The following is a 56,366-nucleotide window of genomic DNA, read 5'->3' on the forward strand; positions in this document are numbered from 1 at the left end:
GGCCCGGTCGTTTGCAGGTTTCCTGGCGCGGGTGAACCTGATTCTGCTGGTGCACAACCTCATCCGCAGCCGTCTTCTGCTCAGGATGGCGGGGGTGGAAGGGTAGACTGCAGGTAGCACACGAAGGTATTTTTCTCCCTGACGTATCCGTATACCATAGGTGGGTAAGCTATCCGGGCCGACAGCCCTGACTCTCAAGCCGGCTGAAGATAGTCTAGTCTGAGACGGTTTGCGTTTGGGCTGCTTCGGGAGCGCTGACAAGCCCGTTTCGTGGCGTTAGGGAACGAGGGCCACCCGCGCGACCATGTTGCGAAAATTCAAGGTGCCAGCGGTGGCCAGCCCACTATCGAGCCGTACCCCTATCCAGAGATTGCCGCTGTTGATGCCGCTGGTTAGTTGGTTGCCGCTCAGCTTTAGGGGCTGGGTAGGGCCGGACTGGAAGTTGGCCGAACCGATTTGTTCAAAGCTCGAGCTGGGGTCGCACACATAAACGCCGTAACTCTGGGTGTTACAGGGCTCGGTGTCGCTAGCAAAGAAGCTAAAGGTGAACCCGGTTTTGTAGGTAAGGTTGCCCTCGAGCTCAACCCTGGACAGGCTGACTGGGGGCCGGTCGAAGCTTTGCTTCACAAACACGATTTTGTTGCTTTGAAAAGCGACCACATCCACATCAAAATCGCGCAAAGCCACGCTCAAGGGTGCGTTGCTACAGCCGAACAAAAGACCACTAAGAACAAGAAGCAGCGGAAACGAACGCATAGTACCTCGAGTTTAAACCAGTTCCTGAGTGAAGCATTTATACCGGGGCCGGGTTACCCGACCCTCTCGTTCTCCATGGCCTTGAACACCATCCGTCCTTCTACCCAGGTGCCTACCGGCCAGCCCTGTAATTCCCAGCCAGCCCAAGGGCTGAACCTGGCCTTGGAAGCAAAGGTTTGGGGCTCCACCGGACGCGGGGTGTTCGGATCCCACAGCACCAGGCTGGCCTCGGCCCCTTCCTCCAGGTGCAGCGGGGGAAGGCCCAGGATGCGCCGGGGGCCGTCGGTGAAGCGGGCCACCAGCACATCCAAAGGAAAGCCCCGCTTCTCTACCAGCTCGGTGTACAGAAGCGGCCAGCAGACCTCGAGGCTGGGGATGCCAAAAGGAGCCCGCAGCAGATCCAGCGCCTTTTCGTCGGCGGTGTGGGGGGCGTGGTCGGTGCCGATACAGTCGATGCTGCCATCCAGCAGGCCTTCGATAAGGGCTTCCACATCGCGCTGGGTACGCAACGGCGGGGCTACTTTGTAGAGGGGGTTCAGTTCGTTCAGGGCCTCGTCGGTCAGGGTTAGGTGATGGGGCCCGACCTCGGTGGTGACGGGCAGCCCCTCCTGCTTGGCCTGGCGGATGAGCTCGAGGCCCCGTTTGGTGCTCAGGTGCTGGATGTGCAGCAGGCGGTCTGGTGGGGCCTTGGCGGCCAGGCGATCCAGCACATACCGCAGCACCTCTAGGTCTCTGGCGATACGCGCGCTCTCGGCGTAGCCGGTGTTGCCGGGCAGGCCCAGGCGGAACGAGACCGCCCCCTCGTTCATGACCCCGTTCCGACGCAGCCCGGCATCTTCGGCATGCACCGAGACCACCAGGCCCCAGGAGGCCGCATACAGCAGGCCTTGGGCCAGCACGCCGGCGTCTTCGTTGGTTCTGCCATCATCGGTGAGCATGACGGCTCCAGCCTCCCGTAGCAGATGGGCCTCGCTCAGCACTCTGCCTTCCTGCCCCTGGGTGAGGGCCGCGGCGGGGTGCAGCCGGGCTCTCCCAATCTGGGCCGCTTTTTTCTTCAAGGCTGCTACGATCTCGGCACTGTCCACCACCGGGGAGGTGTTGGGCATGGAGACCACATCGGTATAACCACCTCGAGCGGCCGCGGTCAGGCCACTTTGCAGATCCTCCTTGACTTCCTGGCCGGGTTCGCGCAAGTGGGCGTGGGGATCTACAAACCCCGGCGACAACACCATGCCGGAGGCCTCCAGCACCCTGGGTGCCTCGCCGCCTGAGAGCGAAAGAACGCGACCCTCACCAATCAGCACATCGGCGCTGCCGTGCAGGCCGCGCCCATCTACCAGCTTTACATTTTTGATTAGAATCTCGCCCTTCATGTGGCTCCTTGCAATTAACTTTTGCCCACCAGCACGTGGTACAGCACGGCCATCCGCACGGCCTGCCCGTTGGCCACCTGGCGCTCGACCAGGCTCTGGGGGGAGTCGGCCAGGGTGCCTTCCAGCTCTACATCGCGGTTCATAGGGCCGGGGTGGAGGAGGGGGGCCCCGGGCTTGGCCCAGTTCAGGCGTTCGTGGGTGATCTGATAGGCGGCGATGTACTCCGGTAGCGAGGGCAGCAAACCCTTTTCCATCCGCTCTTTTTGCAAGCGTAGAACCATCACCGCGTCGGCTTCGTGCAGGGCTTCCCGCAGATGGGTGGTAAGGGCGGCGCCGGGCAGGCTGCCCGGAAGGAGGGTGGCCGGGCCACAGGCCACCACAGTAGCCCCCAGCATGGGCAGCAACTCGGCATTGGAGCGGGCCACGCGGGAGTGCAGGATATCCCCTACGATGGCGATTTTCTTGCCCTCGAGGCTGCCCAGTTTTTCCCTCAGGGTAAAGGCATCCAGCAGGGCCTGGGTGGGGTGGGCCCGCCAGCCGTCCCCCGCGTTGATGACCGGCTTGTGCAGCCAACCGTGGGCCTGATGGGGCACCCCAGCGGCATCGGTGCGAAGGATGTAGGCGTCGATGCCCATCTGATCCAGCGTCCGTAAGGTATCCCGGTAGGTTTCACCCTTGGTGGTGGAGCTGGTGGCACCCGAAAAGCTCACCACGTCGGCTGACATGCGCCTAGCGGCCAGCTCAAAGGAGATGCGGGTGCGCGTTGAAGGCTCAAAGAAGACCGTGGCCACCGTAAAGCCCGTGAGGGCCGGCACTTTCTTGACTGGGCGGGCCAGCACCTCCTGCATCATCTGGGCGGTCTCGAGCAGGCTCTCCACCTGGTGGCGCTTCCAGTCCCGAAAATCAAGCAGGTGTTTGGGGAAGTTTGGGGTAGCCGTCTCGCTCACGATGCCTCCACCTCCCATAGCTCCACCGCGTCCTCGCCGTCGTCTTCCTGGGTCTTGACCTTCACCACTTCACTTTTAGAGGTGGGTAGGTTTTTGCCAACGAAGTCGGCCCGGATGGGCAGCTCGCGGTGTCCGCGGTCTACCAGCACGGCCAGATAAATCCGGCTGGGGCGGCCCTGGTCAATCAGGGCATCCAGCGCAGCCCGTGCGGTGCGTCCGGTGTAGAGCACGTCGTCCACCAGCACCACAGCCTTACCGCCCAGGTCGAAGGGAATGCGGGTCTCGCGCACCTTGGGCTGCAGGCCGATCTCGCTTAGGTCGTCGCGGTAGAGGGTGATGTCCAGAATGCCCATTGGCACCCGTTTTCCCTCAAACTTTTCGACCAGATCGACCAGCCGTTTGGCCAGGCTGATGCCGCGGGTGTGAATCCCCACAAAGCAGAGTTTGTCGGTGCCCTTGTTCTTTTCGATGACCTCGTGGGCGATGCGCGTGAGGGCCCGGCGTACTTCTTCATCGTTGAGCAGCTTGGACTTGAAGGTCATGTGGCCTCCGTTGCACCGTACCTACCTTGGCGGGAAGGTGCGGCAAGAAAAATGCGCCCGCTCCGGGCGCATGGCTCTATTTTTGTGGCTTCGATAAGGCTCATTGGGTCTCCTTTCCGACCTCGCAGGATCGGGATTAAAGGCACGGGATAACTCCCAACAGATATGGTAAGGCGGCGGGGCTCAATCGGTCAATAACTGAGCTACACTGGGAGCATAGCGAGGGTCAAGGAAGCCACGCTCGACGACCTGATGAAAGAGTCCGGCAAGGCCGAGCTGGTTAGTGGGGAGATTGTTCGTATACCACCGACTGGATTTCTGCCCGGATTTGCCGCGATGCAGATTTTATTCAGCCTACATAGCTACGCCAAAACGCACAAAAATGGATATGCAATCGTAGACAATGTTGGTTTCGTGGTGGACTTACCCAAACGCAAGAGTTTCAGCCCAGATGCTGCTTACTATGTCGGCCCTCCGTCGGGGAAGAAATTCTTGGAAGGGGCTCCGGTGTTTGCCGTTGAAGTTCGCAGCGAGGGCGATTATGGCAAGCGAGCCGAAGAGGAAATAGCCCAGAAGCGCTTGGACTATTTTGCTGCCGGCACAAAAGTGGTCTGGGATGTGGATATGCTGGGGGTGGATGTGGTGCGCGTCTACCGAGCCAGCGACCCTCGAACACCCACCATCTACCGGCGGGGCGACTTGGCGGAGGCCGAGCCTGCGGTACCGGGCTGGAAGATCGCTGTCGAGGAGTTATTTCCCTATCATGTTCAGTAGACGCAGTGTTCAGCGGTGCAGGGTAACCAAAATTCTGCCCTCCTTGTCGTAAAGGGTCAGTTGGTTGCCCACAATTCTGAAGTTCACTACGTTTTCCAGGGCTTGCAGGAGAGCAATTTCTTGCTTGCCGGCCTCTTCGTTCAGGCACGCGCGTTTGGTACTGATGGCAGGGCCTATCTCGAGGTTGAAGCCTTCCAGGCTATAGTTGGCCGAGAACTGGTTGCAGCCGGTATTGCCGCTAACGCGTCCTTGAACGAAGCGGGCGGTAGGCTGGGTGCCTGCCACCACTGAAGCAACGGCGCTTCCGGTATTCAGGGCTGTGACCTGCCACTCGTGGCCCTGGAGGTCCTGGGGGCGGGCCTGGGCGAAGATCAGGATGGTCTTTCCGGCCTGGTTCTTCAGGCGCAGGACGCCGGAGGTGAGTGCGAAGGAGCGCACCTGGGTTAGCAACTGGTTGTAGGTTTGCTCGAGCCTGCCCAGCGGGTCGGGGCAGGCCTTCATGGTCTGAACCATGGCGCTAAAGCTCAGTTGGCTCCCCTCCTGGGTGTAGGTGCCCCCGAAGCTATTGCAGCCGTTGTAGCCGCCTGCCCGGCCTTAGGTGAACTCGAGGGTCGCGCCGTAGGTCGGGGATACCTGCACGAAGCGCGGACCCTGGGCGTAGGCGGAGAGTACCCAGCGGGAGCCGTCCAGGTTTGGACTTTGGGCCAGCGCAGTATGGAAGATCAGGACGAACAAGATGATTAATCTCATGGCTTTGGTCTCCTCCCCTCAGTTTGCCAGCTTGAAGTGTGGGCTGATTCCTAGAGTCATCAGGTACACTTAATACTTGTGGGCGGCCCGCCCAGTTAGGGGATGTTTGTGTCAAAAGGTCGTGTACTGGCTGCCATGAGCGGGGGGGTGGACTCCTCCGTGAGCGCAGCTTTGCTTAAACAGCAGGGCTACGAGGTCATCGGGGCCATGATGCGCTTCTGGCCCGACAACAAAAAAGACGACTGCTTCGAGACCTGCTGCTCGCCCGACGCCGCCTACGAGGCCCGGCGGGTGGCCGATATCCTCGGTATTCCTTTTTACCTGCTCGACTACCGCGAGGAGTTTCAGGAAAAAATTATCGATCCCTTTATCGCGGGCTACCGGGCTGGCGAGACCCCCAACCCCTGCGTCAACTGCAACACCCGGGTCAAGTTCGACTCGCTTTTGAAGAAAGCCCGGATGCTGGGCTGCGACTACGTGGCGACCGGGCACTACGTCATCAACCGCGACGGGGGGCTGTACCGGGGCGACCCCAAGAAAGACCAGACCTACTTTTTGTGGGGCACGCCCAAGGAGGCCATTCCCCATATGCTCTTCCCGGTGGGGCACCTGGAAAAGCCCCAGGTGCGGGCCCTGGCCGAGCAGTTTGGTCTGCCTACGGCCAAAAAGCCCGAGAGCCAGAACATCTGCTTCGTGCAGGGCGACCTGAAGGATTTTCTGGCCCAGCACCTCACGGCCCGTCCGGGGCCGCTGATTGACCTCGAGACCGGCCAGCAGATTGGCGAACACAGCGGGGCGCAGTTCTACACGGTGGGTCAGAAAAAGGGCCTGGGCCTGTGGAAGAGCCACCTCGAGCGCTACGTGGTGCAGGTGAACACCGCCACCAACGAGGTGATTGTGGGGCCCAAGGAAGCCTGCTTGTGGGGGGGCCTCGAGGCCCGCCAGGTCAACCTGCTGGTCGAAGCGCAGGACTTACCCGAGCGCCTCGAGGTGCAGGTGCGCTACCGCACCAGACCGGTGCCGGCCCGGGTGGAGGCCATGGGCGCAGGGCGGCTGGTCATCCGGCTGGAGGAGCCCCAGTTTGCCGTGACCCCAGGCCAGTCGGCGGTGCTGTACCAAGGTGAACGGCTTTTGGGCGGGGGCTTTATCGCCAGGCTGCTATACAACGCCCTCGGGTTGGGGCGGTCTTTGATACCTGCCTAGCAGAGCGCTTCCCAGTCCATTTGCTTTTTCCCAAACCCTCCGGGTAGCCTCGAGCTGGAGCTACCCATGTGGTTACACCTCCTGACCTTTATTGGAAGCCTGGCCCTGCTGTTGGTTTCGGCCCGCTTGTTTACCGGGGCCGCCGAGCGCATAGGGCTGGCCCTGGGGCTGTCTAGCTTCATGGTGGGCGTGATTATCGTGGGGGTGGGCACCTCGCTGCCCGAACTCATCACCGGGCTTTTTTCGGTGAGCCAGGGGGTTTCCCAGATCGTCAGCGGCAACGTACTGGGGGCTAATGTTTCCAACCTGCTCCTGATTCTGGGGGTCAGCACGGTTTTCTCGGTGCTGCGTCCGGTCTATCTGGGTGAGGCCTATATCGCCATTGACCTGCACTTTCTGGTGGGCTCGGCGTTTGTGCTGGGGGTGGTGATGTTCGATGGGGTGGTGGGCCGGGTGGAGGGCTGTCTTTGCTGGCGGTGTATGGGGTGTATGTGGCCTATCTTCTTAGGGAAGGCAGCAGCAAAGCGACCCGGCAGGCTCGAGCCCCCCTGGCCCTGCGCGACCTCCTGCTTGTGGGACTGAGCGCGGTGGGCGTCTACTTTGGGGCCGACTGGACGGTGAGCAGTCTGCAAGGGCTGGCAGCCGGCCTGGGTGTTCCAAACGCCCTCGTGGCGGTTACGCTGCTGGCTTTGGGTACGACCCTGCCCGAGCTGGTGGTGAGCCTTGCTGCTGCACGCCAGGGGAAAGCTTCCATGGCGGTGGGCAACATTCTGGGCTCGTGCGTCTTCAATGCGCTGGTGGTGTTGGGGATCGGGGCCGTCTACGGTACCGTCCAGGCACCCCCCGAACTGACCGGCTTCGCCCTGCCCTTTGTGGTGGGGGCTTCGCTTTTGTTCTACCTGCTGGTGCAGGATCGGCGCATCTCGAGCTGGGAGGGGATGCTGTTCTTGGTGATGTATGTGTTGTTTGTGCTCGAGGTCAGTGGTCTGGCCTGATTAGCCCACTACCTCAATCCGGTTGCCCCCTGCCTGCTTGGAAAGGTACATGGCGGTATCAGCTCGAGAAACCAGGTAGTCGGGGGTATCGCCTGGGGTAGCTACCGTCACGCCAAAGCTGGCCGAGATGGGGGTTGCGTCGCTCAGAGGATTTTCTATCAGTAGTTGCTGAAGCCGCTCACACAGCCGCTGGGCCTCCTGTAAGGGGGTGTTGGGCAGCAAGAGCAAAAACTCCTCGCCGCCCCAGCGCCCCATCCAATCGCTGTGACGCAGATGCTTCTGCAAAAGTTGGGCTGTGTGTACCAACACCCTGTCGCCCATTTCGTGGCCGTGCTGGTCGTTGATTTGCTTAAAGCGGTCTAGATCCAGCAGCACCAGCGACAAGGGTTGGCCGGTTTTGTGGTGATGCTCGAGGGCCTGATGCAACGCCTCCATGATCGAGCGGCGGTTTGCGATGCCGGTCAAGGGATCGGTGCGCGCCATTTGGTACAACTTGATGGCCTCCAGACGTACGCGCAACGAATGCTCCTTAGCCAGTACCAGTAGGCGAAATAGAACCAGATAGCACAATTGTGAAACATAAAGCTGTACGATTGCGTTCAGGTCGAGCGAAACTCCCCTCAGAACCTGTGGTATCAAGGCCAGCAACCCCACCAGGACAAAAGCAGAAAAAATGCCCAACGAGACTTGCCAAGCCTGGCGTGGCTCGAATACAAAATAGGCCATCACGAATACCAGGGCAATCCAGAGCGAGGAAATCCATAAGCCTTCCTGTTGCAGAACCCGCATGTTGTAGTAAATGTTCAGCACCAAAAAAAGTGCTACACCCCAGAACACCCCACGCTCGATGGTGCGAAAGCCAATCCATCTGGGCACCAGCAGCCCCATCCAACAAATCAGCAGCCAACCAGCAATTATCAACAGCGCGTATTTTTCATAGAAGGTTTCCTCTTGGGTCAAGTCCAAATTAAGCCAACCTATCAAGCCGGCCCAGGCCACGACAGGCAGAAAAAAGAAATAGGCTCTAGTGCGTAAGGATGCAGTAGAATCTACGTCCTCGAGAATCGGTTGAGGCAACATAAAGTTTCGCTCCCATTCTGCAATATTCTGGGTGTTTCGCAAATGGCTTGGGTGCTGAGTGCGCCCACCACTTCTGCTGTTTGGGGTATTTGTGAGCACTGCTCTTGCTGTTTGAATAAGGCTACCAAAAACTACCGAGCTGGCTCAAAGAGGCTCATCTTGTACTAAACAAAAGCCCCTCTCCCGTTGGGAGAGGGGTTGGGGCGACGGCTATTCAATCGTCGGCAGCCGACCCGGTGCTCTCGAAACGCTTCTTGCTACCAAATAGGCGCCGGAAGAAACTCAAAACCGGATCGTAATATTCGTCCACCACACGCTCCTTGAGCGGGATGATGGCATTATCGGTGATGTGGATGTGCTCGGGGCAGACCTCCGTACAGCACTTGGTGATGTTGCAGAAACCAATGCCACCCTCGTTTTTGAGCATGTCCAGGCGATTGGCGGTGTCGAGGGGGTGCATTTCTAGGCTCGCGGTTCGCACCAGCAGGCGCGGCCCGATAAAGCCGGTCTTCTCGTCATGATCGCGCAACACGTGGCAAACATTTTGGCACAGGAAGCACTCAATGCACTTTCTAAACTCCTGTACCCGATCCACATCTTCCTGCATCATGATCCAGTCGGTGTTGGGGGCTGGTGTGAAGGGTTTGATCTTCTTATTGGCTTCGTAGTTCCACTTCACATCAGTGGCTAGATCGCGGATCAACGGGAAGGTCTTCATAGGTCGCACCGTGATGGGCTTGGAGGTGTCAATGGAGTCTAGGCGGGTCATGCACATCAGGGTTGGTTTACCATTGACCTCGGCCCCGCACGAGCCGCACTTCCCAGCCTTGCAGTTCCAACGGCAGGCCAGGTCGGGGGCTTGCTCCGCCTGGATCTGGTGGATGGCGTCCAGCACCACCATCCCTTCCTCGACCGTCACGGTGTAGTCCTTGAGTTCACCACCGTTCCTATCGCCCCGGTATACCTTGAAATTGAGGTTCTGCATCTCAGGCTCCTACTTTGTCGCTTAGTTCTTTCAAGTCCTTGGCCTCGGCCATCTTGCGCCGGTCTTCGGGCATCTCCGGCAGTGACTCGGCTACCACACTGAGGGTGCCATCACTGCTACGACGTATGATGTGATTGAGTTTGGCGAAGGTGGCATCGGGCTCCGGGTAGTCCAGACGGGCGTGCCCACCCCGGCTCTCCTTGCGGGCCTGGGCAGCCAGCACCACAGCCTCGGCGATTTCGACCATCAGTTGGATGTCAATGGCGGTGTGCCAGCCGGGGTTGTAGACGCGGGTTCCGCCAGCGGTGGTGTTCTTAGCGCGCTGTTTGAGGTTTGCCAGAATGTCCAGTTGGGCCTTGAGCTCGCCCTCCTCCCGCATGATGCCCGCGTTCTTCTGCATCGTCTGGCGTAGCTCTTTCATCAACGCGAAGGGGTTTTCGCCCTGGGGGTTGGAGAAAGGGGCGGTGGCCTCGGCAATGTAGGCCCTAATCTGGGTCTCGTCCACCTTGTAGGAGCCGCTCTGGGCCGCCGCATATTCAGCTGCCGCGAGTCCTGCCCGGCGACCAAATACCACTAGGTCGGACAGTGAGTTTCCGCCAAGGCGGTTCGCGCCGTGCAAGCCGCCCGCTACCTCGCCCGCCGCATAGAGACCGGGGACGTTGGTGGCCTGGGAGTCCGGGTCTACCCGGATGCCGCCCATCACATAGTGGCAGGTCGGTCCCACTTCCATGGGCTCCTTGGTGATGTCGAGGTTGGCCAGTTTCATGAACTGGTGGTACATACTGGGAAGCTTCTTCTTGATGTAGTCGGCGCTACGGCGGCTGGCAATGTCGAGGAAGGCCCCACCGTGCGGACTGCCCCGCCCTTCGTTCACCTCGCGGCGGATGGCACGGGCCACCACATCGCGGGTCAGCAACTCCGGTGGGCGGCGGGCCTCGCGGTCGCCGTTCAGCCATTTTTCAGCCTCTTCTTCGGTCTCGGCGAACTCGCCCTTGTAGCGCTCGGGCACATTATCGAACATGAAGCGCTTGCCTTCGCTGTTCTTGAGTACCCCGCCCTCGCCGCGCACCCCCTCCGTAACAAGCACGCCCATCACGCCGGGCGGCCAGATCATACCGGTAGGGTGGAACTGGATGAACTCCATGTCAATCAGGTCGGCACCTACCATCGAGGCCAGGGCAAAGCCATCACCTGTACACTCCCAGGAGTTGGAGGTGATCTGGTAGATACGTCCCAGCCCACCTGTAGCCAGAACCACAGCCTTGGCCCGGAAGACTAGGAAGTCACCGGTTTGGCGGTTGAAGCCCATCGCCCCCACCACTGCGCCGCCGTCGGTCAGAAGGCGGTAGATGGTGGTTTCCATGTGGACATTAATGCCGAGCTTCACGGCGTGGTCTTGCAGGGTGCGGATGAGCTCGAGGCCGGTTCGGTCACCCACATGGGCTAGGCGAGGATACGAGTGTCCCCCAAAGTTACGTTGGTTGATTCGGCCGTCGGGGGTACGGTCGAAAACGGCACCCCACTGCTCCAGTTCGCGCACACGGTCGGGGGCTTCCTTGGTGTAGTTCTCCACCATCTTCCAGTTGTTGAGCATCCCCCCGCCCTTGAGGGTGTCGCGGAAGTGCACCTTCCAATTATCTTCTGAGCGCACATTGCCCATGGCGGCGGCCATGCCGCCCTCGGCCATTACGGTGTGGGCCTTACCCAGCAGGCTTTTGGTGACCACACCCACCCTGGCCCCTTTTTCGATGGCCGCAATGGCAGCTCGTAGACCCGCGCCACCCGCGCCAATTACCAGTACGTCGTAGTCGTAGGTTGTGTAGGATTCCATGGTCTGGCTCCTTTAGAAAAAGCGAAAATCGGTGATGGTACCCATCGAGCAAAGGCGAATGTAGACATCGGTGAACCACACCGAGAGCATGCTGGTTACCCCCCAGAACCCGTGGCTCTCGTTGATGCGGGTAATGCGCTGCCACAGGTTGTAGCGGGTTTTGTTCTTGGACATACAGTTGAGACACCCGCCTGCGATATGCCGCCAGGCATGGCAGGAAAAGGTGTAGTAAGAGAGCAGAATCACGTTGGCCAGCATGATCAGGCTGCCTACCCCAATGCCAAAACCATCCTCAAAGAAGAAGGCTTTGATGGCTTCGTACCACAGGAAAATCATTACCGGGATGGAGAGATACCAGAAGTAGCGGTGCAGGTTATTGAGCACAAACGGGAAGGCCCGTTCGCCACTATAAGATTTGCGCAGCTCGGGCACTGCACAGGCGGGGGGATCCCAGAAGAATGCCCGATAGTAGGCTTTGCGGTAGTAGTAACAAGTAGCGCGGAAGCCCAGCGGAATCCACAACACCAGGAAAGCCGGTGAGATCGCCAGCCAATCTAGGTCGCGGGCGTGAACACCTGGAATGGGGATCGAGTAGAAAGGCGACACATAAGGCCCAAACTCGTAGTGCTGGCGATTCCAGGCCACCCACATGGCATATAACCCAAATAGGCCCAGGCTCAGCACTGTAAATAGGGGCTCAATCCACCAGTTATCCTGCCGATCTGTTAACCGTTTTTCTGTACCCGTCACAGGTTTCGTGCTCATTTCCCCTAGACTATACCTGCTTTAGGGCAGGTATGGAAACTAAAGAAGCACACAATGGCCCTTGGGGAGGACTGGTGTAATTAATAACATTTATTCCAATCTACCTTCTGGAAATCGCATCTATTTTGTGTCCAGGACAAGTTTTTTATGCATTGATTGACACCTCCTCCCCTGAGGTCCATAATGATGGGCTGTTTAGGCGACCCTTGCGTGGCCGTCTAGCAGGGCTGCGGACAAAGCATCTGTGCTTGAAAGCCGCAAGCTTTTGGAGGAACCGAGGTTGGAACTATTTGGTTTTGGCCCGCACCTGATGATTGACGGCTACCACGCGAACGCTGAGAAGCTAGGCGACTTCGAACTTGTGCGGCAAGTTTTGGAGGAACTGCCCGAAGAAATGGAAATGACCAAGGTGCTGCCACCTATCGTGCAGCGCTACGCTGCTCAACCAGGTCATGCAGAAGGGGTAACCGGTGTGGTGCTTATTGCCGAGAGCCACATCGCCATCCACACCTTTCCCAGCCAGCGGTTTATCAGTGTGGACATCTTCTCCTGCAAAGAATTTGATCTGGGCAGAGCCCTCAAAAGCGTGGTGGAGCGCTTCGAAATCGGGCGCTACGAAACTTATCTGATTAATCGAGGCAAGGAGTATCCCAAAGACATCGAACTTGCTCGGCAGATCGTGTTGGGTGAACGGGAGTATCTGGAAGCCCGAATAGGGTAGCGTCTAAGCTGCGTCACAGTAAGTTTCTCAAGCCGATCCGACCTGTGCCCGATACGTAGGTTTATAGGTGCAGTGCCCGCATGCCTGTGGAGCTGGCTGCAGTCGAGTTACTTGGGGGGTAAGTCCCAAGCAGGTAAGCTGAGGCTAGGAGAAACCCTGGTTTTGGCTTGGAGTGCGTATGGGCACAGTCATTTTGGTGGGCGGGGCTTTAAGCCCAGACAATAAGGTTGTATTTGAGAAAATCCTCGAGCATTGTGGACCGCGGATCGGCCTCTTCAGCACGGCCAGCAGCAACCCAGATAAAAGCTGGGAGACTGACGCTGCGATGTTCAAAACCCACGGCTTTGACCCGCAGCGCATAGACATCACCCTGCAAAACGCGGCAACTCAGGCCCATGACCCCCAGGTTCTAGCCAAAATCACAAGCTGTACGGGTTTCTACTTCGGTGGTGGTGACCAGCGCAACCTGACCCAGGCGCTGTTGGGCACACCCGCGTTGGAAGTGCTACGGTGTAGGTTCACAGAGGGTGCTGGGGTCTCGGGCAGCAGCGCTGGAACCGCCGTCATGGCCGATCCCATGATTTCCGGTGGTAGAAGTCTGGATACCTGGTTGGGTGAGGGTGAACCTGTGACGGTGGAACCTGGGTTCGGCTTCATAGAAAATCTGCAGGTAGACCAGCATTTCCTGGCCTGGGGGCGCTTCGGGCGGCTTATCGGGGCAATGGGGCAAGCGCAGGTGTCGCTAGGTGTGGGTGTAGACGAGAACACTGCGCTGGTAATACCAGAACAGGGGGCCTGGGAGGTGGTGGGGATAAGTCACGTGGTTTTTGTAGAGCGCACCCCCATAGGCCTACAAATCAGCCTGCTGGCCCAGGGGGATCGCTTCGATCCGACGCAACAAACCTTTTTGATTCACCCCCAGCGAAGGCCCATCGGCGAACCCGACCTGGAGGTTAAAAATATTGCCAGCACCGATATATTTGGCTCCCGTGCCCTTACCTCCGTGCTGATTCAGTTGATCGAGAGCGCCGAGTCTTCGGCGGTCGGACTCTCATTTGGGGCTACTGCGGAAGCAGCCTTTAGCGCCAGAGGTATCCGGGCTCGCTTCTTCAAAACCCCATCAACCCAGGGTTACTACGGCAACTTCGCCCCCGGTGACCGCTATAGCGTGCTGCGGGTGGGGCTGCAATTCGAAGCAATTCGTGTACGGGTCGAGGTCGAGTCCAAAGCGGAAGGCTGAAAGTTCACAGCGAAAGTTTTCTTGCTATTTGCGCACCAAGTGTCTCCATAGATGAAATGCGAGATCCGATCCCCAAAGATCAGTGGGGAATTGCGTCAGGTACGCCTTGCCGATTCCGCTGGTTTTGCCAATCTACCCTGGCGCAACTTAGAGCGAGTTGGGTTGACCAGTCCAGCCCAGTCGGGCCGAAACTGCGTCGGCGGCCTGTCGAACCCTGGCCCCCAGCGCTTCCAAACGTTCGTTGGGAACCCGACTGGCAGGGGCCGAGAGGGACATCGAGGCCACCACCTTGCCCCGGTTGTCGTGGATGGGGGTGGCAATGCAACGTACCCCATCTTCGCGTTCTTCATCGTCCATCACGTAGCGGCGTTGGCGGGCTTCTTGTAGGGTCTCGAGGAAGCGATCTAAGGTGGTGATGGTCCTGGCGGTATAGGGTTTGAAGGGCCCGGCTCCCACAATCCGGCGAACTTCTGGCTCGCTGTGTTCTAGGAGCAGGGCTTTACCGACCCCCGTACAGTAGATGGGGGCTCTGGCTCCAATGCGGGTAAACATGCGGATGAGCTGGCGGCCCTCGACCTGGGCAATGTAGACCACTTCGTTGCCATCTAGTACGGCTAGGTTGACGGTTTCGTTGAGTTCATCTACCAGCTTTTCCATCTCGGGCATCGCCGCATCAATCAGCCCCCCCCGCGTAAGGAAAGCCGACCCTACCTGATAAGCCCGCAGGCCTACTTTCCAGAGGCCCTTGGCCTCGTCCCAGTCGGCAAAGCCCCGGCGGCGCAGGGTTTCTAAAAGCCGGTAGGCGGTGCTGGGTGAAAGCTCGGTCTTGCGGGCCAGTTCGGATAAGGAGAGGGTCTCGGCCTCGGAGAGCACTTCCAACAGGTGCAGACCCCGCTCCAAGGTGCGTACCTCGCTTACTTCTGTAGAGCGGCTGCGCCCTGGGCGACGCTTGGTTTCCATGAAGCAAGGCTAAACCAGCTCGAGGTAATTTTCAATAGATGCAAAATAATCCCATTGGTTGACAAACTTATTTTCAAGGGGCTAGGCTTTGGCATAGCAAGGGGGCAAGCAGTGCTGCTCCCAATTCACTCTTACCAGGAGACCCCTATGAGCGAGATGCCCCACGGTGTGCAGATTATTGGCCCCAGACTACCTGCTTCCGATACGGTGCTCACCCCCGAAGCCCTGGCCTTTCTGGCCGGACTCCAACGTGAATTTAATGCAGTTCGCAAGGGTTTGCTACAACGCCGTACCGAAGTTGCCAAACGCATCGAAGCAGGGGAGAAACCGGGCTTTCTACCGCATACCCGCTTCATGCGCGAGGGCGACTGGAAAGTGGCGCCGGCGCCTGCCGACCTCAACGACCGCCGCACCGAAATCACTGGGCCCACCGAGCGCAAAATGATGATTAATGCTCTCAACTCCGGGGCCAAGGTCTTCATGGCCGACTGCGAAGACTCGCTCTCGCCAACCTGGGAAAATGTGGTGCAGGGTCAGCAAAACCTAATGGATGCGGTGCGCCGCAGCATCCGCCTCAGCACGCCCGAAAAGGAATATCAGCTAAACGTGAAAATTGCTACTTTGTTGGTGCGTCCCCGCGGCTGGCACTTGAACGAGCGGCACGTGTTGGTGGATGGCGAACCCATGTCCGGAAGCCTTTTTGACTTCGGGTTGTACTTTTTCCACAACGTTCATGAACTCCTAAAACGCGGCAGTGGCCCTTACTTCTACCTGCCCAAGACCGAAAGTCACCTCGAGGCCCGCCTCTGGAACGATGTCTTCAAGTTTGCCCAGAGCTATATGGGCATTCCCCAGGGCACCATCCGGGCCACGGTGCTCATCGAGACCATCCTGGCCGCTTTCGAGATGGAGGAAATCCTCTACGAGTTGCGCGAACACGCCGCTGGCCTCAACGCAGGGCGCTGGGACTACATCTTTAGCTGCATCAAAAAGTTCGCCACCCACGAGGTGCTTTTCCCCGACCGGGCCCAGGTCACCATGACCGTACCCTTCATGCGGGCCTACACCGAGCTGCTGGTGCGTACCTGCCACAAGCGTGGGGCCCATGCCATTGGGGGGATGTCGGCCTTTATCCCCAGCCGCAAAGACCCCGAGGTGAACGCCAAGGCCATCGAGCAGGTCACCAAAGATAAGGAGCGGGAGTCGGGGGACGGCTTCGACGGCACCTGGGTGGCCCACCCCGACCTGGTGCCGGTAGCCATGGCGGTATTCGATAAGGTGCTGGGTGAGAAGCCCAACCAGAAAGACCGCCTGCGCGAGGATGTGGACGGCAAGATAAAAGCCGAAGATCTGATTAACTTCGAGGTGGCGGGCGGCAAGATTACCGAGGCGGGGATTCGCAACAACATCAGCGTGGAGCTGCAATACATGGCGGCCTGGCTGGGTGGAAGCGGCGCGGTGGCGATCTTCAACCTGATGGAGGATGCCGCCACCGCCGAAATTTCCCGCTCGCAACTGTGGCAGTGGCTGCGCAAAGGGGCCCGGCTGGACGATGGCCGCACCTTTACTAGGGAGCTATACGCCCAGCTCAAGCAAGAAGAGATGGCCAAGCTGGCCGGCCTGAAGAACCTGGAAGAGGCTGCCCAACTCCTGGATGAACTGGTCTTGCAGCCGGAGTTCAAGGAGTTCCTGACCCTGCCGGCCTACGAGCGGCTGGCCTAAAAAACACCCCCGGGCCACCCGCCTCGAGCGGCTCGAGGCGGGTGAACTTTGCGGTAAGCGAATGGGGACATCTCGATGGGCGCCCCGTTCATGGGTCGTTCAACCCTGCTCCAGTATCCTGTTGACGGCCCTGGACAAGTCTCGTTGCACCGCCACTAAAAGGGCCTTGCTGGCAGCCTGCGGTAAAGGGTTGTTAAAGGGGAAAGGATGAAACAATCGCAATCGAGGTCAAACCCGACCAACCTGGCCCCCCGAAACGCCCATCCAATACGCCGAGGTGAGCGCCAAGCCTGGGAGGTGACGCATGAGAAAAAACCTGCTTTTGTTGGTTCTGTTGCTTGGACTGGGTTCATTTATTGGCTGTAGCTCCCCGAACCCCAGCTCAGCCAGACTGGCTGCACCCGAGAATTTCGCCGCTACGGTGGGCTCCGCCACCTCGGTAGGACTTAGCTGGCGCAAGGTGGACGGGGCAACCAAGTACCAGATCGAACGTAAGATCGCAGACGGGGTCTTTGCGCTGCTGGTCGAGATCAACCACGAGGTCGGCGGACCGTTCGGGCAAAGCCACACTGACACCGGCCTGAGCCCCAACACCCGCTACACCTACCGCATCCGCTCGGCTAAAGACAGCACACAAAGCGACTTTGTAACCGCCCCCGAAGTTCAAACCCCTGCTGCCGCGGCCACCCGATACAGGGTGTGGGGTGAGTGGTTAGGGGCAAGCAATCCAAATGTCTACCTCATTACGGACTCAGGGGTAAACTACAACGCTGCTACGGTCAGCATAAATGGCGTTGCGCTCCCCTATCGTTCTTCGCCGGGGTCTTACTATGTCAGCGCAATCCCAGGTGTAACGGAAGGAACCTCGCTTAACCTCAACATTGCTGTGCCCGAGGGCACCATCACCGCCCAGGCCACCGTGCCCCCGGCCCCTACCATTACCGCGCCGGCAGCGGGCTCGAGCGTTCCCGCCAATACCGCGCTCACCGTAAGCTGGACATACAGCGGCCCCAACCCCGACCGCTTCCATCTGCATTTGCTGGGCAACGGCCCAACCAACTACATCAAAGCGGATATCCCCGGCACGGAGCGCAGCTTCACCATCCCCGCCGGCCAGGTGAAGCGTCCAGCCCCCGACCCCAACAGTGACGTGTTTATCAATCTTCGTGCCGTTAACGACGGCAAGGACAGCTTCACCGGGCCTGTGCTTAGCACCTCGGAAATGGGGGTGGCTACCCCGACCAGCATTACCCTAAAAATTGGGCCTTGAGGCCACCAAACAGACGCGGGGGATTCACCATCCCCCGTCTTGCTGTTAGGCCCTTAGGCAGAACTTACGCAGCGTTGGTCTTTTGTTTTGACTTGCTAAGGCGCTCGACCTGTGTAGGCGCTTGCTGATCCCGCGCCGCAGGACGAATGCGGGCCAGCGGGGTCACGCGCTGGACTTCCAAAACCCGCTTGTAGCGCTTGGTTTTGGTTTCCTGGTCTTCCCAAACTTCAGTCTTGAGCGCGCCTTCCAGCAGCACCGGGAAGCCCTTCTTGAGGTGGGCAAACTGCACCGCTAGGTCGCGCCAGGCTTCCAACTCGATATAGTGGCTCTTGGCTTGGCCAGCCGAAGCATCCCAGCTCGAGAAGCCCAGGCTGGCCTTGGCTACCGGGGTTTTGAGGGAGGTCTGGCGAATTTCGGGATCGGCGGTCAGGCCACCGGACAAGATGATCCGGTTCTCGGCCCCATACAGTACCGGCCCTTTTTCCTCCTCGCGGATATCGGGGTTTTCCAGCTTGAAGAGTTCCTCGCCCACGATGCGTAAGCGCGAACTTTTCACCCCTTCTACTTCCCAGGACTCGTAGACCAGGCGGCCCATGGCCTGATAAGCCTGCCCATCTACCAACTGATCGGCCCAATTCTCGGCCATTTTGCCATAGAAGGTGAGGTCGGCGCGGAAGAAGAGGTGATTTTCACCCACGGCCCGCTTGCCAACAAGGGACACCTCGAGCAAGGGCGTGCCTTTGAGGGTGTAGCGAAGTTCGTGTTTGCTGAGGACACCGCTGATGAGGATTAGATTGGTGGACATGTTTTTCTCCTTGTGTGTTACGGTCAGAAAAGATAGGGCTTGGTGTGTAAGTCTTAGGTCTTAGGAAGGGGTCGGTTGTCAGCTAGCGCAAATAGCACCGACTATCTACTATTAGCCATCAGCCTTGCTACGCAGCTTCTTTCAGCTTGCGCTGTTCGTACAGATAGGCTACCGCTTGGCGGGCTTGCAGCCGGGTGAAGGCGCTGGGTTCGCTGGGCTGCTCAAAGCCCAGCGCTTGATAGTCGGCTGGCTTGAGGTATTTGAAGGCGAAGCCCGCATAGCGCCGATCGGCTTCGCTGTGCTGGGCAACCGGCTCGTCTTGGGTGGCTTTCAGGTCGTTTACAAAGGTCTCGAGCTTCTGGAACGATTGCTCCGCCTCGGCCTCGCTCATGCGCCCCAAAGTGCGCAGGATTTGGTAGTAGTGCTCCACCGAATCACCGAGGATGTAGTGATTCTCGATGGCCTGGTTCAAAAGCAGGGCAAACTTCGCACGGGTTTGGAGGTTTTCCTCCACCGGTACTTCTGGGGAGGCAATGATCTCGCCCGCATCGTTGGTGATCACAAACCCCTGTACCCGCTCACTGATGGTTCGGGTGGTCTCGCGGTTGCGAACGCCCTGCAAAACCTGGGCGGTTTCGGGTGCATCGCGCAGCTCGATGCGGCTGGTAGAAAAACCGTCTTTGCCCTTACTTACCGTCACGGTGAGCAGGAAGGGTACACCGCTCAGATCGCCCCCGGCGGCTTGTTGCAGTTGGCGCAGGTAGCTGTCGGCCCGCTCCACTCCCAACCGACCCTTGATATCGAGCTGGTAGACCCCCACGCTAGGCACCCCCACTACCTTGAAACTGAGGGTTCCGATGGGGCGGCAGGCTGGAGCCGCGAGCTTCTCGCCTTGTGGGGTAGGTTGAGCAAAGGGGCAGCCGCGAAGGGCGCAGTCGCGGGCCTTAAGGCTGCCATCGGCTTGGACTTCCTGGCCCACTATGCCGTCTCCCCGGCAGATCAGCCCCGAGCGGGCGTAGCGCTTGTAGAAGGCATCCCAGGTGGCTTGGCTGAGGTTGTCGGGTAGGTAGATGGGCACCTGTTGGGGCCGCTCGCCATAGAGGGCCTGTACGGGCTCGGCTCCCTCCACGATGCGGAAATAGTCAAGCGCAACGGGCTTTTCGAAGCTGCGACCACCGCGTACTACGGTCTCCTTAAGGCCGATCTTGAATTTCCCGATACGCACATAGCGGGTACGGGTTTGCAGTCCTTGGATCATGTCTGTTTCGCTCCTTTGCGGGTGTGGTGTGTTTCGGCTCGAGTATAGATTTTAGGCTGCTCTTCGGCTTCCTGCGGTGCTTCCCAGCCAGATCACAAAGTCGGCCAAGAGTTGCTGGGCTTCCTTCCAGGCGATGGTTTCGGCTGCTTCCTCGCTCTGGTAGTCTTCGAGGTGCTCGGTGTACTCGCCCACATGCACGCTCAGATTGGGAACGCCCGAAACTTTGAGGGCTTCCAGGGCTTCTGCGCGGCTGACGCTATAGAGTTTGCGCCCGTGCCGCTCGAGTAACAAGATGGGGTGTTCGCCTTGGGTCAGCAAAGGCTTGACTGAGGGGTGGGCAGCCCAGATCAAATAGGCCCAGGAGTTGGCGGTACCGCTCTCAAGGCCGTCGTCGTACATCAGTTTGTCGCTTTCGGGTTCCCAGTAGAACACCACTTTGGGAGCATCGCCAGCATAGCCAAAGATGGTTTCTAGATGGGGGTGCAAGGGGAGCTCGAGCTTTTTCATCATCCACTTCCGTTTCGGTCTGCGCCACAGGGGCGCTTTGCTTGGGGTCGTCGGTTTCGGGCGGCTCGTTCGAGGTGCGTTGCGGTCAGTTCTTCAGTTCATCTACGTTTTGTTCCTTCCCCCGTTTGGTTGGTACCAACTCGGATGGGATAAGAATATAACATAACCAGCCTTTTGTCTAGTCGGTTCAACCATCCTTTCTAAAATATTTGTTCTAGTCATGATTTTCCAATTCTCTACAAACAACCAACTCCGCTCAAACAAGGTCTCTTGAATCGTTTGCAAAAAGTAGTATTATGTTTGTATCATAAAAACGGGCCTTGCTCAAAAGCCAGAAACGGAGACTGCAGATGCCACGCCGAACCAAACCACACCCCCTCGCCCCAGAAATCCAAATTGGGGATTGGGTCGTGCTAAACCCGCCCGACTCGCCCGAACCTCTGGACTCACCACCACCTGCCATCGTTTTTTTTCTTCAACAAGCTAACCGCAGCGAGCTGGCTGTGGCCTACAAAGCCTTGGTAGGCCTGCTGGTTGGGGGTGAAGAGGGACTGGACAGTCAAGAAGTCCGGGTTGCCAGGGAAATGTACCTGGCTCTGCAACGCGAACTGGATCGCCAATTGCATAGCGCGATCCTCCCCCATGGCGGAGAGTCGCCGCTGCCATTTTGAGAGCCGGCAGTGACCCAAAAGAGGATCTGGGCCGAGTGCGATGGAAAAGGTTGTTGGTTGATCGTCCCCCAAACCTCTGTTCGCTAGATTTTCGTGGAGACCACTTATGAAACGTGTAATCATCGAACTCGAGAATCTTCCCAAGCGCTCCATCACCCCGGTGAGTGGAGAGCGGCTCGAGCTGGCTATCCGCAAGTATGCCAGCTATTTACAAGGAACCAAGCCTGTGCGGGTTTTTGTACAAGAATATGATGCCCGACTCTCCTCCAAATTCCGCTATACCCCAGCCCCCCAACTTCTAGAGGTTTTGCTCAAAGAACTCAGGGGCAAACCATCGCCCCAGGATTGAAACGGTAGGCGTTAAGGAAGAGTAACGACCCTTACACAGCGCCGGAACCCGCTACCCTCAATACGGCTGGGGGCCGGTGTTTTGCCGTAAACAAACGCATAATTGGGCGATGGTTTTTTTGCGATAAGAAAGAGGGTTTTCGTAGTACAATCCAATACTGAATGAGAGAACTTCCCGGTTTGATCAAAATAGACCTTGCCGAGTTTTTCAAGCAGCTATTGCGCTACAGTTGGGTGCTAATTCTGTTGGCTATGGTGGCAACGGTCGCCGGGTATTTGATTTCCCGTCTGCAAACCCCCGTATATCAGGCCACTGCCCGGTTGTTGGCAGCCCAGCCCACCGCCTTTTCTGGAACGGGCATTAACAGTGTGCCCACGGCCAGCCCTCTCGATAGCCAGGCTTATCGGGAGGCGGCTCTGAGCAGCCAAGTGCTCAAGGATACCCTCAACAGTCCACAAAATCAGCGTACCCTCGAGGAATTCCGTCGTAAACTGCGGGTTCGCACGGTGGATGGGCGACAATCCGGCATTATCGTGCTCAATGTCCGTGATAACAACCCCGCTCGGGCGGCCCAACTCGCCAATGAATGGGCGGATGCCCTGAGGCGCTGGGATGACCAACGGGTGCGGGGCAGCTTTAGTCGCTACCGCCTGTCGCTTGAGACGCAGTTGCGCTCGGTTCAAACAGATCTGGCTAGAGGCAGCAATACCCCCGAACGCATTGAAGGATTACGCAGTCTGCAAGGTAGTTTGCTCCGTGACCTCGATCTGGTGCGGGCCTTGGAACAAGGAGCTACCGGGCAACTGAGCTTGCTGGATGTTGCCGAAACGCCGATTCGCCCCGTTGCACCACGTTCCTTGCTCAATGCGCTACTGGCTGGGGTACTGACCCTGACCTTCGGTATCCTGTTTATGTTGTTGCGCGAAGTCTCAGTACGTACCATACGCAGCAGTGAAGATGCAGCGGAATTGACCGGTTTGCAGGTGCTGGGCGAGTTTCCCAAGCTGGCCAGTGCCAGTCGCGACCTGCCGCGTGAAGCTGCTAGCTATCTGCGTACCTATGTTAATCGAGGCTTGATGGATGAGGCTGAGCCTAAAATTATCGCTGTCACCAGCCCCGAAGCCAAAGAAGGCAAAAGCAGTGTTTCTATTGCGCTGGCGCGGGCCTATGCCCGCACCGGAAAGCGTACCTTGCTGATAGATCTAGACTTGCATCGTCCCATTCTGCACAGTGAATTCGATATCAAAAGCGGCCCTGATGTGATTACGGTGTTGCGTGACCCGCTTTTTGGTATGGCTACCCACCAGCTCGAGCGCGGGCTTTCCTTGCTGCCCTGCCTGCAATCTGTTGAAGACCCTTCGGCCCTGCTTTCGCAGCAGTTCCGGCCATTCTTGCGCCGCCTGCGCGAATCGGGTGAGTGGGATACCATCATTATTGACACGCCCCCTGTGCTTGCCGTCACCGACACACTAGTAGTTGCGCCGCAGGTATCGGGCATGTTGGTTGTGGTGAATACGGGCAGTACCAACCGCCGCAGCCTGGTGGTAGCGGTAGACAACCTGACCCGTATCGGAGCTAAGGTGCTGGGACTGGCAGTCAATCAATTGCGCACAGGGGAGGGCATGTTGGTCTCCTCGAAAGGTTACGGCAGCTATGGAAACCGTCCCCGCCCGGTTCCTTCAGCCTCCTCCACCGAGACCCAAGAACAAGATCCGCTGCGTACCCAGTGGTAATTGTCGACCACTATCACGCCTGCCGCAATTACTCCGCCCTCCGGCGGAGTGTTTTACCCTACACGACGAACAAACTGGCGTGGGGTATTTCGGGTTAGCTCTGTAATACCGGATTCAAAAAGACAATCATCAAACAAAAAACTCCAAGAGGCTGTCTTCTTGAACAATATGGTTGCTGAGCGTTCGACCGAGCTCACGCCGAGGTCTAGCCGAAGCAGAGCACACCCCTCTCTGCGCTCGGCGAAGAAAGCATATCCCGTTCCAAGGGGCAGTACTGCCCTCCGCTACGCGGATAACTTCCAAGGGGCGGTATCGCCCTCCGCTACGCGGATAACTTCCAAGGGGCGGTATCGCCCTCCGCTACGCGGATAACTTCGGTCAGGTTGGTTCGTCACCGTTCGGTGACGGACTACCCGAATCTGGTTTGATAAGCCCTTGGCCCAAGCCCCATCAGCAAACTCGTGTAGAAATTGCTCTACGGGCCGCATGGGGCAGTTTTTTGCTTTGTGGATGCCAGTGCATTATCTAGATTGCGTCAAAATCTCGAGGGCTCGGTGGTGTGGGTCAGAGAGGCCAAATCTAAATATGTGCTTTTCTAGGAACCGGGGGTTGTGGTACACTTTGAAGGCTTGTGTTTTGAACCCCACGCCAAAGCGGGGGTGTAACCAAACCAAAAATCCCGGGCTGGCGGATGTCCAGCAAAGGGAAAGTTTCGGAGGAAGGCAATGGAATACCGCATCAAAGCCCTTAACCGTGGGAATGAAAACCCCACTGCACTGCGTGACGCCGGCAAGTTGCCTGGTGTAGTCTACAATCGCCAAGAGAACTACAAGGTTGTGGTGGATCTCAAGGAGTTCAACAAGGTCTTTATGGCAGCGGGAATTCACCATGTGATTACCCTCGAGATGGAGGACGGCAAGACCGTGGATACCCTGGTACGCCAGATTAACCTGGATAAACGTCGCCGCCGTCCCGATCATGTGGACTTTTACGCCCTTTCCAATGAGCCTGTACTGATGTGGATTCCCATTAAGATTGTAGGTACCGCCCAGGGTGTGCGTGAGGGGGGTGTGCTCCAGCGCGTCAACAACGACATCCAGGTCAAGGTTTCGCCCAAGGCCATCCCGCCCTTCATCGAGGTCAACGTTAGCACTTTGCGCATCGGTGATAGCATCCATGCTGACGAGCTAGCCCTTCCCGAAGGCGTAAAGCTTGCCATGAATGCACGTGATACGATTGTTGCCATCGTTCCCCCAGAGGATGCTGAAAAACTAGCCGCTCAAGCCGCTGCCGCGCCCACTGAAGTGGAAGTGATCAAGAAGGGCAAGACCGAAGAGGAGAAGTAGCCTATTACTCAGGCTTGGGGCCGAAGGCCGCGGTTCGCGAGGGCTTTTGGCCCTTTTTCTTCATATGTTTCTGATTGTTGGACAAGGAAATCCCGGAGCGCAATACGCTCGAACCAAGCACAATGTGGGGTTTTGGGTGCTGGATCGGCTCAGTTCGGATTTCCGCAACAAGGGCAACGCCCTTGTTGCGGAAATAAAGTTTCAGAGGGCTTCGGGCGAATGGATTTCAGGCCTGCTGGTCAAGCCCACCACCTTTTACAACGCCACTGGCGAAGCGGTAGCCCCGCTGGCCCGCTACTACAAGGTGCCCCCTGAGCGCATCCTGGTGGTTCATGACGAGCTCGACCTGCCCCCGGGCCAGTTGCGCTTCAAAGCCGGTGGCAGCAATGCAGGTAACTACGGCCTGGAGTCCCTCACCGCTCACCTGGGCACACGCGATTTCCACCGCCTGCGCATTGGCATTGGTAAGCCGCCTTCGCCCGAGGCGGGGGCGGGCTGGGTGCTCTCAGGGTTTCATCCCGAGGTGGTGCCGATTATGGACAAGGTGATTTCTACCGCTGCCGAAGCAGCGAGGCTCTGGGCGACCGAGGGGCTCGAGGCCGCCCAGAAAAAGTACAACAGCCTGAAGATTGATGTGGCCTAACCGAACCGGCCCGTTACATAGGCCTCGGTGCGGGGGTCGCGCGGCACCGTGAAGATTTCGTTGGTGGGGCCTTCCTCGATGAGCACCCCTAGGTGCATGAAGGCGGTGCGGTCGGCGATGCGCGCGGCCTGCTGCATGTTGTGGGTTACAATCACCAGCGAGAAGCGCTTCTTGAGTTCCAGCAAAAGCTCCTCGATACGTTCGGTGGCGATGGGGTCGAGAGCGCTGGTGGGCTCGTCCAGGAGCAGCAGTGGAGGCTCGGTGGCGATGGCCCGGGCGATGCACAAGCGCTGCTGCTGACCGCCCGAGAGCCTGAGCGCAACCTCGCCGAGTTTGTCTTTGACCTCCTCGTAGAGTGCGGCGCGCTCGAGGGCCTGTTTTACCGCTTGCTCGAGACCTTCTTTTTGCCCTTGCAAGCGCAGCCCAAAGGCCACGTTTTCGAAGATGCTCTTGGGGAAAGGGTTGGGCTTCTGAAAGACCATGCCGATGTGGCGGCGCACCTCCACCGGGTCTACCTGGGGGTCGTAGATGTCAATTCCCTCGTAGATAACTTTGCCTTGAAGGCGCACCCCTGGCACCAGGTCGTTCATGCGGTTGAGGGAGCGCAGCAGGGTAGACTTGCCGCATCCCGAAGGCCCAATGATGGCGGTAATCTTGTTACGCGGGAAGTTGATGCTCACATCGTAGAGGGCCTGGTGCTTGCCGTAAAAGAGGCTGAGGTTCTGTACCTGTACAACGGCCTCCTCGGCCGGCACCGGCTCGCGCCGAACGGTCTGGTGTCCAATTGCAATCTCTTGGATCATAGTTACCACTCCACCCTAAAGCGCCGCCGGACCCAGAAGGCCAGCGCGTACAAACCGGCCAGCGTCAGGAGCAGCACGATGATACCTGCTGCTGCGGTATTGGCAAACTCGCTCAGATTGGCCGAGATCCACAGGTAAATCTGCACCGGCAGCACGGTGTACTCCGACATAGGCCCCCGCGGTACAAAGGCCACATAGGCTGCTGCTCCTACCAGCAGGAGCGGGGCCGCCTCGCCAATGGCCCGGGCCGCAGCCAGGATGACCCCCGTGGCGATGCCGGGAATGGTGGCCGGAATGACCACCTTGGAGATGGTCTGCCACTTGGTGGCTCCTAGGGCATAGGCTGCCAAGCGCACCGAGTCGGGCACGGCCCGCAAAGCCTCGCGAGCCGCGATGGTAATGGTGGGCATGATCAAAAGGGCCATGGTCAGGGCCGCAGCGGCCAGGGTGGGGCCCAGGTTCATCCCACGCACGAAGACCGCCAGCCCCAGCAGTCCAAAGACGATGCTGGGTACCCCGGCGAGGTTCCGCAGGTTGACCTCGATGAAGCGGGTCAGGGCGTTTTTGGGGGCGTACTCCTCGAGGTAAATAGCCGTACCCACCCCGATGGGAACGCTTAGCAGCAGGGTCATGGTCAGGAGCCACAGGGTGCCGAACAGAGCCACCCGCAGGCCTGCCGAGATGGGGTTGCGCGAGGGATCGCGGCTGAGGAAGGATTGGTCGAGCCAGGGGTTGAGGCGAAGTTGCTGGTTTTCCTGCAAGCCCGCTTTGAGTTCGTTCCAGCGCCGCAGACCCTCGAGAAGCGAGTAGTTGCTCACACGTTCATCGTCAATGCTGCTGACCACCCAGCGCAACGGCCCGTCCTGGGTCGCCCACATCAGCTCGACCCGGTTGCGCAGTCCAAAGATGCGCATCTCCTCCGGATCGGCCATCAGCCGGTTCACCTCTTCCTCGGGCAGACCCTGGGCCAGGAGCTCGAGGCGGATCACCTGCTCGGCGTTCCAGGCCTGCCCGAGGGGAAAACTCTTCCCGCTGGTCTCGGTGACCTCAACCACCTGTACCGAGACGGTATCGTAAATGGTGTCCAGAATCAGCACGGCGATCAGGGCCAGGGCCAGCACGGTGGGTACAATCACCGCACGGGCAAACACCCGGTTGATCCGATCGCGCCGCAGGTTCTCTGGGCTTTTAGAGGACTCCAGCGATAAACCCCGTTGCATTATTCGTACCTCTCGCGGTAGCGCTCGACCACCCGTTGGGCCAGGATGTTGAACGTCAGGGTAAACACAAACAGCGTAGCCCCCACCGAGAAGAGGGCCCTCGAGGCCAGCGAACCGGCAGGCTGGTCGCCGGTGGCCGCCTGCACGATGTAGGAGGTCATAGTGGCGATGGTCTCGCGTGGGTCAAGGGTCAGGAGCGGACGCTGTCCCGCGGCGATGGCGGCAATCATGGTCTCGCCCACAGCCCGGCTGGTAGCCAGCAGGATGGCCGCTACAATGCCCGAGATGGCCGCTGGAAAAACTACCCGCGTAACCACCTCAAACTTGGTAGCCCCTAGCGCGTAGGCAGCCTCGCGCAGGCTGCGGGGAACCGCCATCATGGCGTCTGAGGCCACGTTGGAGATGTAAGGCAGGATGGCAAACCCCAGTACCAGGCCAGCCGATATAGGGTTAAAAAGGTTAAGACCGGGAATCAGGCTTTGTAGAATGGGGGTCACAAAAAGCAAAGCAAAGTAGCCAAACACCACCGTGGGCACCCCCTCGAGCAGCTCCATAATGCCCTTGACCCGCACGCTTTGCTCGAAAGGGGCATACTCCGAGAGGTAGACCGCGGTCATCAGGCCCAGGGGAATGGCCACAATGAGGCCGATGCCGGTAAACAAAAAGGTTCCGGCCAGCAGCGCCCCAATCCCATAGCGGGGGTCGGCAAAAAGGGGTGTCCACTCGGGAGCGAAAAGAAACTCGGTGAGGGGAACCTGGCGGAAAAACTGAAAACTCTCGCTAAAAAGCACTACAATCACCGCGGCGGTGGTTAGCACGGAGATGGTGGCCAGGATAAACAAACCTGTCCCGATGAGGCGTTCAGACAGGCTCTTTCCGGGTTGTTTTTTGGCCCAGGAATTGGCGTTTTGAGAGGAAGTGCTCATCGCTACGGGAAAATAATACCCTGCCCTCTACGGAAGAGGGCAGGGGGTAGGGGGTTACTTGGCCTCGGCCTCGAGCTTCTTCATGATCTCGACCAGGGGGGTGCCGGGCTCAATGCCGCTGAAAACCGAGCCCTTGACCCGCTTGTCCACCAGCACCTTACCGATGCGGTAGGCCTCATCGGGCAGCAGCACGTAGCCGGTTTTGCGGATGGCGGTGCGGGCGCGGCTGTTGGTCAGGAGGAAGTTGACGAAGTCCTGCAGCGAGCGCTTCTCGTTGAGGCTCTTGACGCTCACATAGATGAACAGGGGCCGCGAAAGGGGGGCATAGGTACCGTTGTTGATGGTGGCCTCGGTGGGGGATACGCAGCCTTTGCCGTTGTCCACAGAAACAGCCTTGAGCTTGCCCCTTTCCTCGACGTAGTAGGCGTAGCCGAAGAAGCCCATGGCGTTGACGTTGCCCTCGACCCCGCGCACCAGCACGTTGTCGTCCTCCGAGGGGAAGAAGTCCTTGCGGATGGCCTTGGCCTTGCCGTTAATGGCCTCGGTGAAGTAGTCAAAGGTGCCCGAGTCGGTACCCGCGCCATAAAGCACCAGCGGGCGGTTGGGGAAGCTGGGGCGCACCTGGTTCCAGTTGGTGATCTTGGAGTCGGGCTCCCAGATCCGCTTAAGTTCGGCCACGGTCAGGCACTGGGCCCAGGTGTTCTGGGGGTTGAGCACCACCGTGAGGCCGTCGAAGGCCACCGGAATTTCGATGAACTCCACCCCGTTTTTACGGCACTCGTCCATCTCGGCTTTGGTGATGGGGCGGCTGGCGTTCTGCAGGTCGGTCTCACCGGCGCAGAACTTTTTGAAGCCCCCGCCGGTACCAGAGAAGGCTACGGTGACCCTCACGTCGGGCCGGGCGATGTTGAACTCCTCGGCTACCGCCTGGGTAATGGGGTATACCGTCGAGGAGCCGTCACCGCGGATGGGCTGGGCCAGGGCAAGGCCAGCGAGTCCCAAAAGTGCAGCGGCTGTGATAAATAACCTGTTCATCATTAAACCTCCGGTTGCTTTGTAGCGGCAGGTATGCTCACTACCAGCCACTCATAGCTTGTCGTTCAGATGTCAGGAGATTGTCAGAAGGAGGGCAAAAAACCCATGAATTTCGAATTTATGCCCCTGCGTACTAAGCTATTTTTGATGCGCTGGAGTGGAGCCGTTTTAGCAGGAGGCAGGTCGAGCCGGTTTGGTCGGGACAAGGCGCTCTACGTATATAAAGGCAAGCCCCTCATAGGCTGGGTGCTGGACTCGATGGCCGCGGCCTCCGAGCGCCTGGTCATCGCCAACCGCCCCTACCCAGGGCTCGAGGTCTATCCCGACCTCTGGCGGGGGGGTGATACCCTGTCGGGGTTGCATTCGGCGCTCGCGCATGCACAGGAAGACTGGGTGGCGGTGGCGGCCTGCGACCAGCCCTTCCTAAGCCAGGACTTTTGGTTGTTTATGCTCGAGCACACCCGTTCAGATATTCGGGCGGTGGTGGCTTCTTCGGGCAATTTCCTGGAACCGCTGGGGGCGCTGTACCACAAATCGCTCGAGGGCGAGGTTTTGCTTCGCCTCGAGGCCGGCCAGCTCCAGGTGCAAGCCCTTCTAAAGGGTATTCCTCATATTGCTCTGGATAAAACTGAACTGGAAACTCGTTTTGGAACCCACTTATTTCTGAACGCTAACTACCTGAATGACCTACCTGCATAGCACCCCCTGACCCAACCGCAATCGCTCCATTCAAAATGTCGTACTTAGCATTGCGTTTATCCTATTGGCGCTATAGGTACACCAGTATCTCCACAAAAAGGTTAAAACCAGCAAATGATATGCTTAGAACAAGAAAATATCGCTGCCTTTTATGAATAAATCAGAATCATGGCCAACTTGACGTATTTGGGAAGAGTATTGATGCCCACTGCGAACTGACATATAATCGCCTTGCACCCATCAGTGCAAGCAATGCTCTGTTTACTGTTAGGAGGAAGTGAATGAAGCGACGTGACTTCTTGAAGAAGGCGGGGGTTGGCGCTGTAGCGGCCAGCACGGTGTTTGGCCCGGTCTACGCTCAAACTTTGCCGCGTTTGCGCTGGCGCATGGCTACGAGCTGGCCCCGCTCGCTGGATACCCTGTTTGGCGCCGCCGAGATCGTGGCCAGGCGGGTGGCCGAGATGACCGATGGTCGTTTCGAGATTACCCCCTTCCCGGCGGGTGAAATCGCCCCTGGGTTGCAGGTGCTGGACGTGGTACAGGCTGGCAACGTCGAGATGGGCCATACCGCCAACTACTATTATGTAGGTAAAAGCCCTTCACTGGCCTTTGATACCGGGGTGCCTTTTGGTCTAAACCCCCGCCAGCAAAACGCCTGGCTCTACTTTGGGGGCGGGTTGCAGACCATGCAACGGGTGGCCGCCGACTTCAACGCCATTACCTTCCCCGCCGGCAACACCGGGGTGCAGATGGGGGGCTGGTTCCGCAAGGAGATTAAAGGCCCGGAAGACCTCAAAGGACTGCGCTTCCGCATCCCAGGGCTGGGTGGACAGGTCATGACCCGCCTGGGGGTTACGGTGCAAACCCTGCCGGGGGGCGAGATCTTCCTGGCGCTCGACCGTGGGGCCATTGACGGGGCCGAGTGGGTGGGCCCCTACGACGACGAAAAACTGGGGCTGAACAAAGCGGCTCGCTTCTACTACTACCCCGGCTGGTGGGAGCCCGGCTCCACCGTCTCTACCCTCATCAACCTCGAGCGCTGGCGTAGCCTGCCCAAGGAGTACCAGGAAATCGTCAAGGCGGCCTGCGCCGAGGCCAACGAGCGAACCCTGGCCGAGTACGACGCCAAAAACGCCCCGGCGCTGGCACGCTTGCAGCGGGCCGGTACCCAGCTCAGGCCCTACCCTTCCAGCGTGCTGCAGGCGGCCAACAAAGAATCCACCGCTTTGTACGAAGAAATTGCAGCCAAAGATGCCACCTACCGCGGTATCTACGAAAACTGGAAGAAGTTCCGTGACGAATCCCGTCGTTGGTTCGCGCTCAACGAGTTCCGCTACGACGATATTGTGCGTACCCTGCGCTAGTGTCCGGGCTTGCTATACCCGGAGGCTCCCACCCCCAAGGGTGGGGGCTCTCTTTAGAGGTCATTGACGCATTGGAGTGGGATGGTTAGGATAAACCGAGTTAAAATCCTAGGAGCAAAACTGTGCTGTGCGACTGGAGTGGTTGGTCTTTGGGGGTGCTTAGGTGAAGGCACTGTTGGTGATATCCAAATTGATTGACACCATCAACGAGTGGGTGGGCCGCATTGTGCTGTGGCTGGTGGTGCCGATGGTGGCCATTGGAGCTTTCAACGCCATTGGGCGGAGTCTCGATAAAAGCATAGGAACCCGCCTAGCCTCCAACACCTACTTCGAGCTCCAGTGGTATATTTTTTCGCTAATTTTCTTGCTGATGGTGGGTTATGTCCTCAAGCACGACGGCCACATTCGGGTAGACGTGGTTTATGCCCGTCTGGGTGAGCGCGGTCGAGCTTGGGTCAACATGTTGGGATCCATCTTGTTTCTAGTTCCATTCGCGCTCATTTTGTTTTACGTAACGCTACCTTTGGTAGCTTTCTCGGTGCAGGTGCGGGAAGTCTCCTCCGATGCCGGAGGGCTGCCCCGCTGGCCGCTCAAACTTATGTTGCTACCCGCTTTTATTTTGTTGGCTCTGCAAGGGTTTTCTGAGTTCATCAAGAACCTAGCCTTTTTGCGGGGGGTACTGCCTCACCTCCCCCACGAAGCCAAAAGGGAGGTTGCCTAGATGGTTTTGCAAGGGGGTGGTATCGAGCTTTTAGGCGGGGCGATGTTCCTAGGCGCCTTGGTACTCATCTTTACCGGCTACCCGGTGGCCTTTGCCCTGGGGGGGGTTGCCCTCATCTTTGGGGCGGTTGGGATTGCCATCGGCGAGTTTGACCTGCGCTTTGTGGGCAGCCTGCCCCAGCGCATCTTTGGCATCATGTCCAACTACACCCTGCTGGCCATTCCCTATTTCATCTTTCTAGGGCTAATTTTGGAAAAATCTAAACTGGCTGAGCAGCTCCTGGACACTGTAGGGCAGCTTTTTGGCCCGGTGCGGGGCGGGGTGGCGATTGCGGTGGTGTTGGTGGGTACCTTGCTGGCCGCAACCACAGGGGTCGTGGCCGCCACGGTGGTTGCCATGGGTCTGATCTCGCTGCCCGTGATGCTCAAATACGGGTACAGCAAACCGCTGGCCACCGGGGTGATTGCGGCCTCGGGAACCCTGGGTCAGATCATTCCGCCCAGCATTGTGCTGGTCGTGTTGGGCGACCAACTCGGTGTGAGTGTGGGCGATTTGTTTCTGGGCGCCCTTATACCGGGCCTGATACTTTCCGGGGGCTTGGTTTTGCTGGTGGCCTTGGTGGCCCTGGTGAGGCCCAAGTTGGCCCCTGCGCTGCCCCCTGAGGCCCGACCTTACAGAGGGTGGGAACTGGGGCGGAGGGCTATCATTGCGCTGGTGCCGCCGGTCTTGCTGATCCTGTTCGTTTTGGGGAGTATCTTTTTTGGTATTGCGACCCCTACCGAAGCGGGGGCGGTGGGTTCGGTGGCGGCGCTCATTATGGCGGCTTTCTACCGCCGTCTGAGTTGGAAGGTTTTCCGTGATGCGATAGTGGAGACGGCGCGCTTCACCAGCATGGTAATTTTTATCCTGATTGGTGCGACCGCTTTTAGCCTGATTTTTAGGGGCCTCGAGGGCGACAAGTTGGTGAAAGACATCCTGGTAGCGTTACCGGGCGGCGAAATAGGGTTTATCGTCTTTGTGATGGTTCTGGTCTTTGTGCTGGGCTTTTTTATCGACTTCTTCGAGATTGCCTTTATCATCGTGCCCCTAGTGCTCCCGGCAGCGGAGGCCATCTGGCGCGCCCAGGCCGAGGCCATGCAGATGGCCGGCAACTACGACCTCTCCACCGAGGCCTTTGTGCAGGGTAAGCTGCTCTGGTTTGGCATCATCCTGGCCATGAACCTCCAGACCAGCTTCCTGACCCCGCCTTTTGGCTTTGCGCTCTTCTACCTGCGCGGGGTAGCCCCGCCGGAGGTCAAAACTACCGATATGTACCGGGGGGTCATCCCCTTCATTGCTGTGCAGATATTGGTGTTGATTATTGTAATTGCGTTCCCGAGCCTCAGTAGCTGGCTGCCCTCCCTGAGGGGCACACCTGGTGGCTAGGGAATCAGCAACACCTTGCCAGTGGTCTCGCGCCCTTGCAGCGCCCTGTGGGCCTGGGTGGCCTGAGCCAGGGGGAACTCGGCCCCGATGCGGATTTTTAGCCGGCCTTCCAGGGCCCAGCGCATTACGTCGCCGGCCCGCCACTCCAGCTCCTGCCGGGTCTGGGTGTAGTGCCACAGGGAGGGCCGGGTCAGGTAGAGGCCGCCTTTCTGGTTGAGGATTTGTGGGTTGAAGGGGGGCACCGGCCCGCTGCTTTGCCCGTACAGCACCAGCATGCCCCGGATGCGCAGGCTGTTCAGGCTGCCTTCCCAGGTGGACTGCCCCACCCCGTCGTAGACCACATCCACCCCTTTGCCGCCGGTAATTTCGCAGGCCTTTTGGTCGAAGCCTTCGTAGGGCAGGGCGTAATCGGCCCCGGCTTCCTTGGCCAGGGCCCGCTTTTCCTCCGAGGAGGCGGTGGCGATGACGGTGGCCCCAATCCGCTTGGCCATCTGGATTAAGAGAAGCCCTACCCCGCCGGCCCCGGCGTGCACGAGGCAGGCCTCACCGGCCTTGAGGGGATAGGTGCTGTATACCAGGTAGTGGGCGGTCATGCCCTGCAGCATGCCAGCCACGGCAATTTTGGCCTCGAGCCCAGCCGGTATCGGCACCAACTTGTCGGCGGGCGCCACCGCGTACTCGGCGTAGCTGCCCTGCACATTGGAGTAGACCACCCGGTCGCCGGGTTTCAAGCCAGCCACCCCCGGCCCCACCGCCTCAACCACACCGGCCCCCTCCTCGCCCACCGTGAAGGGGGTGGGTACACTGTACAGGCCGGCGCGCTTGTAGGTGTCAATAAAGTTGACCCCGATGGCCTCAAGCCGCACCAAGGCCTGGCCTTCGCCGGGGGTGGGGACTGGGAGTTCTTCCAGCTGCAGGGCCTCGAGGCCGCCGGGTTGGTGTACGCGAATGGCTTTCATAGCTATAGATTAACCCGATTTTGCCGCAGCTTGAACGGCAAAGAGCCCCGGGCTGGGGCTCCGCCCAGCACCTTGACCAGAGCCCGCAGGGTGGGGGCGCGGAAGCCATAGGTCACGAAGGCCGGCTTGCGCAGGCGCAGGATGTGGTAGGGGTTCCACAAAGCGATATGCGCGGCCCGTTTGCCCAGGGTGAAGGCATGCTTGAGGAGCCGGGTTTCCGCTTCGCTCAGGCTGCCGCGACCAACCGAGACCACCAGCAGGTAGTCGGCCTTGACAGCGGCCTGTTCCAGTGCGCTCTTGAAGGCATCGGCTTGTTTGGGGTCGTAGACAAACTGTTCGACCTTGGCAAAGCGGGTCTTGAGCAGCTCGACAAAGTCTTTGGCCGCCAGGGTCTCGCCGTAGGGGCCGGCCTCGAAGGTGCTGCCCGCCGAGACCACCAAAATTCGATCCGATCGCCGGGGGCGCAGCGGTCGGCGGTAGGCGGTAATGCTCCGCAGGGCAACCTGCTCCATGAGGGCCTGGTCGCGCTTCTGCTGGGCTGCGGGGTAGGGCTGGGCCTGGCCGGGGAAGCGATGGGCTGCGTCCAGCAAACGCAGTTGGCTTTGCCGGGCCTGCTCCTCGGAAAGCGAGCCGTTTTCCAGGGCTTGCTGGATGGCGGTGGCCTGGGCGATATGCACCTCGGGCTTGCCCAGGGACAAAATCATATCGGCCCCGGCCTGCAGGCTTTTTACCGCAGCCTCGCCGATGGAGTAGTTTTTGGTGATGGCTTTCATGTCCAGCGCATCGGTGACGATGATGCCTTGAAAGCCCATTTTTTTACGCAAGAACCCGGTGAGGATTTTTTTAGAGAGGGTGGCTGGGTGCTGTTTGTCCAGGGCCGGGAAGCGGATATGGGCGCTCATAATCGAGCCGATCTGGGCTTCCACGGCTTTGCGGAAGGGGTAGAGTTCGGTGCGCTCGAGCGCTTCCAGCGTTTTATCCACCACCGGCAGCTCGAGGTGTGAGTCCAGGAAGGTGTCGCCGTGTCCGGGGAAATGCTTGACCGCGGCCATCACCCCGGCACTCTCGAGGCCCTGGGCCCAGGCCAGCGCCAGCCGGGCTACTTTTTTGGGGTCGGAGCCAAAGCTGCGGTCGCCGATTACCGGGTTTTTGGGGTTGGTGTTCACGTCCACTGAGGGGGCAAAGTTCCAGTTGATGCCCAGCGAGATGAGGGTACGGCCCACCGCCGCCCCCACCGCCTCGGTCGTCTTGACGTCGCCTACGGCGCCCAGGGCCATCGGGGAAGGGGCCAGGGCCAGCTCCAGCACCCGCTGCACCGCCCCGCCCTCCTGGTCAATGGCGATCCAGGCCTGGGGCCCGAGCACCGAGCGAATCTCGGCCACCAGTTTGCGAACCTGGTCGGGGTTCTGGATGTTTTTGCGAAACAAGCACACCCCCCCGAAGCGGTAGCGCTCGAGGTGGGCGCGGGTGGCAGCCTCCAGGGTGGGGCCGGGGATGTCTACCATCATCAGGCTGGTGGCAAGGTATAGGCTTTCCATGAGCACCTCTTTATTGTACGGCCGTGAAGTTCTGGGGTTTTGTAAACAGCGTCTTGACAAAATACTACTTCATAAACTAGCATTTTCAATAGAAAAAAACTTCAAAGGGGTTTTCCTTGCCAAAAAGAGCGCAAATTCTCGAGCAGCTTCACCACGGCCTGATTGCCTCGTGCCAGCCGGTGCGGGGTGGGCCATTGGATCGCCCCCCGTTGGTCGCGGCCTTGGCCCAGGCCACCCTGGCAGGGGGGGCTGTGGGGTTGCGCATCGAGGGTCTGGCAGACCTGGAAGCGACCCGTGCTGCTACCTCGGTTCCAATTGTTGGTCTGGTCAAGCGGGAGGTGACGGGCTCGCCGGTATACATCACCCCTGAGCTATCCGATGTGAGGGCCCTGGCCGAGCGGGGGGCCGACATCATCGCTTTTGACGCCACCCTGCGTCCGCGCCCGGTAGGGGTGGGGGCGATGATCGAGTCCATTCATGCTTTGGGATGTCTGGCCATGGCCGATATCTCGACCCTGGAGGAGGGCCTCGAGGCCCATCGGCTGGGCGCCGATTTTGTGGGCTCAACCCTCTCGGGCTATACCGAGTATTCACCGCAGCTATCCGGCCCCGATTTGGAGCTGGTGCAGGAGCTTTCTAAGCGAGGCGCGAGGGTAATTGCCGAAGGCCGCATTGCGACACCGGAACAGGCCAGGGCGGCCCTGGAGGCGGGGGCTTTTGCGGTGACGGTGGGCTCTGCTCTAACCCGTATCGAGCTTCTGACGCAAGGGTTTGTGGATGTACTGAGGAGGGTAGCGAAATGAGCCGGGCTGTGGCTTTGTCGTTTGGTGCTGGGCGTAAGGCGCTGCTCTCAACCTCAGTCCGGGGGGGATGCACGCATGCCTAATGGGGCGCTGGCATTGCTGCGAAGCCTCGGGGGCCACATGACCCCTGCGCTGCGCAAGATTGCCGACTACGTGCAGGAGAATCCACAAAAGCTGCTCTACCAAACGGTGGTGGAGGTGGCCGATGGCTCGGGTTCTTCGGAAGCCAGCGTGATTCGTTTCTGCCGCGATCTGGGCTTTAGCGGGTTCCAGGAGTTCAAGCTGGCCCTGGCCTCTGACCTGGCTGCCAGCCCGGTGGGTTTGGGGCCGCAGGACAACCCGCAGACCCCGGAAGAGGCCCTCGAGTACGTCCTGCACCACGCCAAACAGGCGCTCGAGGATACCCGCCGTCTGGTAGATTTGAAACTGGTAACCAAGGCGGTAAACCTAATTCTGAAGGCCCAGCGCATTGATATCTACGGCGTGGGGGCCTCGGGGGTAACCGCCCAGGACTTTGCCTACAAGTTTATGCGCCTGGGCTACGCTACCCAGGCCTACCCCGACCCCCACATGGCCGCCATGGCGGCTGCAACCCTGGATAAAAAGTCCCTGGCTATCGGCATCACCCGTTCGGGCACTACCATTGACACGGTCAAAGCCATAGAGATTGCCAAGCGTTCGGGGGCGGCGACCATCGCCGTCACCCAGCGCACCAAAAGCCTGGTGGCCCGTTTTGCCGATGTAGTGCTGGTCACATCGGTGTCTGAAAGCCCCCTGACGGGCGGGTCGGTAACGGCCAAAATGGGACAACTGCTGGTGCTAGATCTGCTCTATACCTTGGTGGCCCTGGGCCGAAAGCAGGCTTCGGACTTCATCGCCCGCACGGCGGCGGCCGTGGCGGATAGGAACTACTAAGATGCGCAACAACAAGTGCCAAGGATTCACTGGCCGCGGGGGTTTTGGGCCCCCTGCGGTAGTTGGATGCTCGAGGCTTCCCATCGGCTTTTCGGGTTGGTACCCGTTGGCAATCGTAGGAGGATAAATTATGGTTAAGCGTTTGTTGGCAGCGTCGGCGTTGGCCCTGGGCTTGAGCGCATTTGCCCAGACCCAGATCGAGTTCTGGACCTACTACCTGAGCCCGAACTTCGACAACTACATCAAAAGCACCATTGCCGATTTCGAGAAGGAAAACCCCACCATCAAGGTGCGCTGGGTAGACAAGCAGGACACCATGGAGCGCGACCTGACCGCGGCGGTGGCTTTGGGCCGGGCCCCTGATGTGGTGAACCTCTGGCAGGACTCCACCTTTGCTGCTGCTCAGAACAAGATCCTTACCCCCATCACCCAACTGGTCAATCGCAATGTGCTCAACCAGCTTTACTACCCCAACGTGCTGGACATGTTCGTGACGGAGGGTCAGGTCTACGGGCTGCCCTGGTACGGCTGGCTCGACCAGGGCGTGATGATGTACAACCCCGACCTGCTGCAAAAGGCCGGAGTAGACGTGCGTACTATTCGCAATACCGACGACCTCCTGGCGGCCTCGGCCCGCATCAAGCAAGCCACGGGGGCCTATGGCTGGCTGCCGCCGGTCAAAGACCCCAACGGGGCCAGCTTTCTGGGCCGCTTCTTCCTGGAGGGGCTGCCGATCTACGACAAAGACGGCAAAGCAGCTTTCAACTCCCCGGCCCACGTAGCCCTGCTGCAAAAGTACGTGGATGCCATGAAAAACGACGTGATCCCCCAGGAGCTCTTGCGCAAGGAAGCCTTCCAGCTTTCCAACGAGCTCTATAGCCAGGGCAAGGCCGCCATTGTGGTGGGGGCGCCGACCACCCTCAACCGGGTCAAGGAGGCCAACCCCGACCTCTACGCCAAGACCCGCATTGTGCCCGCGCCCTTGGGCAAAGCGGGGATTCAGACCGGCGGCGCCATGAGCCTGGTAATTCCCAGCGCATCGAAGAACAAGAGCGCTGCCATTCGCTTCGCCCTCTTCGTGACCAACCGCACCAACCAGGTCAAGTTTGCCAATGTGGTGCCTATCGTTTCTACTGCGGCGGGCTCGGAAAACGACCCTGGCCTGAAGGCTAAGAGCAACGACCCCCTGGAAATTGGCAAGGGCATGAACTCCGCCTCGGGCCGCCTGATTAACCCCGGCTTCAAGCCCCCCAAAAACACCGACGATGTCTACAAGAACTTCAACGACAACATCGAGGCGGCCTTCCTGGGGCGTAAGACTGCCAAACAGGCTCTGGATGATGCTGTAGCTTTCTGGAACGCCAACGCCAAGTGAGCCGATAGCCAGTAGCGGATAGCTGATAGCCTGTGGATTTTCCGGCCACGGGCTATCAGCTATCGGCCAAGGGTTCTTTATGAAACAACAGGCTTTCACCACCACCCTCATCGCCTATGCCTTTTTGGCACCGGCCTTGGTGCTGATGGGGTTATTTACGTTTTATCCGGTTATTTATGGCTCCTATCTGGGTTTTACCGACTACACCGTGGCCGACCTGGCTACGGGCGAGGGGCCCAAGTGGGTGGGGCTCAAAAATATCCAGTTTGTGTTGGGTGACCCTTTGTTCCAGACCGGTATCCTCAATTCGCTCAAATACTTGCTGGTGGTGCCCATTCTCCAGATTGCTTCGTTGGCGGTAGCGGTGCTGGTCAACCAGAAGCTACCCTTTATGGCGCTTTTTCGGGTGGGTTACTACATTCCGGTGGTCACTTCCATCTCGCTGGCGGCGGTGATGTGGGAGTGGATTTTTCAGAAAGAAGGTTTCCTAAACTGGTCTTTGCAACTGCTCAATGTGTTGAACAGCGAAGGCCGCTTTAACTGGTTGCTCAACGAAAACACCGCGCTGTGGGCCATCATGCTGGTTACCTTCTGGCGGGGTTTTGGTTACTACATGGTGCTTTATCTGGCCGGGCTGCAGAGCATCCCGGCCGAGCTCGAGGAGGCCGCCACCCTGGACGGGGCCTCGGCCTGGCAGCGTTTCTGGCTGATTATCGTGCCGCTGATGCGACCCACCCTGCTCTTGTGCAGCCTGCTCTCGACCATTGCGGCCATTCGGGTGCTCGAGGAGATCATCGTATTTACCGGAGGCAGCGGCGGGCCGCTCAACAGCACCTACACCGCCTTGCTTTACGTCTACAACAAGAGTTGGGGCAATATGCTCAACGCCAACTTCGGGGTGGCCGGGGCAGCCGGGTTGCTGATTGCCCTGGTAGGGTTTGCCCTGAGCTACGTCAACTTTCGCCTGACCCGTGAAGAAAGGAGCGAGCGATGAGCCCACAGACCCAGGAAGCGGCCCGTTTGCGGGCTCGAGCCGCGCTGCGCAAGGGGCTCGGCACCGCTTTGAGCTACGCGCTCATGCTGCTGATACTGGCCTTTGCCATCTTTCCTTTTTTGTGGACGCTGGCCATTTCGATTACCGATAAACAGGCCAGCGGCATTAGCATCTACGACTTTCCCAGAAGCCTGTTTCCTCCAGCCGTCACGCTGGGTAACTTTTTCGAGGTCATCACCAAACTCAACCTGGGCAAGTATTTCCTCAACTCGGTCATCATCACCGCACTGACGGTGGTTGGAACCCTGGTGGTCTCGGCCCTGGCGGCCTATCCGCTGGCCCGCTTGCAGTTTCCGGGCCGGGCCCTGATTTTTGGCGCCATTGTTTCGACCCTGGTCTTGCCGACCGAGATTGCCTTTATCGTCAATGTGCTGACGCTGCGCGATCTGGGGCTTTTGGGCACGTATGCAGGGGTGGTGCTGCCCATCATCGCAACGGCCTTTGGCATCTTTCTGATGCGCCAGGCTTACCTGGCCATTCCCGGCACCCTGATGGAGGCAGCCCGCATAGATGGGGCTACCGAGCTGCAAATCCTGTGGCGGGTGATGATTCCCCTGTCGGTGCCCTCGCTGACCGCCTTGGGCATCTTTACCCTGGTGGGCACCTGGAATGCCTTTTTCTGGCCCTCGGTGGCCCTCCTGACCAACGACGACCTATTGCCCATGTCGGTAGCGATTCTCAAGCTCAAGGGTCAGTTCAACTACGACGTGTTCAACGTGGCCGCAGGGGCCATGATTATGATGATTCCGGTACTGGTGGTGTTCTTCATGGCCCAGCGCTTCTTCATGCGGGGCATGGAAGGGGCCGTAAAGGGCTGAATAGGTCAGGCGCACGAACCCAACCGGATACCGCTTAGGAGGTACGGGACTTCTGCCGAAGGGCCAGATGAACGCCAGGCTGCTCAGTGGTTCGGGTAGATTGTGGGATAGGTTGACATCCGAGATATGAAGCGCGTTCTACTGCTGCCAGCCGATACCAGACCCGTAACCCTCGAGCTGCCCCACCAACTGGCGCGGGTAGCGGGGCTGGAGATGCGCTCGCCCGCACTGGAAATTTTGAACCAGATGAACGAACCGGGAAATACCGCGGCCCTTGCGGAGTGGTTGCGGCGGGAGGCGCCTATGGCCGATGTGGCCATCGTAACCCTGGAAACCCTCTGTTTGGGGGGCATGATTCCGGCCCGACGGGTTTCGGATAGCCTGGAAGCGGCATTGCAGCGCCTCGAGGTTCTGCGGGAAATCAAGCACAAGCACCCCGGTCTGCGCATCCTGGCCCATGGGGTGGTGGTTCGGGTGGCCCACGACAACGACCCCTTGGAGGAAAAGCCCTACTACGGCGAATGGGGGGCGGCGTTGCGCAAGGTTTCGGAGTGGATGGATCGCCTCGAGCGGCAGCAGGCCGCTGGGCAAGCGCTGGGCGATGCGCCGATGGAGCTGGATCGGGCCCGCTTGCACCTGCCCAAAGAGGTTTTGCAGGACTGGCTCGAGACCCGCGAGCGCAACCATGCCCTGCATATGGCGGCGATTGACCTGCTCAACGAGGGCATCCTCGAGCATCTGTGCCTCACCCTGGACGACACCACCCCCTATGGCCTGGCGGCCCGGGATCGAAGGCGGCTCGAGGCCCGCCTGGACGAACTAGGCCTGTGGAGCGAGGCCGATATCTACCCTGGGGCCGACGAGGTAGCCTGCACCTTGCTGGCAAGGGCCCTGGTCAACTACTCCGGGCGCAGAACCAAGGTCTTGGTGCGTTACCCTTCGGTACTGGCGGAGCAGGCCGAGATGCTGTATGAAGATCGCCCGCTGGGGGAACTGGTTAGGGCCCATGTGCGGGCTGCGGGCGGGGTGATGGTGCAGGCGGCGGAGGAGGCCGACCTGGTTCTGGCCGTGAACGCACCTGCCATCCGGCAAGCCCACCACCAGCCCGACTTTGAAACGGTGGATACTGCAGCCCGCCACCTGCCCGACTTTGTAGACCGTCTGGTGGCCGACCAGGCCGCCGGCCGGATGGTGGCGGTGGCCGACGTAGCCTATGCCAACGGGGCCGAGAACCGCTTCGTGCAGTTGTTGTTGCAGTCGGTGAACCTGCCGGGGCTGGCTGGCTTTGCGGCCTGGAATACCGCTGGCAATAGCCTGGGTAGCGCAATTGCGGCAGGGGTGTGTGCTTTGTATGGCGACGATTCGGTTTCGTTGGCCGAGGCCAATTTTTCCCGGTTGGTGGACGACTGGCTTTATCAGAGCCGGGTGCGCCCAGAGGTACACGACAAATTAACCGAGGAAATCGGGAAGCCGCCCAGCCCCTTCGACCTGGGCGACCTTGAGTGGGGGGCCGAACTCGCCATTGATCAGCGCCTTACCCCTTTGGCCTATGGGCTTTGGCAGCAGTTCTTCGCTCCCAGCCTGCCGGGGGTAAAGCTGGAGTGGAACCGCCCCAGGCTGGCCTGGCCGCGCTTGTTTACCGGGGTGTTTCCGTTGCGCCTGGTGCGGGGGGAAGAGTGATCGCGTCGCTGGATATAGGAGGCAGCAAGCTGGCCGTGGCCTTGGTGCAGGGGTCAGAGCTCAGCCAGCGCCGGCAGATTCCCACGCCGCAAGACCGCCGTCCGGAAGCGATGTTGGAATGGGCGCTCGAGCTGCTCCAGCCCCTGTTGCCCAGGGCAAAAGCACTCGGGGTGGCGGCCACCGGTACGGTTTACCAGGGCAAGGTAACGGCCCCCAACCCGCGGACCCTGCCCTGGGTGGAGGTGGATTTGCGCGGGCAGCTATCCCGGCGCACCGGCTTGCCGGTCTTCGTGCTTAACGACGCCGACGCCGCCGCCTGGGGGGAGGCCCGGTATGGCGCGGGGCGGGGGGTGCAAAACTTTGTTTTCGTGACCGTTTCGACCGGGATTGGCAGCGGTCTGGTGCTGGATGGGGCCTTGCGCGAAGGGGCCGAGCTGGGTTTTACCAGGGTGGCCGATGGGCGCTTTCTGGAGCACGTGGCCTCAGGAACCGCTCTGGATGTATGGGCCAGGGAGCGCGGTTGGAAGGGGGCGGCCGAGGTGGTCGAGCGCGCCCAGACCGACCCGGAAGCTGCGGCACAGCTCGATTGGAGTGCGCGCTACCTGGCCGAGAAACTCGAGGATCTGCGGGTGGTGTTGCGGCTCGAGCGGGCCATCATCGGCGGTGGGCTAGGGCTGGCCGAAGGGTATCGGGCGCGGCTACAGAAGTGGGTGAACCCTGCCCTGGCCGTGGTGGCCGCCCGGTTGGGGGCCGATGCAGGCCTGATAGGCGCGGCCGACTGGGTTGAACGCCGCCTGGATGCAGATTTTAGCGAGACCGGGGTGGGATGATGCTGGAAATTGAGCGCCTCAAAGTCCGCTTAAAAGAACTCTCGGCCTGGAAAGACCTGGACAGGCTGCTTTTGTCGGGTGAGTTCAAGGTGCAGGGTGGCCCCTGGGCGCCTATTCGCGTGGGGGATTTGTGGCCGGACCGGAATTTCCCGGTGCAGTTTAGATTCCAAGCCAAACTGCCTGCAGACTGGGCCGCCAAGCCGGTCTGGGTGCGGCTCAGCACGGGTGGGGAAGGCCTGCTCTGGTTCGAAAACAAGCCGGTTGGGGGCCTCAACGCCTATCACCGTGAATACCCCCTGCTTGCCTCAGCAAGGGGCGATGAGGGGCTGGTCTTGCAGGTAGAGGCAGTGCCTAAGGGCCTGTTTGGGGCCCCCGCCTTGTATCCCCGACTGGAGGAGGCCTGCCTGCTGGTTCCCGATGCCCAGGTGCGCGAACTCTGCACCGACCTGGCCTGCGCCCTGGAGGCGGTGCCACTCCTTGCCCCCGACCTGGCCCAACACCTGCTGGACGTGCTGAGCGAAACCTTTGCCCGCATCGAGCTGCCGCGCAGCCCGGCACAGGCCTACCTGAACCAGCTCGAGCGTTCCACCTGGGCTCAGGAAACCGCCAAACTATGGGAGGAGTGGCGCTTCGAGGGGCCGGGCCTTCCCTTGCAAGAGGAGCACCGAAAAAGCCTCAAGGCCGCTCGAGACTTCTTCCGGCAAGCCCTGGCGCACCTCCGCCAACGCTACCCAGCCTCCGGCAAGCTCTTGCTCTCCGGGCACGCCCACATAGACCTGGCCTGGCTGTGGCCCATCGCCGAGACCCGGCGCAAGATCCGCCGTACCTTTGCTACGGTGCTGCACCTGATGGAGCGTTATCCCGAGCTCCATTTCAACCAGTCCAGTGCCCAGGCCTATGCCTGGCTCGAGCAGGACGACCCGGCGTTGTTTGAACAGGTGAGGGCACGGGTGCAGGAGGGGCGCTGGGAGCTGGTGGGCGGTATGTGGGTGGAGCCCGATGGCCAGCTGCTTTCGGGGGAGTCCTGGGTGCGGCAGTTGCTCTATGGACAGCGCTACTTTCAGCAGAAGTTCGGCATCCGGGCCCAGGTGGCCTGGCTGCCCGACACCTTCGGTTTTGCCGCCAATCTGCCCCAGCTCCTAAAGCAGGCGGGCCTCCCTTACTTTTTCACCACCAAGCTCAACTGGAACGAGACCAACCCCTTTCCCCACGACCTCTGGCAGTGGGAGGGCCTGGACGGCTCGAGGGTGCTATCCCACGGCTTCTGGAACCCCAACGAAAGCTACAACGGGCGGCTGGAAGCCCTCGACCTGGCGGGCACCTGGAAGAACTTCAAGGGCAAGCGCTACCACGATACCTCGCTGCTTACCTTTGGCTATGGCGATGGCGGCGGCGGCCCCAGCGCCGAGATGATGGAGCGCTACGCCCGCTACCGCGAATTCCCCGGCCTGCCCAGTGTGGAGATTGGGCGGATAGATGGGTTTTACCGGGACGTGGAGCGCAGGGGGGCCGGGCTTGGTGAAGCCCAAGGTACTCGCAACGGGCAGGGGGCAGAGGAGAGGGGGGAAGAAAATGGCGAGGGCTTTATGGGGCCCTGGCCGCTGCCGACCTGGAGTGGGGAACTCTACCTCGAGCTGCACCGGGCCACCTACACCACCCAGGCCGCCCTCAAAGCGCTCAACCAGCGCCTCGAGCAAACCCTGCTGGAGGCGGAGATGGCCTGGACGCTGGCTTCCCTCAAGAAAATAGACCCCCGCCTGACCCTGGATGAACCCAGCTATCCGGCGCGTGACCTCGAGGGTCTCTGGAAGGTCTTGTTGCTGCACCAGTTCCACGACATCCTGCCGGGCTCCGGCATTCACAGCGTGCCCCAGGAAGCGGCCGAAAGCCTGCGGGTGGCCCTGATTCAGGCCGAGGAAGTGCGGCAGGAGGCCCTGGGCCTGCTTTCGGCGGAGGTGCGCAAGGTGCACCCCGAGGCGGTGGCGCACCTGGTGGTGTGGAACCTGAGCACCTCACCGCGTCCCTTGCGGCTCAAGCTCCTTCGCCCCACCGAGCAGTTCTTCCGTTTGCTCACCAGCACCGGCGACGAGGTGCCCTACCAGGAGTCGGGCCCCTATATCCTGATCGCTGCCGAGGAGACCGTGCCGGCCCTGGGCTATCTGGCTTTGGCGGTGGTAGGCCATCTAGACGCCCGCCGAACCCCTCTGGTGCGGGTCAATGGCCTCGAGCGGGTGCTGGAAAACCAACATTTGCGGCTGGAGGTGGCCCCGGATGGCACCATAAGCCGCCTCTACGACAAAGACCACCGGCGCGAGGTGCTGGCCGGACGCGGCAATCAGATCTGGGCTTACACCGATGTGCCGCGCTACTGGGAAGCCTGGGATCTGGACGCTTCGTATATCCAGGAGGGCCGCGAAATCCCCGCCACCCAGGTCAAGCTGATTGAGGGAGGCCCCATGCGGGCCGGCATCTGGGTGGAGCGCAAAATAGGCGCCTCGCGCCTCGAGCAGACCTACTGGCTATGGGGCGGTTCGCGTCGCCTGGAGATCGAGACCACCGCCCACTGGCAGGAGCGCCGCACCCTGCTCAGGGCTTTGTTTCCAGTAAACGTGCGAAGCCATGAAGCCTGGTTCGACACCGCTTTTGGTGCCGTGCCGCGACCCACCCACACCAACACCGGTTGGGATGCAGCCCGTTTCGAGGTTCCGGCCCTGCGCTGGGCCGATCTGAGCGAGGCCGGGTATGGGGTGAGTCTGCTGGGCGGCTTCAAACACGGCTACAGCGCCCGAGGGAACGTGCTGGGTCTGTCGCTCCTGCGGGGGGCCATCTGGCCCGATCCGCTGGCCGATGTGGGCGAGCACCACTTCAGCTATGCGCTCTATCCGCACCCAGGGGACTGGCGCGGCGGAACGGTGGCCCAGGCCGAAGACTTCCTGGCCCCCTTGTTGCCGCTGGCCCTGCCGGTGCATGCCGGAGGCCAGCCTTCCAGTCGCCAGTTTTTGCGCCTGTCGCCCTCGAGCCTGCGCATAGCCGCGTTCAAGCGGGCCGAGGAGGGCTTTGGCTACATTTTGCGGCTCTACGAGGCGCATGGTGGACGGGGTGAGGTGGAGCTCGATCTTACAGCCCTGGGCATTCGCGGCGCCAGCCGGGTGAACCTGCTGGAAGAACCAGTGGAACCCCTTTCCCTGCGGAACGGTCACCTGACCCTTTCCTATGCCCCCTATCAGGTGATTACCCTGAAACTGGAGCTGTAGATGACACACGTGACGGGAACCCTTGTGACCCCCGATCTGACCTACTGGGGTCAGGTGGAATTCGATACGCATATTCAAGCGGTGCGGCCTCTTCAGGCCCCCCAGGGGCTACCCAGGCGCTTTATTCTGCCTGGGTTTGTGGACCTGCACATGCACGGGGGGGGTGGGGCCGACTGTATGGATGGCGAGCAGGCTGTGCGGCAGATGGCCCGTTTCCACGCCCGGCATGGCACCACTGCCCTGCTCGCCACCACCGTCACGGCGCCGCTGGAGGAGCTCGAGGCGGCTTTGCAAGGGATTGCCGCTGTGGTGCAACGTCCACAGCCGGGGGAAGCACGGGTGCTGGGGGCGCACCTGGAAGGGCCCTTCATTAACCCGCAAAAACTGGGCGCGCAGCCCCCCTACGCGCTCCTGCCTAGCATCGAGACCATGCGCCACCTTATGCGTCTGGCCCCCATCCGGGTGGTCACGCTGGCCCCCGAGCTGCCGGGGGCCCTGGAGCTGATTGCTTTTCTCAAGGCCCAGGGGGTGCGGGTGCAGCAAGGCCACACCCTGGCAACCTACGCCGAATCCAAAGCAGGCTTCGAGGCCGGGGCCCAGGGCTTCACCCACTTTTTCAATGCCATGACCCCACTCCACCACCGCGAGCCAGGGGTGGCGGGGCTGGGCCTGGAACGCGCCGAATGGGCCGAGCTAATCCCCGATGGGCTGCACGTCCACCCGGCGGCCATCCGTACCGTTTGGAAGACCGTTCCCCACACCTATGCTGTCACCGACGCGGTGGCGGCAGCCGGGATGCCCGAGGGCGCGTATCCGCTGGGCCGGTATACGGTTTACAAGAAAGGCCAGGGGGTCTTCCTGGCCGATGGCACCCTGGCCGGCAGTGCCCTCACCCTGGATCAAGCCGTCCAGAACCTGCACCGTTGGGGCTATGGCCTGCAGGACATCCTTCGGATGACCTCGAGCCTGGCCGCCCAATACCTGGGTATGCCGCATGGACTGGAAGCGGGCAGGCCCGCCGACCTGGTGGTCCTTGACGAGCAGTTGCAGCTTGTGGAGGTGTATGTGCGAGGCCAGAAAGTGGAGGTCTCTGGATGAAAGCGGTCGAAACCAAGATGTTCAAAGAGGCCCATCAAGCCCCTGCGGTGGTGGAGCAGGCCTTGCGAGAAAACAAGAGCGAGATGGAGCTACTGGGCACCTTCCTGCGCCGCCATACCCCGCCCTTTGCGCTGACGGTGGCTCGAGGTAGCTCCGACCATGCGGCACTTTATGGCAAGTATCTAATCGAAAGCCTGCTGGGGCTGGTCTGCTCCTCGGCCATACCCTCCATCCACACCGTATACGGTCGCCACCTGTCGGTGAACAAGGCCCTGGTGATCGCAGTTTCCCAATCTGGGGAAAGCCCCGACCTGATCGAGGTCACCCGCCAGGCCCGGCGCGACGGGGCCCTGACCCTGGCCTTTGTAAACAAGGAAAACTCGCCCCTGGCCCAGACCGCCGAGGTGGTGCTGCCGCTCTGGGCAGGCCCCGAGGAAGCGGTGGCGGCCACCAAAAGCTACCTGGCCACCCTGGCCTCGCTGGCCCAGTTGGTCGCCGCCTGGGCTGAAGACAAAACCCTCAAAGAAGCCCTGGCGATGTTGCCGGAAGCCCTGTACAAAGCCGCACACGCCAACTGGCAGGCGGGGCTGGAGCCGCTGGTGGAAGCGGAAAACGGCCTGGTGGTGGGGCGGGGCTACGCTTTTGCGGTGGCCAACGAGCTGGCCCTCAAACTCAAAGAGACCAGCGCCTTTCACGCCGAGGCCATGTCGGGCGCCGAACTCTTGCACGGCCCGGTTGCACTGGTGGAACCCGACTTCCTCCTGCTGGTACTGGCTCCCAAAGACAAACCCCTGCCCAGCATGCTGAGCTTGCTGGAAAACCTGCGCGGTAAAGGCGGACACCTGCTGGTGGCCTCCTCCGAAAGCGAGGCGCTGGAGCTGGCCCATACCCCCTTGCCGCTCCCTGGCAGGCTCCACCCGGTGCTGGACTCCATTCTGCTGGCCCAGGCCTTCTACCCCTTCGCCGCCGAACTCTCGGTAGCCCGGGGCTTCGACCCCGATGCGCCGCGCAACCTGTCCAAGGTGACCCGCACGCGCTGAGGTGCTTCGGATTGGGTAGGATACAGCTATGGAAATTCGCAAGATTGGTGTGATCGGTGCAGGGCAGATGGGGGCTGGCATTGCCCAGGTGGCGGCCCAGGCGGGGTACACGGTGGTGTTGCGCGACCTCGAGCAGACCTTTCTCGAGCGCGGCCTTAGCAGCATTAAGCGTTCCATCGGCAAGCTGCTGGAAAAGGGTAAGCTCGACCAGCAGGCCCACGACGCGACCCTGGCCCGCATCACCACCACCACCCACCTATCCGACCTCAACGACTGCGACCTGGTGATCGAGGCCATCGTGGAGCACGAACCCACCAAGCTCGAGCTCTTCCGCGAACTCGACGCCCTCCTCCAGCCTGCGGCCATCCTGGCCTCCAATACCTCCTCGATTCCCATCACCCGCCTGGCCTCGGCCACCCGCCGGCCGGAGCGCTTTATCGGGATGCACTTCATGAACCCGGTGCCCCTGATGGAGCTGGTGGAGGTAATCCGGGGCTACCTCACCGACGAGGCCACCACCCAGGCCGTGCTGGAGGTGGCCCGCCGCATGGGCAAGACCCCGGTGGAGGTCAACGACTACCCCGGTTTCGTCTCCAACCGCATCCTGCTGCCCATGCTCAACGAGGCCATCCAGTGCGTGATGGAGGGGGTGGCCACACCCGAGGCCATTGACCAGGTGATGAAGCTGGGCATGAACCACCCCATGGGCCCCCTCACCCTGGCCGACTTCATCGGGCTGGACACCTGCCTCTCCATCATGGAGGTGTTGCACCGGGGGCTGGGCGACGACAAATACCGGCCCTCGCCCCTGCTGCGCAAGATGGTGCAGGCCGGGCTTTTGGGCCGCAAGAGCGGGCGGGGCTTTTACCGCTACGACGAAAAGGGTAATAAAATCGGATGACCCGGCTGGATCACCTGGTGCTGGCCGCCCAGACCCTGCAAGAGGGGGTGGAGTACGTCCAGGACACCCTGGAGGTGGTGCTCCCACCGGCGGGGGGCCGGCACCCCTTGATGGGCACGCACAACCGCTTGCTGAACCTGGGGGGTGGCGTGTATCTGGAGATTATCGCCATTGATCCCGGGGCGCCCACACCGGCTCGTCCGTGTTGGTTTGCCCTCGATGGCTTCGCCGGAGCGCCCCGCCTCCTGACCTGGGTGGCCCGCACCGAGGCGTTGGAGCGCTACGCCGCGCTAGAGCTCGGCCCGGTCAGCAAGGCCAGCCGGGGCGACCTCGAGTGGTATATCACCCTCCCCGAGGACGGGCGTTTGCACTGGGGCGGGGTGGTACCCTACCTGATTCAGTGGGGCCCGAAACACCCCACCGATACCTTGTCAGACCTGGGTTGTCGCTTAGTCGAGCTGATGGTTTTTCATCCCCGGCCCGAACCAGGCACCCTCTTGCAAAAGCTGGGTTTGGATATACGCCTAGAACCATCCGATTTGCCCGGACTGCGGGCTTTCATCCAGACCCAAAGCAGGCTCAAAGTTCTGCGATAGTCATTCGCACTTTACCGGCCAAGCTCCCTTCAGGTTGCAAGACCCGCACACCTGTTCCCCGGACACCGCGGGCGTACAGGTTGAAGCCATCGGTGGCGTGGGTTACGGGCTCGAGGGCCAGCGTCCCATCGGGCGCGGTGAAGACCACCAGGTGCTCGAATACCGGGTCGGCCTCGAGCAGCAGTTGAAGATGGGAGCCGACCCACTCGAGTACAGCCCGCCCATCCCAACCGCCGTACACGAGGTTGAGCGGCTGCGACCCCACAGGGCGTGCGCTCGAAAAGTCCAACTCGTCTGGGATTGGCTGCATATCCTCGTTGGGGATAAGGCCAGCATCGGTTGGGTAGTAGCCGCTGGCCCCAAATTGCAAAACTGCTTCCCCCAGATTCCGCACAAAATAGGGATGGAGCCCGAAGCCTGCGGGCATGGGGCTTTGGCCCTGGTTGACCAGTTCCAGGGTGGTTTCTAGGGTGGAACCTTCCAGCCGATACAACATGGCCAGCGAGAAGGGCCAGGGCCAGTTCACGTCCTCAAAAAAGCGGCTATCGAAGGTACAGGCTGCCGAATTGGTTCCATGAAAGACCTGCCAGGGGCGGCTCCGCACATCGCCGTGCTGGGCGTTGCCTTCGGGGGTGTTGGGTTCTAACTGGTAGGTATAGCCCTCGAACTCGAAGCGGGCGGCCTTGATGCGGTTGGAGAAGGGGGCCAGGGTGAAGCTCGAGTAGCTCGAGGGTTTGTCCGGTAGGGGCTGCGGGGTAGGCCGCATAATCGGCACCCACTCCCGGCCTCGCCTGACCTCGAAAGCTGCGATGCTGGCCCCAACCTGGGGAACAATTTTCAGACGCAACCACTCATTTTCGATGCACAGTGAATCCATTCCACGATTCTATCTTTCTCGAGCGATTTCAATTGCCGGTGGTGTCGTTGGCTGCAGAGGGCTTGTGGAAGAGGACGAGACGGAACAGCCATGAGGTCAACCACTCCACCAGCCGGCTCAAGGGGCCTTTTTGCACCTGCCGACGTGCCGAAAGGGTGGCTTCTTCGGGGCCCACATCGTGGCCAATGGCTTGCGATAAGAAGTAGCGGTGGTCAGAAATCCACAGGTAGAGGTCGGCCTCGGTGCGCCCGGGGAAGTTCTTCAGGATGCCGTTTTCGCGAATCTCCAAAACGGTGGGCAGGTAGAGGTGGTCGTACCAGTCGGTAACCGCCTCTTCCCAGCCAATCGAGCGCTTCTGGTTGAGGCCCATGAAGTACTGGTGGGTGCGGATATGGTCGAGCAATACATCGTAGCGCCCGGCCTTACTGAACAGGATGGGCTCGTGGTTGGGGCGCAACTGGGGCAGCCGGGTCTGCTCCAAAAACTGGGCGTACTCGCCCTTCAAGATCACATCTTTAAGGGTATCGTCGGGGTCGAGGTCTACCGGTACATCCAGCTCGATCACATAGGCGTCAATGAAGTGCTGGCCCTGGGCTTTGGCCAGCGCGGTGCGGTGGTTGCCGTCCTTGACGAAATAAATATCGCCCACCTTGTAGACATCAATGGGGGGAAACTCGGTGCCCTCGAGCTGGGCCTGCCGGAGCTTAGCCCAGCGATCCAGGGTAAAGGGTTCCTTGGGCATGAACTCGGCATCGAAGTCGCCGTAGCGATCCACTGTGCCGATAATTTTGTCCACCTCGATGGTTTGTAGCCCCTTGTACGACTCCCCTTTAGGCCGCAACTCCGTGACCGCACTATAGGGCAGCAGATCGTTGGACTCACCGCGCAAACGGCGCAGAATATCGTGGATCAAAACGCGGCGCGACAACGCCTCGGCTTCTAGCTGGGCTTGGCGCTCAAATTCCATAAAGATTCACCTTAAATCTATCCACATCCCTGGAGGGTCGTGATCAACTTGGGTTCTGCTCGAGCTATTCCGGTTGTGGATGCTCCCTGATTCAGCCACGGGTTGTGATTGAGGGGTTCTGGTCGAGGTTTTGCCACCGACCTATTACGTATTATAGCGCATTCGTTCGCTCCATCTGTGAGGGGGTGCGAAGCATCCCAAAGTCTGGCCCAGGCTTTTTTCAAAATTATCCGTCAGCATCCCGGGCTTTTATGAATTGCCTTCAGACTCCCGCCATTTTCCTCATCAACCCGGCATAACATGGCTTGATGCGATGGATTCTGCTTCTGGTTCTGGTCTTTTTACCCCGCACGTGGGCTTTTCCCGGTGAGACGCTTTACATACCCCTCGATGACCGACCCCCCAACTGGTCGCCCTGCACCTGGCAACTGGTGCGCTGCCCACCTCGAGCGGTCTACCAAGGGCGTGAGGGGGCCAACCTACAGGCACTTTGGGGTTGGCTGCAAGATCAGCCGGGCCATACCCTGATTGCCAGCCTGGATGCGCTGGTCTATGGCGGACTGGTGCAGAGCCGCAGTTCTACCCTATCGCTGGAAGAGGCCCGGCATCGCTTGGAAGAACTCTCCCGCTGGCGGGCGCGTACGGGCGGGCAGGTGCTGGCTTTTGGGGTGATTCCACGCCATCCCGATGCCACCGACCGCGCACGCAACCTGGCCCTGTTGCGCGACCTGGGGGATGGTTATGCGTATGTCGAAGCGCCCTGGGATGATGCCTTGCCGGGCTCGCCAGCGGTGGCCGAAGCCGCCACCCTTCCTATTCCCACGCGGCCTGGGGCCGACGAGGCGGGGCAGGTCTTGTTGCTGCGGGCCTTGAATCCAGGGGTGCGGGTGCGGGTGCTCTACGACAACCCAGAGGCCGCCCCGCAGGCCACGCGCTACGAGGGGATTCCCCTGCAAGCATCTATTGCTCGTCTGCTGGCTTCGGCAGGGGCCATTGCGGTGGAAAACCGGCCCGACCTGGTGCTGGTGGTCTACAGCGGCGGCGATCCCAGGCGAGGCGTTCTGACGGTATTGCAAGGCTTGCGCGAAGCACCGGTAGCGGTGGCCGATATTGCCCGGGTCAACCGGGGCGATGCTTCGCTGGTTCGGTATCTGGTGGCGCTGGATATCTACCGCGAGCTGGCCGCTTATGCCTCGTGGGGAACCCCTGGCAATAACCTGGGTGCCGCACTGGCCCAGGGGGGACTGTTTGCTATGCCGCTCTGCCAGCGGGCCGGGAACCCAGTGGCCTGGTGTGAAGAACGGAAAACCCTGGCCTTGGCCCAGGCCTACCTCGAGTACCTCTGGGGTGAAATTGGCCGCCCCTGGGTGCGCGCCCGTTTCCCCGAACCCCTCACCGAGGAAGCGGCCCGCTATGTTTTCGAGCGCTTACAATCTGAACCTACTCCACTCTTTTCATCGGGCCAAATTCGCTTGGAGGCTTTGAAATTCCCCTGGAGACGCAGTTTTGAGGCCGAATGGCAGTACCACCTGGATTCTGCCCCTAATGGAAAGCACTAAATAGCCTGATGCATTATGGTTGCTATGGACGTACCGGAGCATACGTTTGCGATGGGTTGGTTTTTGCCAGAATCAATGTCGCTGGCTGGTGTGGCCGGTTGTGATACATGAACTTATGCAGAGCTGATCTGGCCCTAGGCTGATACGAGATGAGCTGTTCTTATCAGGGCATGTTGGCTCTCCTACGTGAGCTAGTAGGAAGCCCCAGCCTGCCATCGTTCCTGACCGCAGCGCTCGAGGGAGCCTTGCGGTTGATTCCAGGAGCCCAGACAGGGTCGGCCCTGGTAAGGGTGGGCAATGGCTATCGTTTTGTGGCGTTGCGGGGTCACCCCATCGCCCTACCAACCTATGCGCTGAGCCTCGAGGACGAGCTGCGCTGGTACGGGGGCACGCTGGAAGAGGCCATGGCTGCCCTGCCCAAGCTCAGCCGGATTCGACCCGAATTGAGCGGTCTTGCAGACGCGGATCGTGTGGCCCTCGAGCCCATCAACTGGGCGCTGACCATCCCCGTTCCGCTGGGCAACCGGGTAGAAGCCTGGCTCTGCTTGGATCGGATGGAAGAAGATGCCTTTCCCAAGGAGGCTCTGCCGCTGGCGCACGAACTGGGCCGCAGCCTGGGGGTGGTTCTACAAACCCTGCAAGAGCGGAACAACACCCAGGCCCGCCTCGAGCGCGAAGAGCGCCTGGCCCGTGTGCTGGGGGTGCTTTCCACCTTCAACGAAGCCGACCTATTATGGCAGTCGTTGCCTCATCTGATACTGCAGATCCTGGGTTTGCGCAGGGCGGTGGCGCTCAAGCACATGGGCGAAGGGCTGGTAACGGTTTCGGCCTGTAACTGGAGCGAGCCTTTGGGCCGGGTTATCCCTGCTGGCATGGGGGTTTCCTGGATTGCGCTGACGGAAGCGAGGGTGCAGATGGTGCCGCTGGACGATCCCAGGGTTTACCAACTGCCCGATTTCGGAGACGAGCCGGAAGAGTACGGTTTGTTTGTGCCCATCCTAGATGCCCATGGCGAGGGCTTTGGTGTGGTCATTGCTTACTCGCAGGAGGCCTTTGAACCGGAGGATGCGGCGGTACTGGAATCCTTTGGTCGGGGGGCGGGACAGGTGCTGGCGCGCTTGGAAGCGCAGGCGGCGCGGGAACGCGAGCTGGTTCGCCTACAGAGCCTAACCCACACCAGCCAGCGGCTGACGGCTGCACAAACCACGGAAGAGCTGTTACAACTGATTGTGCAAGAAGCGCTCCAGCAGACCAAAGCTTCGACCAGTCTGGTTACGCTCTATCGTCCCAAGGAAGACGTGCTCGAGGTGGTGGCGGCAGCAGGCCATGCCGCGGAGCTGGCCGCAGGCACAAAGCATGTACGGGGCAAGGGACTGGCCTGGCAGGTGCTGGGACAGCGCAGTGCGTTGTATTTGCCCGATGTTTCTGTCGAAGCCAGTGCGGTTTTCGCCTCGGGCAACCGGGTCAAAGCGGCCTATCTGGGGGTGCCGCTGGGCGATCCCGAAGGACGGATGGTGGGGGTGCTCTCGGTGGATACCGCGGGTGCAGGGGGCGAGATCCAACCCCAAGATCGCTATGCCCTAGAGGCCCTAGCTAAAGTGGCCGGGGTGATGCTTTCACGTTTGCAGGCCCTCGAGCAGGCCTACTGGCAAACCGACAACTACCGGCTGCTGGTGCAGATGTCCTCCGACTTGGAACTGTTGGATGATCCCCAGGCCATGGCCCGACGGGCCATCGAGACCCTGCTAGGACTGACCGGTTTGCACGCAGGCGGGGTGCTCCGCTTCCAACCCAGTAGCGAATACCCCCATAGTGGTCAGATGGAGCTTGTGGTGCGGCATGGGCGATCGGCAATGGGTGAACTGATCGCCCACCTCAACAACCTGCCGGTGCGTATTGGCGAAGGTTTTATGGGGAAGGCCCTGGCGACCGGCCAGACCCAGATACTGGAAGACTATCAGACTTGGGAAGGGGCCTGGCCCCGGCTCAAGGAGCTAGCCCTGCGTACTGTCATCACCACACCGCTACAGGTGAGGGGCCAGCCCTATGGTGCCCTAACCCTAGCGAGTTTTCACCACAAAGTGGCGGTCTCGGAAGAAAACGTCTCGCTGTTGGAGTCGGTCGCTCGGCGCTTGGAACGGGCCTGGGAGCGTGTGCGACACCTGGAAGAAATCACCCGCACCCGCGAAGATGCCTTGCGCTCGCTGGGTTTAGGGCTGGAGTTGCGCGACCTCGAGACCAAAGGCCACACCGACCGGGTGGTGGCCCTGACCGAAGCCCTGGGGCAGCGCCTGGGCTTCCCCGACCTCGAGGGGCTGCGCATGGGGGCCTACCTGCACGACCTGGGTAAGCTGGCTATCCCCGACTCGATTCTGCTCAAACCCGGAACCCTCACCGATGCCGAGTGGCGCATCATGCAAAGCCACTGCGACATTGGCTTTGGCATGCTGGAAAACCTCGGCTTCTTGTCGCAGACGGCCCGCAATATTGTGCGCTACCACCACGAGCGGGTGGATGGTTCGGGCTATCCCTTTGGCCTGACCCGCGATGAGATTCCCCTCGAGGCCCGCCTCTTCGCGGTGGTAGATGTGTTCGATGCCCTTCTCCAGTCGCGCCCCTATAAAGCCGCCTGGAGCCAGCAAGATGCTTTGCGCGAGTTGCGTAAACAGGCCGGCGATACCCT

53 protein-coding genes and 1 pseudogene (1 of these 54 running past the window's edge) are annotated in these 56,366 nt (G+C 60.3%); 31 read left to right on the plus strand and 23 right to left on the minus strand.

Translation table 11 applies throughout. From position 1 onward, the window contains the following. Positions 1–276: 276 nt before the first annotated feature. The 4 genes from WKI89_RS11900 to pyrR are packed head-to-tail and all read right to left on the minus strand — an operon-like array spanning position 277 to position 3,618. Complete coding sequence (locus WKI89_RS11900) at positions 277–756, minus strand: hypothetical protein (RefSeq protein ID WP_337869908.1); 480 nt, start codon at positions 754–756, stop codon at positions 277–279. 53 nt (positions 757–809) lie between these two features. Continuing rightward, complete coding sequence (locus WKI89_RS11905; RefSeq protein WP_337869910.1) at positions 810–2,129, minus strand: dihydroorotase; 1,320 nt, start codon at positions 2,127–2,129, stop codon at positions 810–812. Between the two features lie 14 nt (positions 2,130–2,143). Then, on the minus strand, positions 2,144–3,094 hold the full coding sequence (locus WKI89_RS11910; protein ID WP_337869912.1) for an aspartate carbamoyltransferase catalytic subunit: 951 nt from the start codon (positions 3,092–3,094) through the stop codon (positions 2,144–2,146). Next, positions 3,073–3,618 (minus strand): bifunctional pyr operon transcriptional regulator/uracil phosphoribosyltransferase PyrR, encoded by a 546-nt coding sequence (gene pyrR / locus WKI89_RS11915; protein WP_337869914.1) that lies wholly within the window; start codon positions 3,616–3,618, stop codon positions 3,073–3,075. Before pyrR ends, WKI89_RS11910 begins: the two co-directional genes overlap by 22 nt. A 252-nt stretch (positions 3,619–3,870) precedes the next feature. Here pyrR and WKI89_RS11920 point away from each other — a divergent pair, with 252 nt between their 5' ends. Further along, positions 3,871–4,392, plus strand: coding sequence for a Uma2 family endonuclease (locus WKI89_RS11920; RefSeq protein ID WP_337869916.1), 522 nt, complete (start codon positions 3,871–3,873; stop codon positions 4,390–4,392). Between the two features lie 9 nt (positions 4,393–4,401). Here the strand turns inward: WKI89_RS11920 and WKI89_RS11925 are convergent, their stop codons facing one another. The 3 genes and pseudogenes from WKI89_RS11925 to WKI89_RS11935 form a co-directional block, all read right to left on the minus strand. After that, a complete protein-coding gene (locus WKI89_RS11925; RefSeq protein ID WP_337870001.1) occupies positions 4,402–4,680 on the minus strand; it encodes an META domain-containing protein in 279 nt (92 codons plus the stop codon). A gap of 90 nt (positions 4,681–4,770) precedes the next feature. Further along, positions 4,771–4,974, minus strand: a pseudogene (locus WKI89_RS11930) (META domain-containing protein); the annotation flags it as partial. 12 nt (positions 4,975–4,986) lie between these two features. Next, a complete protein-coding gene (locus WKI89_RS11935) occupies positions 4,987–5,142 on the minus strand; it encodes a hypothetical protein (protein WP_337869918.1) in 156 nt (51 codons plus the stop codon). Between the two features lie 102 nt (positions 5,143–5,244). Here WKI89_RS11935 and mnmA point away from each other — a divergent pair, with 102 nt between their 5' ends. The 3 genes from mnmA to WKI89_RS11950 all read left to right on the plus strand — a co-directional run bounded on the left by mnmA (position 5,245) and on the right by WKI89_RS11950 (position 7,340). Beyond that, positions 5,245–6,345, plus strand: a complete 1,101-nt coding sequence (mnmA, locus tag WKI89_RS11940) for a tRNA 2-thiouridine(34) synthase MnmA (RefSeq protein ID WP_337869920.1) — start codon at positions 5,245–5,247, stop codon at positions 6,343–6,345. A gap of 66 nt (positions 6,346–6,411) precedes the next feature. After that, the gene (locus WKI89_RS11945) at positions 6,412–6,927 is read left to right on the plus strand and encodes a hypothetical protein (protein ID WP_337869921.1); all 516 of its coding nucleotides are present in this window, start codon (positions 6,412–6,414) and stop codon (positions 6,925–6,927) included. After that, the gene (locus WKI89_RS11950; RefSeq protein WP_337870002.1) at positions 6,822–7,340 is read left to right on the plus strand and encodes a hypothetical protein; all 519 of its coding nucleotides are present in this window, start codon (positions 6,822–6,824) and stop codon (positions 7,338–7,340) included. Before WKI89_RS11945 ends, WKI89_RS11950 begins: the two co-directional genes overlap by 106 nt. On the opposite strand, the gene WKI89_RS11955 is transcribed toward WKI89_RS11950, so the two are convergent. The 4 genes from WKI89_RS11955 to WKI89_RS11970 form a co-directional block, all read right to left on the minus strand. Beyond that, on the minus strand, positions 7,341–8,216 hold the full coding sequence (locus tag WKI89_RS11955) for a GGDEF domain-containing protein (protein WP_337869923.1): 876 nt from the start codon (positions 8,214–8,216) through the stop codon (positions 7,341–7,343). A 418-nt stretch (positions 8,217–8,634) separates the two neighbouring features. Continuing rightward, entirely contained in the window at positions 8,635–9,405 is a 771-nt protein-coding gene (locus WKI89_RS11960; RefSeq protein WP_337869924.1) for a succinate dehydrogenase/fumarate reductase iron-sulfur subunit, read from the minus strand. Position 9,406: 1 nt separating this feature from the next. After that, complete coding sequence (locus WKI89_RS11965) at positions 9,407–11,236, minus strand: fumarate reductase/succinate dehydrogenase flavoprotein subunit (protein WP_337869925.1); 1,830 nt, start codon at positions 11,234–11,236, stop codon at positions 9,407–9,409. Positions 11,237–11,248: 12 nt separating this feature from the next. Continuing rightward, positions 11,249–12,001: a succinate dehydrogenase gene (locus tag WKI89_RS11970; RefSeq protein ID WP_337869927.1), complete on the minus strand. Its 753-nt coding sequence runs from the start codon at positions 11,999–12,001 to the stop codon at positions 11,249–11,251. A gap of 280 nt (positions 12,002–12,281) precedes the next feature. On the opposite strand from WKI89_RS11970, the gene speD reads away from it, so the two are divergent. Next, positions 12,282–12,722, plus strand: coding sequence for an adenosylmethionine decarboxylase (speD, locus tag WKI89_RS11975; RefSeq protein WP_337869928.1), 441 nt, complete (start codon positions 12,282–12,284; stop codon positions 12,720–12,722). A gap of 178 nt (positions 12,723–12,900) precedes the next feature. Continuing rightward, entirely contained in the window at positions 12,901–13,962 is a 1,062-nt protein-coding gene (locus WKI89_RS11980) for a cyanophycinase (protein WP_337869929.1), read from the plus strand. Positions 13,963–14,109: 147 nt separating this feature from the next. Here the strand turns inward: WKI89_RS11980 and WKI89_RS11985 are convergent, their stop codons facing one another. Beyond that, complete coding sequence (locus WKI89_RS11985; RefSeq protein ID WP_337869930.1) at positions 14,110–14,922, minus strand: IclR family transcriptional regulator; 813 nt, start codon at positions 14,920–14,922, stop codon at positions 14,110–14,112. Between the two features lie 147 nt (positions 14,923–15,069). On the opposite strand from WKI89_RS11985, the gene aceB reads away from it, so the two are divergent. Both aceB and WKI89_RS11995 read left to right on the plus strand, forming a co-directional pair. Beyond that, the gene (aceB, locus tag WKI89_RS11990) at positions 15,070–16,644 is read left to right on the plus strand and encodes a malate synthase A (RefSeq protein ID WP_337869932.1); all 1,575 of its coding nucleotides are present in this window, start codon (positions 15,070–15,072) and stop codon (positions 16,642–16,644) included. Between the two features lie 304 nt (positions 16,645–16,948). Beyond that, a complete protein-coding gene (locus WKI89_RS11995; protein WP_337869933.1) occupies positions 16,949–17,914 on the plus strand; it encodes a hypothetical protein in 966 nt (321 codons plus the stop codon). A gap of 64 nt (positions 17,915–17,978) precedes the next feature. Here the strand turns inward: WKI89_RS11995 and ssb are convergent, their stop codons facing one another. The 3 genes from ssb to WKI89_RS12010 all read right to left on the minus strand — a co-directional run bounded on the left by ssb (position 17,979) and on the right by WKI89_RS12010 (position 20,484). Next, positions 17,979–18,719 (minus strand): single-stranded DNA-binding protein, encoded by a 741-nt coding sequence (ssb, locus tag WKI89_RS12000; RefSeq protein ID WP_337869935.1) that lies wholly within the window; start codon positions 18,717–18,719, stop codon positions 17,979–17,981. A gap of 127 nt (positions 18,720–18,846) precedes the next feature. Then, a complete protein-coding gene (locus tag WKI89_RS12005) occupies positions 18,847–19,977 on the minus strand; it encodes a hypothetical protein (RefSeq protein ID WP_337869936.1) in 1,131 nt (376 codons plus the stop codon). A gap of 51 nt (positions 19,978–20,028) precedes the next feature. Beyond that, positions 20,029–20,484, minus strand: coding sequence for a hypothetical protein (locus tag WKI89_RS12010; RefSeq protein WP_337869937.1), 456 nt, complete (start codon positions 20,482–20,484; stop codon positions 20,029–20,031). 350 nt (positions 20,485–20,834) lie between these two features. On the opposite strand from WKI89_RS12010, the gene WKI89_RS12015 reads away from it, so the two are divergent. The 5 genes from WKI89_RS12015 (at position 20,835) to pth (ending at position 25,226) form a co-directional block, all read left to right on the plus strand. Continuing rightward, a complete protein-coding gene (locus WKI89_RS12015; protein WP_337869938.1) occupies positions 20,835–21,155 on the plus strand; it encodes a hypothetical protein in 321 nt (106 codons plus the stop codon). Between the two features lie 106 nt (positions 21,156–21,261). Continuing rightward, the gene (locus WKI89_RS12020) at positions 21,262–21,504 is read left to right on the plus strand and encodes a hypothetical protein (RefSeq protein ID WP_337869939.1); all 243 of its coding nucleotides are present in this window, start codon (positions 21,262–21,264) and stop codon (positions 21,502–21,504) included. 161 nt (positions 21,505–21,665) lie between these two features. Continuing rightward, positions 21,666–23,237 (plus strand): Wzz/FepE/Etk N-terminal domain-containing protein, encoded by a 1,572-nt coding sequence (locus WKI89_RS12025; protein WP_337869940.1) that lies wholly within the window; start codon positions 21,666–21,668, stop codon positions 23,235–23,237. 725 nt (positions 23,238–23,962) lie between these two features. Next, entirely contained in the window at positions 23,963–24,583 is a 621-nt protein-coding gene (locus tag WKI89_RS12030) for a 50S ribosomal protein L25 (RefSeq protein WP_337869941.1), read from the plus strand. Between the two features lie 64 nt (positions 24,584–24,647). After that, positions 24,648–25,226, plus strand: a complete 579-nt coding sequence (pth, locus tag WKI89_RS12035; protein ID WP_337869943.1) for an aminoacyl-tRNA hydrolase — start codon at positions 24,648–24,650, stop codon at positions 25,224–25,226. Here pth and pstB read toward each other — a convergent pair. Genes pstB through WKI89_RS12055 form a run of 4 tightly spaced genes read right to left on the minus strand, consistent with a single transcriptional unit; the run spans position 25,223 to position 29,213 of the window. Further along, on the minus strand, positions 25,223–26,029 hold the full coding sequence (gene pstB / locus WKI89_RS12040) for a phosphate ABC transporter ATP-binding protein PstB (protein ID WP_337869945.1): 807 nt from the start codon (positions 26,027–26,029) through the stop codon (positions 25,223–25,225). The genes pth and pstB overlap by 4 nt on opposite strands. A gap of 2 nt (positions 26,030–26,031) precedes the next feature. Next, positions 26,032–27,249, minus strand: coding sequence for a phosphate ABC transporter permease PstA (gene pstA / locus WKI89_RS12045; RefSeq protein ID WP_337869947.1), 1,218 nt, complete (start codon positions 27,247–27,249; stop codon positions 26,032–26,034). Further along, positions 27,249–28,175 carry a phosphate ABC transporter permease subunit PstC gene (pstC, locus tag WKI89_RS12050; protein ID WP_337869949.1) on the minus strand — a complete coding sequence of 309 codons (927 nt, stop codon included), beginning with the start codon at positions 28,173–28,175 and terminating at the stop codon, positions 27,249–27,251. Before pstC ends, pstA begins: the two co-directional genes overlap by 1 nt. A gap of 54 nt (positions 28,176–28,229) precedes the next feature. After that, a complete protein-coding gene (locus WKI89_RS12055) occupies positions 28,230–29,213 on the minus strand; it encodes a PstS family phosphate ABC transporter substrate-binding protein (protein WP_337869951.1) in 984 nt (327 codons plus the stop codon). Positions 29,214–29,315: 102 nt separating this feature from the next. Between WKI89_RS12055 and WKI89_RS12060 the strand changes: the two genes are divergently transcribed. The 4 genes from WKI89_RS12060 to WKI89_RS12075 all read left to right on the plus strand — a co-directional run bounded on the left by WKI89_RS12060 (position 29,316) and on the right by WKI89_RS12075 (position 33,419). Continuing rightward, positions 29,316–29,909: a molybdenum cofactor guanylyltransferase gene (locus WKI89_RS12060; protein ID WP_337869953.1), complete on the plus strand. Its 594-nt coding sequence runs from the start codon at positions 29,316–29,318 to the stop codon at positions 29,907–29,909. Between the two features lie 281 nt (positions 29,910–30,190). Beyond that, complete coding sequence (locus WKI89_RS12065; RefSeq protein ID WP_337869955.1) at positions 30,191–31,273, plus strand: TRAP transporter substrate-binding protein; 1,083 nt, start codon at positions 30,191–30,193, stop codon at positions 31,271–31,273. Positions 31,274–31,436: 163 nt separating this feature from the next. Beyond that, complete coding sequence (locus tag WKI89_RS12070) at positions 31,437–31,994, plus strand: TRAP transporter small permease subunit (protein ID WP_337869957.1); 558 nt, start codon at positions 31,437–31,439, stop codon at positions 31,992–31,994. Then, positions 31,995–33,419, plus strand: a complete 1,425-nt coding sequence (locus WKI89_RS12075) for a TRAP transporter large permease subunit (protein ID WP_337869958.1) — start codon at positions 31,995–31,997, stop codon at positions 33,417–33,419. Here the strand turns inward: WKI89_RS12075 and WKI89_RS12080 are convergent. Further along, the gene (locus WKI89_RS12080) at positions 33,416–34,378 is read right to left on the minus strand and encodes a quinone oxidoreductase (protein WP_337869959.1); all 963 of its coding nucleotides are present in this window, start codon (positions 34,376–34,378) and stop codon (positions 33,416–33,418) included. The two genes, WKI89_RS12075 and WKI89_RS12080, sit on opposite strands and share 4 nt — an antisense overlap. A gap of 2 nt (positions 34,379–34,380) precedes the next feature. Further along, positions 34,381–35,916: a beta-N-acetylhexosaminidase gene (gene nagZ, locus WKI89_RS12085; RefSeq protein WP_337869960.1), complete on the minus strand. Its 1,536-nt coding sequence runs from the start codon at positions 35,914–35,916 to the stop codon at positions 34,381–34,383. A 116-nt stretch (positions 35,917–36,032) separates the two neighbouring features. On the opposite strand from nagZ, the gene WKI89_RS12090 reads away from it, so the two are divergent. From WKI89_RS12090 to WKI89_RS12145, 12 genes are all read left to right on the plus strand, one after another. Then, entirely contained in the window at positions 36,033–36,719 is a 687-nt protein-coding gene (locus WKI89_RS12090; protein WP_337869961.1) for an N-acetylmannosamine-6-phosphate 2-epimerase, read from the plus strand. Positions 36,720–36,794: 75 nt separating this feature from the next. Further along, complete coding sequence (locus tag WKI89_RS12095; RefSeq protein ID WP_337869962.1) at positions 36,795–37,634, plus strand: MurR/RpiR family transcriptional regulator; 840 nt, start codon at positions 36,795–36,797, stop codon at positions 37,632–37,634. A 130-nt stretch (positions 37,635–37,764) separates the two neighbouring features. Beyond that, positions 37,765–39,009 carry a sugar ABC transporter substrate-binding protein gene (locus WKI89_RS12100; protein ID WP_337869963.1) on the plus strand — a complete coding sequence of 415 codons (1,245 nt, stop codon included), beginning with the start codon at positions 37,765–37,767 and terminating at the stop codon, positions 39,007–39,009. A 79-nt stretch (positions 39,010–39,088) separates the two neighbouring features. Next, positions 39,089–40,003 carry a sugar ABC transporter permease gene (locus tag WKI89_RS12105; RefSeq protein WP_337869964.1) on the plus strand — a complete coding sequence of 305 codons (915 nt, stop codon included), beginning with the start codon at positions 39,089–39,091 and terminating at the stop codon, positions 40,001–40,003. Then, on the plus strand, positions 40,000–40,881 hold the full coding sequence (locus tag WKI89_RS12110) for a carbohydrate ABC transporter permease (protein WP_337869965.1): 882 nt from the start codon (positions 40,000–40,002) through the stop codon (positions 40,879–40,881). The genes WKI89_RS12105 and WKI89_RS12110 overlap by 4 nt, the downstream gene beginning before the upstream one ends. 126 nt (positions 40,882–41,007) lie before the next feature. Continuing rightward, the gene (locus WKI89_RS12115) at positions 41,008–42,561 is read left to right on the plus strand and encodes a DUF4127 family protein (RefSeq protein ID WP_337869967.1); all 1,554 of its coding nucleotides are present in this window, start codon (positions 41,008–41,010) and stop codon (positions 42,559–42,561) included. Next, complete coding sequence (locus tag WKI89_RS12120; RefSeq protein ID WP_337869968.1) at positions 42,558–43,391, plus strand: ROK family protein; 834 nt, start codon at positions 42,558–42,560, stop codon at positions 43,389–43,391. Before WKI89_RS12115 ends, WKI89_RS12120 begins: the two co-directional genes overlap by 4 nt. Next, positions 43,388–46,645, plus strand: coding sequence for a glycoside hydrolase family 38 C-terminal domain-containing protein (locus tag WKI89_RS12125; RefSeq protein ID WP_337869969.1), 3,258 nt, complete (start codon positions 43,388–43,390; stop codon positions 46,643–46,645). The genes WKI89_RS12120 and WKI89_RS12125 overlap by 4 nt, the downstream gene beginning before the upstream one ends. After that, complete coding sequence (gene nagA, locus WKI89_RS12130) at positions 46,646–47,743, plus strand: N-acetylglucosamine-6-phosphate deacetylase (protein ID WP_337869971.1); 1,098 nt, start codon at positions 46,646–46,648, stop codon at positions 47,741–47,743. It begins immediately after the preceding gene. Beyond that, entirely contained in the window at positions 47,740–48,783 is a 1,044-nt protein-coding gene (locus WKI89_RS12135) for an SIS domain-containing protein (RefSeq protein WP_337869972.1), read from the plus strand. Before nagA ends, WKI89_RS12135 begins: the two co-directional genes overlap by 4 nt. A gap of 28 nt (positions 48,784–48,811) precedes the next feature. After that, complete coding sequence (locus WKI89_RS12140; RefSeq protein WP_337869973.1) at positions 48,812–49,684, plus strand: 3-hydroxybutyryl-CoA dehydrogenase; 873 nt, start codon at positions 48,812–48,814, stop codon at positions 49,682–49,684. After that, positions 49,681–50,280 carry a VOC family protein gene (locus WKI89_RS12145; RefSeq protein ID WP_337869974.1) on the plus strand — a complete coding sequence of 200 codons (600 nt, stop codon included), beginning with the start codon at positions 49,681–49,683 and terminating at the stop codon, positions 50,278–50,280. The genes WKI89_RS12140 and WKI89_RS12145 overlap by 4 nt, the downstream gene beginning before the upstream one ends. Here WKI89_RS12145 and WKI89_RS12150 read toward each other — a convergent pair. Continuing rightward, entirely contained in the window at positions 50,264–51,157 is an 894-nt protein-coding gene (locus WKI89_RS12150) for an aldose 1-epimerase (RefSeq protein ID WP_337869975.1), read from the minus strand. The two genes, WKI89_RS12145 and WKI89_RS12150, sit on opposite strands and share 17 nt — an antisense overlap. A gap of 28 nt (positions 51,158–51,185) precedes the next feature. Continuing rightward, the gene (locus WKI89_RS12155) at positions 51,186–52,124 is read right to left on the minus strand and encodes a transcriptional regulator (protein WP_337869976.1); all 939 of its coding nucleotides are present in this window, start codon (positions 52,122–52,124) and stop codon (positions 51,186–51,188) included. A 308-nt stretch (positions 52,125–52,432) separates the two neighbouring features. Between WKI89_RS12155 and WKI89_RS12160 the strand changes: the two genes are divergently transcribed. Both WKI89_RS12160 and WKI89_RS12165 read left to right on the plus strand, forming a co-directional pair. Then, complete coding sequence (locus WKI89_RS12160) at positions 52,433–53,683, plus strand: DUF4127 family protein (RefSeq protein ID WP_337869978.1); 1,251 nt, start codon at positions 52,433–52,435, stop codon at positions 53,681–53,683. Between the two features lie 149 nt (positions 53,684–53,832). After that, on the plus strand, positions 53,833–56,366 hold the 5' portion of the coding sequence (locus tag WKI89_RS12165; RefSeq protein WP_337869980.1) for an HD domain-containing phosphohydrolase. The gene runs 70 nt beyond the window's last position; the window shows 2,534 of its 2,604 coding nt (coding positions 1–2,534); its start codon is at positions 53,833–53,835; its stop codon lies off the right edge, out of view.

Source organism: Meiothermus sp., from assembly GCF_037443965.1.
Taxonomy (GTDB): Bacteria; Deinococcota; Deinococci; order Deinococcales; family Thermaceae; genus Meiothermus.

Bases quoted from the DNA above. Each gene is read 5' to 3' on its own strand.
- WKI89_RS11900 (WP_337869908.1), bottom strand. From the start codon at position 756: ATGCGTTCGTTTCCGCTGCTTCTTGTTCTTAGTGGTCTTTTGTTCGGC.
- WKI89_RS11905 (WP_337869910.1), bottom strand. From the start codon at position 2,129: ATGAAGGGCGAGATTCTAATCAAAAATGTAAAGCTGGTAGATGGGCGC.
- WKI89_RS11910 (WP_337869912.1), bottom strand. From the start codon at position 3,094: ATGGGAGGTGGAGGCATCGTGAGCGAGACGGCTACCCCAAACTTCCCC.
- pyrR (WP_337869914.1), bottom strand. From the start codon at position 3,618: ATGACCTTCAAGTCCAAGCTGCTCAACGATGAAGAAGTACGCCGGGCC.
- WKI89_RS11920 (WP_337869916.1), top strand. From the start codon at position 3,871: ATGAAAGAGTCCGGCAAGGCCGAGCTGGTTAGTGGGGAGATTGTTCGT.
- WKI89_RS11935 (WP_337869918.1), bottom strand. From the start codon at position 5,142: ATGAGATTAATCATCTTGTTCGTCCTGATCTTCCATACTGCGCTGGCC.
- mnmA (WP_337869920.1), top strand. From the start codon at position 5,245: ATGTTTGTGTCAAAAGGTCGTGTACTGGCTGCCATGAGCGGGGGGGTG.
- WKI89_RS11945 (WP_337869921.1), top strand. From the start codon at position 6,412: ATGTGGTTACACCTCCTGACCTTTATTGGAAGCCTGGCCCTGCTGTTG.
- WKI89_RS11960 (WP_337869924.1), bottom strand. From the start codon at position 9,405: ATGCAGAACCTCAATTTCAAGGTATACCGGGGCGATAGGAACGGTGGT.
- WKI89_RS11965 (WP_337869925.1), bottom strand. From the start codon at position 11,236: ATGGAATCCTACACAACCTACGACTACGACGTACTGGTAATTGGCGCG.
- WKI89_RS11970 (WP_337869927.1), bottom strand. From the start codon at position 12,001: ATGAGCACGAAACCTGTGACGGGTACAGAAAAACGGTTAACAGATCGG.
- WKI89_RS11980 (WP_337869929.1), top strand. From the start codon at position 12,901: ATGGGCACAGTCATTTTGGTGGGCGGGGCTTTAAGCCCAGACAATAAG.
- WKI89_RS11985 (WP_337869930.1), bottom strand. From the start codon at position 14,922: ATGGAAACCAAGCGTCGCCCAGGGCGCAGCCGCTCTACAGAAGTAAGC.
- aceB (WP_337869932.1), top strand. From the start codon at position 15,070: ATGAGCGAGATGCCCCACGGTGTGCAGATTATTGGCCCCAGACTACCT.
- WKI89_RS11995 (WP_337869933.1), top strand. From the start codon at position 16,949: ATGAGAAAAAACCTGCTTTTGTTGGTTCTGTTGCTTGGACTGGGTTCA.
- ssb (WP_337869935.1), bottom strand. From the start codon at position 18,719: ATGTCCACCAATCTAATCCTCATCAGCGGTGTCCTCAGCAAACACGAA.
- WKI89_RS12005 (WP_337869936.1), bottom strand. From the start codon at position 19,977: ATGATCCAAGGACTGCAAACCCGTACCCGCTATGTGCGTATCGGGAAA.
- WKI89_RS12010 (WP_337869937.1), bottom strand. From the start codon at position 20,484: ATGAAAAAGCTCGAGCTCCCCTTGCACCCCCATCTAGAAACCATCTTT.
- WKI89_RS12015 (WP_337869938.1), top strand. From the start codon at position 20,835: ATGCCACGCCGAACCAAACCACACCCCCTCGCCCCAGAAATCCAAATT.
- WKI89_RS12020 (WP_337869939.1), top strand. From the start codon at position 21,262: ATGAAACGTGTAATCATCGAACTCGAGAATCTTCCCAAGCGCTCCATC.
- WKI89_RS12025 (WP_337869940.1), top strand. From the start codon at position 21,666: ATGAGAGAACTTCCCGGTTTGATCAAAATAGACCTTGCCGAGTTTTTC.
- WKI89_RS12030 (WP_337869941.1), top strand. From the start codon at position 23,963: ATGGAATACCGCATCAAAGCCCTTAACCGTGGGAATGAAAACCCCACT.
- pth (WP_337869943.1), top strand. From the start codon at position 24,648: ATGTTTCTGATTGTTGGACAAGGAAATCCCGGAGCGCAATACGCTCGA.
- pstB (WP_337869945.1), bottom strand. From the start codon at position 26,029: ATGATCCAAGAGATTGCAATTGGACACCAGACCGTTCGGCGCGAGCCG.
- pstA (WP_337869947.1), bottom strand. From the start codon at position 27,249: ATGCAACGGGGTTTATCGCTGGAGTCCTCTAAAAGCCCAGAGAACCTG.
- pstC (WP_337869949.1), bottom strand. From the start codon at position 28,175: ATGAGCACTTCCTCTCAAAACGCCAATTCCTGGGCCAAAAAACAACCC.
- WKI89_RS12055 (WP_337869951.1), bottom strand. From the start codon at position 29,213: ATGATGAACAGGTTATTTATCACAGCCGCTGCACTTTTGGGACTCGCT.
- WKI89_RS12060 (WP_337869953.1), top strand. From the start codon at position 29,316: ATGAATTTCGAATTTATGCCCCTGCGTACTAAGCTATTTTTGATGCGC.
- WKI89_RS12065 (WP_337869955.1), top strand. From the start codon at position 30,191: ATGAAGCGACGTGACTTCTTGAAGAAGGCGGGGGTTGGCGCTGTAGCG.
- WKI89_RS12075 (WP_337869958.1), top strand. From the start codon at position 31,995: ATGGTTTTGCAAGGGGGTGGTATCGAGCTTTTAGGCGGGGCGATGTTC.
- WKI89_RS12080 (WP_337869959.1), bottom strand. From the start codon at position 34,378: ATGAAAGCCATTCGCGTACACCAACCCGGCGGCCTCGAGGCCCTGCAG.
- nagZ (WP_337869960.1), bottom strand. From the start codon at position 35,916: ATGGAAAGCCTATACCTTGCCACCAGCCTGATGATGGTAGACATCCCC.
- WKI89_RS12095 (WP_337869962.1), top strand. From the start codon at position 36,795: ATGCCTAATGGGGCGCTGGCATTGCTGCGAAGCCTCGGGGGCCACATG.
- WKI89_RS12100 (WP_337869963.1), top strand. From the start codon at position 37,765: ATGGTTAAGCGTTTGTTGGCAGCGTCGGCGTTGGCCCTGGGCTTGAGC.
- WKI89_RS12105 (WP_337869964.1), top strand. From the start codon at position 39,089: ATGAAACAACAGGCTTTCACCACCACCCTCATCGCCTATGCCTTTTTG.
- WKI89_RS12110 (WP_337869965.1), top strand. From the start codon at position 40,000: ATGAGCCCACAGACCCAGGAAGCGGCCCGTTTGCGGGCTCGAGCCGCG.
- WKI89_RS12115 (WP_337869967.1), top strand. From the start codon at position 41,008: ATGAAGCGCGTTCTACTGCTGCCAGCCGATACCAGACCCGTAACCCTC.
- WKI89_RS12125 (WP_337869969.1), top strand. From the start codon at position 43,388: ATGATGCTGGAAATTGAGCGCCTCAAAGTCCGCTTAAAAGAACTCTCG.
- nagA (WP_337869971.1), top strand. From the start codon at position 46,646: ATGACACACGTGACGGGAACCCTTGTGACCCCCGATCTGACCTACTGG.
- WKI89_RS12135 (WP_337869972.1), top strand. From the start codon at position 47,740: ATGAAAGCGGTCGAAACCAAGATGTTCAAAGAGGCCCATCAAGCCCCT.
- WKI89_RS12140 (WP_337869973.1), top strand. From the start codon at position 48,812: ATGGAAATTCGCAAGATTGGTGTGATCGGTGCAGGGCAGATGGGGGCT.
- WKI89_RS12145 (WP_337869974.1), top strand. From the start codon at position 49,681: ATGACCCGGCTGGATCACCTGGTGCTGGCCGCCCAGACCCTGCAAGAG.
- WKI89_RS12150 (WP_337869975.1), bottom strand. From the start codon at position 51,157: ATGGATTCACTGTGCATCGAAAATGAGTGGTTGCGTCTGAAAATTGTT.
- WKI89_RS12155 (WP_337869976.1), bottom strand. From the start codon at position 52,124: ATGGAATTTGAGCGCCAAGCCCAGCTAGAAGCCGAGGCGTTGTCGCGC.
- WKI89_RS12160 (WP_337869978.1), top strand. From the start codon at position 52,433: ATGCGATGGATTCTGCTTCTGGTTCTGGTCTTTTTACCCCGCACGTGG.